Source organism: Agrobacterium sp. T29 (assembly GCF_006970545.1).
Taxonomy (GTDB): domain Bacteria; phylum Pseudomonadota; class Alphaproteobacteria; order Rhizobiales; family Rhizobiaceae; genus Agrobacterium; species Agrobacterium leguminum.
Genome location: NZ_CP040640.1, coordinates 2852844 through 2909954, shown reverse-complemented (window position 1 = coordinate 2909954; position 57111 = coordinate 2852844). Strand labels below are relative to the sequence as shown.

Sequence of the window (57111 nt, the reverse complement as noted above, 5' to 3'; positions counted from 1 at the left end):
TGACGGCTCGCGCCGGATAACGCAGATTACGGAAGTGATCGGCATGGAAGGCGATGTCATCGTCACCCAGGATCTGATGCGATACGAAATCGAAGGCGAAGATGCGAATGGCAAGCTGATCGGCAGGCACGTATCGACCGGCATCAGCAAGCCCAATTTCTGGGATCGTGCACGCTATTACGGCGAAGAGAAACGTCTGGCGGCCGCGCTCGATGAAATGGAAAAGACATCCTAAGGGAAAGCGACTGCCATGGACCCGACAATAGTGTTACTGGCCGTACTTGTCGCCATCTCGGCAGGAGCACTCGCCTACGTCTTTCTTTTCCAGCAGATAGAGGTCGAGAAAAAGACCACAAGCCGTTTCAAGCGGGTGCAGGCCGCAGAGACGGATCACGTAAATATCAAAGCTGCACGCGATCGGGTCCAGGAACTCAGCAAGCGCCGCAAATCCATGCAGGACAGCCTGCGGGATATGGAAAAAAAACAAAATGAAAAGGCGAAAAAAGCAAAAAATGTGAGCCTGCGCGACAAACTCGTACAGGCTGGGCTGGCAATTTCCGTTCGGCAATTCCACCTTCTAAGCGTCGGCGCGGCGGCTTGCGCCGCTTTTATTGCACTTATCTATGGTCTGTCGTTATTGACCGCTCTCCTCATAGCAGCCGTTGCGGCCTTGGGATTGCCACGCTGGGTATTGGCATTTCTCCTCAAGCGCCGGCAAAAAAAATTCCTCGAGGAGTTCCCCAATGCGCTTGATGTCATGTGCCGCTCGATCAAGTCGGGTTTGCCGCTGAACGACGCGGTACGCCTGATCGCCTCGGACGGCCAGGAACCGGTGAAAACGGAGTTTCAGCGGGTTGTCGATGCGCAGCAGGTGGGTATCGGAATCCCACAGGGTATCGAGCGCATGATGCTGACCATGCCGCTTTTCGAAGTCAGCTTCTTCAGCACCGTCATCAATATCCAGGCACAGGCAGGTGGTAATCTTTCGGAGGCATTGTCCAACCTTTCAAGGGTATTACGCGACCGAAGAAAAATGCGCGCCAAAGTGAATGCCCTGTCCATGGAAGCGAAAGCATCTGCCGTCATTATCGGCGCATTGCCTTTTATTGTTATGGTGCTGGTGCACTTCACGTCGCCGGACTATCTCTCGGTGCTTTTCACCGATGTGCGGGGCCACATCATTCTGGGCGCATCCGGACTATGGATGCTCATCGGGATTTTCATCATGCGCCAAATGATCAATTTCGATATCTGAGGGGCGACTATGACAGCAAATCTGCTTTCTCGTCTGACAGACCCGCAGACGATTATCGCCATCCTCGTCACACTGGCGGTTTTCGCGACCCTCTATACGCTGATCATGCCTTTTTTCGAACGGAAAGACTTCGCCAAGCGCATGAAAGCCGTATCGTCAGAGCGGGAACTCATTCGCAGCCGCGAGCGCGAGCGTCTGGCGACCGCGACCAGAGAGGGTAAAACCTCCCTTCGCAGCAATAACAACAAATCCGCACGGCGCATCGTTGAAAAATTCAATCTTCGCGAAGCGCTCGCCGACAAGAACACGATGAACAAGCTGCGCGCCGCCGGTTTCCGTTCACAGAATGCGCTCAATACATTTCTTGCTGCCCGGTTCGTCTTGCCGTTCATTTTCCTGGCCGTGGCATTCACCTGGGTTTTCATTCTCGGAAACCTGGCTGATCAGGCTTTTGTCGTTCGGCTGATGGCGGTGCTTCTCTTCGGCTATGTCGGCTTTTACGCCCCCAATATCTATGTTTCGAACCGCATGACCAAGCGACAGGCCTCGATCAAGCGGGCATGGCCGGATGCACTTGACCTGATGCTGATCTGCATCGAATCCGGCGTATCGATGGAAGCAGCCATGCGCCGCGTGGCGGAAGAGATGGGTGAACAGTCGCCTGAACTGGCGGAAGAAATGATCCTAACGACAGCGGAACTATCCTTCCTGCAGGACAGGCGCATGGCCCTTGAGAATTTCGGTATGCGCACCCAGCTGGAAGGCGTTAAAAGCGTGGTGCAGGCCCTTATCCAGGCGGAGCGGTACGGCACTCCGCTTGCCCAGGCCCTGCGTGTTCTCGCGCAGGAAGGCCGGGACGAGCGAATGAATGAAGCCGAGAAAAAGGCGGCTGCTTTGCCGCCGAAACTGACCGTGCCGATGATCCTGTTTTTTCTGCCGGTACTCATCGCCGTCATTCTTGGGCCGGCCGGCCTTCGAGTCATGGATACGTTCTGACGAAGACACGCGCCGGCAGGTCGAGCGGAACAGAAGCCATAATGTTGCAGGATCGCACCGGTACAACCGAAAGCGGTATCAACCAGCCGGCTTGCCGTCCTTCTTCGCCAGTTGCTGCCAGGAGTTCTGCTGCGAAAGCATGGCACGCAGATAGGTGAGGTTTGCCTGCGCCTGCTGTGGCGAGAGTTCCTGAACCGCGATGCGCTCGGCTTCGGCAAAGCGGCCCTGTAGACCGACCACGAGCGCAAGGTTCTGGCGAACGCGGCTATCGGCGCCCGGCTGGGCGATGGCGGATTGCAGATATGTTTCGGCAGTGCGCGGATCGCTCGACAGGACATAGGACATGCCGAGGTTGGACAATACGCTCGGGTCGTTCGGCTTCAGGTCAAGCGCCTGCCTGTAGCGGGAACGTGCCTCGTTCGAGCGTCCCAGCTGATCGAGCACGGCGCCCTCGGCGGAATAAAGCCGCCAGTCGGGCCGGTCCGGCGTCTGTGCCCGCTGGATGGTCGAAAGCGCCTGCTCCAGCTGGCCGGCGGCGGCCTGCGATTTGCCATAAGCGGCAAGGACATCGCGGTCGGCTGGATTGGCGATGGCGATCTGCTGCATGACGGCGAGAGCCTGTGTGTTCTTGCCGGTCATCATCAGCACGCTGGCATAATTCATGCCGACCGATTTGTCCTTGGGGCTGCGCTCATAGGCTTTGCCCGCGCTCTCCTCCGCCTGCCGAAGCTGCTCCATGTTCATGTGATCATAGGAGCGTGTGGCGGCGGGAATGGAGCCGGTGGACATGCGATCGGGCTTGTTGGTGCTAGCGCATCCTGAAACCGCAAGAACCAATGCGGCAAGACACGCTCCCCGCAGCAACCCTGTCCGGCCTGTCTCGCCCAAAGAAAATGCAGTCATGGCAGCGCCCCCGCCCAAGAATGATCAATCTTGCGCCCGACACACGACAGACTCACATGACGCAACTTTCGCTTAAGCAATAATCTGTTAACCCTAACAGAGCGTTAATCGCACCGATTCTCGACATTTACGGAAGCATACAATGGCGCCCTATCAGTTCATCGAACGCCCAACCCCTTTCAGCTCCAAGGCCGGCAGCACATTGCCGGTTTTCGCCGTCACGCCGGCCCATATCGAACAGGGCGCCATCGATCCTGTCGCTCTGGACTGGGCGAAGAAGGCGGGGTTCAAGGCGGAGGCCGGCGCCATCCTCCTGGTTCCTTCCGCCGATGGTTCGCTGGGCGGCGTGCTTCTCGGCCTTGGCGGCAATCCCTCGGAAATCCCCTTCATCACCGGGAAACTTGCCCGTGAGCTGCCGGAAGGCGAGTGGCACATCGAGACCGCACCACTGACGGCCAATCGCCTCGCTCTCGGTTTCGGTCTCGGCAGCTACCGCTTCGACAAATACAAGACCACCAAGACGAACGGGGCAAAGCTCCTTATTCCGCAGGACGCGGAAGACGGCGAGATCAAGCGCGTTCTGGCCGGCGTTTTCCTTGCGCGCGACCTCATCAATGTTCCGGCCAATGATATGGGACCGGATGAGCTTGAGATTGCCTTCCGCGCGCTTGCCGCCCATTACAAGGCGAAAGTGAAGGTCACCACCGGTGATGATCTGCTCAAGGAAAACTTACCGCTGATCCATGCTGTCGGCCGGGCCAGCGAAAGCGCGCCGCGGCTTCTGGAGATGAACTGGGGCAAGAAGGGCAATCCGCGCCTCACTCTCGTCGGCAAGGGCGTCTGCTTCGATACAGGCGGCCTCGATATCAAACCCGCCGCTTCCATGGCGCTGATGAAGAAGGATATGGGAGGTGCGGCCAATGTGCTCGGCCTTGCGCTGATGATCATGGATGCGAAGCTGCCGGTCGATCTTCGCGTTCTCGTGCCCGCGGTCGAAAACTCCATCTCCTCCAATGCCTTCCGCCCCGGCGATATCTACCGCAGCCGCAAGGGGCTGACGGTGCAGATCGACAATACCGACGCTGAAGGCCGTCTTGTTCTGGCGGATGCGCTGGCCTATGCGGACGAAGATGCGCCGGACCTGATGATCGACATGGCGACGCTGACTGGCGCTGCCCGCGTCGCGCTCGGCCCGGATCTGCCGCCATTCTACACCGATGACGAGGATCTGGCGCATGATATCGCGGAAGCCAGCATCGACACGGACGATCCGCTGTGGCGCATGCCGCTCTATATGGGCTACGACAAGGATATCCGCTCACGCGCAGCCGATATCACCAACGCGCCTTCGGGCGGCATGGGCGGATCGATCACCGCCGCCCTGTTCCTGAAGCGTTTCGTCACCAATACCAGGCGCTGGGCGCATTTCGATATTTACGGCTGGTCTCTGAGCGAGAGGCATCACTCATCGATCGGCGGGGAGGCGCAGGGTATCCGCGCACTCTTCCATTACATCGCACACCAGTTCGCGAAGTAATCTGCTGATAAGTTCAGGCTTCCACGGGCGCTTCCTCAACCGGAGCGCCCGTTCTCAATTTAGAGCATTTCCGGACGGAAAACCGGGATCCAATTTTCCTGGAAAAGCCTTAAACCAGAACCTTCTGTTCCTTGTGGTCTTCTTCGCCGAAGAACTTCAGGTAACGCTCCACTTCGGCCGGGTCGCCGGTGGCCTTTTGCGGATTGTCCGAGAGCTTCACCGCCGGCCGGCCATTGGCGTCGCTCACCTTGCAAACGATGGAAATCGGCTTGAGGCTGGCGATGGTTTTTGGCGCGCAACCGGCAAAATCATTGGTGAGGTTGGTGCCCCAGCCGAAGCTCATGCGAACCCGGCCTTCGAAGTGCCTGTAGGTATCGATGATGGCGTCGACATCGAGACCGTCAGAGAAGATCAACATCTTCTTGCGCGGATCGCGGCCCATCTTCTGCCACCACTCGATGATCTTTTCGCCGCCTTCAATCGGCGGCGCGCTGTCGGGACGGAAACCCGTCCAGTCTGCCACCCATTCCGGCGCGTTGCGCAGGAATGCCGCCGTGCCGAAGGCATCCGGCAGCACGATCAGCAGGTTGCCGCCATAAAGCCGGTTCCAGTCCTTCAGAACCTGATAGGGTGCTGCAGCCAGTTCCTCATCCGTCTGCGCCAGCGCCGCGACGACCATCGGCAGTTCATGCGCGTTCGTGCCCACGGCTTCGAGATCGGAATCCATGGCGAGCAGGACGTTACTCGTACCGGTAAAGGCAGGCCCGATGCCTTCCTTCAGCGCTTCGACGCACCAGCGTTGCCAAAGGAAGCTGTGGCGGCGGCGGGTGCCGAAATCGGAAATGCGCAGGCCCGGCAGTTCCCGCAGCCGCTCGACCTTCTCCCACATCTTGGCCTTTGCGCGGGCATAAAGCACATCGAGCGTGAAATAACCGAGCGAGCGCATGGCGCTGCGCGAGCGCAACTCGTTGATGATGGCGAGCGCCGGGATTTCCCAGAGCGTCGTATCCATCCAGCGGCCATGAAAATTCAGCTCATACTGCCCGTCGCGCTTGAAAAGCTCGTATTCCGGCAATTGATAGCTTGAAAGCCAGGAGAGGAATTCCGGCTCGAAAATCTGCGAGCGGCCGTAAAATGTGTTACCCGCAAGCCAGATGTTTTCCTTCTTGGAAAGACGCAGGGTGCGTGCATGATCGAGCTGTTCGCGCAGCTCCATCTCGTCGATCTCTTCCGCCAGCCGCACCGTTTTCGTGCGGTTGATCAGCGAAAACGTCGCGTCGACTTCCGGATAGAGTTTCCAGATCATCTGCAACATCAACAGCTTGTAGAAATCCGTATCGATCAGGCTGCGGACGATAGGGTCGAGTTTCCAGGTATGATTATGGACACGGGTGGCTATATCGGTCTTCGTCATACTCGCATTCCCCAATATCGGCCAAAGGTCAGAATAGCCGATGTCACTCCGCACCCCGGCAGGTATCAACCTGTCATGCGGAAGATTTATCTGAAAAAGCGACAACAAGTCCAGAGCACCGGCCAGGCAAATGCCCGCCGCCACCGCCCGCGCATCGATTTTCCGAAGACCGCAATGGGGTTTTCGGTCCGCTGCTGGAGCGATGCCTCCTCAGAAGGTCGGGTCTACAGGGTTTATGCCGGGATACCAGTCCTTGGAAACCGGATTTCTGCCGCCGAAGCTGGAAATTCCGTTTTCATCGGTGCAACGGTAACCCTGAACGGGAAGTCCACGGCTGCCGAAAACATTCCGGTAGGGGCCGCGCGAATATCCGGTCGAGCCAAGTGCGCTGTGGCAATTGTAACGGACCTTTGGCTGCAGCGTGCGCGGATCCTTGACGCCGGGCAGATTTGCATAGGCATCCGGCGCGGGGGCAAAACCGTTCTGGAAAACAGTCTGCGCCTGCGCTGACGCGCTCAGCAAAACCGCCGTGAGGATCGCTGCCAATCGTGTCGCCGTTCTTGTCTTCATCGATGCCGGTCCCGAACCATCATCCAACCGATGTAGGCTGTCGGCGGCTCTCGCACAAAGGGCCGCACAGGCACAATTTCGTGAAAGCCGCCTTTTCAGTCTTCAAGGCGGCGGAAAGCCGTCGGCTTTTCGTAAAGCCAGCCGATGCGCTCGATGGCCGCATCGAGGTTTTCGCGTGCGACATTCATCGTATGGCCATTGGCATGCAGCAGCGTTTCCTCGTTTTCCATGAGGCCGACATGGCCCTTCCAGAAGACGAGATCGCCGCGGCGCAATTCATCCCGCTCTATTTCCACCCCGAGCGACTTCACCTGCATGTCGGTATCGCGCAGAACCCGCCGGCCCGTCATGGCCATGGAAAGCTGCACGAGGCCGGAACAATCGATGCCGAAACCGGAACGGCCGCCCCAGAGATAGGGGGTCTCGATAAAGCGCAGCGCCACCGCCACATAGTCCTCCTCAAGCGCCGCATCGACGGCGCGGCAATGGGCGGCGATGATGCCTTCGCCTTTTTCGGTCAGCAGGTAACGGGTGCCGCGTGTCTCCGCCTCACCGACGATGCGAATGAGACTGCCCATGGACAGCGCTGCGACCGGCGGTTTGCGCAATTCAGCGGCTGGATAGAGAAAAGTGCGCGGTGCAATCACCCGATGGGTGGCGACAACGACATCGCCGATCGCCGTTTCCGGCACATAGCCGGCATAACCATCCGCATCCGCCTGCACCCATGCCCAGCCGTTCGCCCTGTCGAAAACACGGATGGTTTCGCCAGACAGCAGCTCGGTATCAATGCCGGCGGCAAGGTCCGGCGTGGGCCTCAGGCCAACAACCGGCACCGCGATCTGCGCGGGCGAGCCGCTGACAAAACGTTCGGCCTGCACCACGCCCTGCAGCTTTTCATCGGCGAGATCGGAGCGGAAGACATTCAGGCGGCGGTCGAGCATCATGGGTTTCACATCCAGAGGTTAGATCTTGCGTGCCTGATCAATAATCAGATCGCCGAATTTTTCCAGATAAAGCGCACCGGCCACGGTGCGTTTTATCACGACATTGCGCTTGTCCCGCTCATCCCGAACCCGATCGACCAATCCAAGAGCACCGAGACTGTCGAGGGCGCGGGTAATAACCGGTTTGGTCACGCCCAGCATGGCGGCGAGGCCCCGCACGGTGTGCGGCGGCGGCACAAGATAAATCTGCAGCAGGATGGCGGTTTGACGCAAGGTCAAATCCGGCTGATCGTCAATGACCTGCGCCGTGGATACACGATGCCAGAGACCCAGGGCCTCCGTGGGCGACAATTGTGCAGGCAAACCGTGACCCTTCCAGTCGTTGTCTTATCGTTTTCATTCAACCGAACGGAAAACTCAAGAACCATCCCGCACAAACAGAACCGCCGCACGGCGCAGATCAGAAAGATCGCGCGGCGCGGCGGTATTTGTTGACCCGTTTTCGAGCCATCATGTCCCCTCTGGACTTGCAGAGTGAGATGCAGGAAGCGTGCCAGTTTTGATGCAACGCGCAAATACTCGTAAAAACAGCTACTTAAGGCAAAAAATCCGCCTTTTGGTGAAATTTTTCGCAAAGGATAAACAGCAACAAAAACAGGCAAAAAATAATTCAATGCTTAAAAACTGCCTTCCGCCGCGACAGCGGAAGGCATGGGTAATTGCGGATCAGATCTCCGCGCCGCGCGCGGCATCGACCGCATCGGCATTCTGTCGCCGGTTATAGCGGATCGACGACCAGAGAGAGATGCCGATCAGGCCCGCGCCGCCAAGGCCCGTGATGACCTCCGGTATATGCACCATGGTCTGCACGTACATGATGACGGACAGGATGAGGATTGCATAAAAGGCGCCGTGCTCCAGATAGCGATATTCGGCCAGGGTTCCCTTCTCGACCAGCATGATGGTCATCGAACGCACATACATGGCGCCGATGCCGAGGCCGATGGCGATGATGAAGAGGTTCTGCGTCAACGCGAAAGCGCCGATAACGCCGTCGAAGGAGAAGCTGGCATCCAGCACTTCGAGATAAAGAAACGCACCGAAGCCGCCTTTCGCCGCGCCTTCCAGCATTTCCTGGCTGCGGTCGAGAATACCACCGACGACTTCCACCAGCAGGAAGGTCAAAAGACCCCAGATCGCCGAATGGAAGAAGGTGTTGGCCGCGACCGGACCAAGTTCCGGATTGTCGCTAGCACCGATGATGCGGGAAAAGATCAGCATGACGACCAGCACGAAGGCAATCTCGATCCCCTTGACGGAGGAATAGGTTGCAGCCTTTTCCTCGATCCAGCGTACCCAGTGCACGTCCTTTTCATGGTCGAAGAAGAAGTTGAGACCGACCATCATCAGGAAGGTGCCGCCGAAAGCCGCAATCGGCAGATGGGCGTCACGCATGATTTCCGCATAACGTTCCGGCTGCGTGGCCGCCATCACGATTGCCGTCCACGGGCCGACATTGGCCGCGACGACCACGATGAGCAGCGGGAAGACGATACGCATGCCGAAAACGGCAATCAGGATACCCCAGGTCAGGAAGCGGTGCTGCCAGACCGGTGTCATATCCTTCAGCTTGTTGGCGTTAACGATGGCGTTGTCGAAGGAAAGCGAGATTTCCAGCACCGCCAGCACGACGCAGATGAAGAAGATCGTCGCCGTGCCGCCGACCGTTCCGGTCATTTCCCAACCGAGATAACCGCCGAGGATCAAACCGACCACGGTGACGATAAAGGCCCACTTGAAGTAGGTAAGGGTGTTTTTCTGGGCAGCGCTCATGTCCGGTCGCCTCCCATAACGAGGGCGTTCACGGACCGACGCAGGGCGTCAGGCCGCACGCAGAAAGCACGCGCGCGAAGCACATTCAGGTTTTTCATAGTTTTTAATCCGCCGGCCAATTTTTGCAGGCGGTACCGACATCGCGAGAGCGCCGTAAAACTCTCGCCAGAGGGGCCCGGCACCTTTGTTTCCTCTGCCGTTGCGAGACAAATCATCGCAGGGCTCTTTCTTACTCCCCGAAGATCACGCCTTCGTCAAGTCCCGTGATCGTGATCAAAGCCCTGAGAAAGATCAAACCTGCTCCGCAGCCAGGTCTTCAGCGGTTTCGCGGCGGCGTTTGAGAGTATTTTCGCGGAAGAAGATATAAAGGCCGGAAAGAACGATCAGACCCGCGCCGACGACGATACTCGTCTGCGGCACATCGCCGAAGAACAGCCAGCCGAAAATCACCGCCCAGAGCAACAGCGTATATTGCAGCGGCGCGACGGTGGCGGCATCGGCGAGTTTAAGCGCCCGGTTGACCAGCACATGCGCCGTCATGGCGACGACGCCGAGCAGACCGAGGAAGGCGAGATCGAAACTGGACTGAACCGGCAGCCATCCCGATGGCGTGAGGAATACCGCGACAATGCCCGCAAGCGCCGCACCGATGATCTGCCAGAAGGCAAGCACCGTATCCGGCGTATTGCGCAGCTGACGGCCGGATAACATCATGAAAGCGAAAGCGGCGCTGCCGAGGATCGAAAACAATGCTGCGGAGGTAAGGCTTGCCGAACTGGGTTTGAGCGCGATGAGAACGCCGACAAAACCGATGGCGATGGCAGTCCAGCGACGCCAGCCCACTTTTTCTCCGAGCAGAAACGGCGAAAGCGCCGCCACATAGATGGGGGCGGCCAGCCAATAGGTCATGACATCGGCGAGCGGCAGGGCCGCAACCGCGAAATAGAAACAGAAAAGCTCTGCGGTGGAGAAGAAGACGCGCGCAAACTGAAGGCCGGGACGCTCAATTCTGACAAGGCCGGAGAGGCCGGCACGCCAGACGATCGGAACGAGGATAATAAGCGCCGCCGCGCTGCGAATGAGGATCACCTGACCCTGGCTATAGGTGGCTACGAGCCATTTCCCCATGGCGTCGTTCAGTGCGAAAAGCAGCATTCCAAGCAGCATGACGGCCACGCCGAGGCCAGTCGGCGAAAGCTTACGTATCATAGACATGTCAGTTCCGATCTCTCCCAATGGCTGCATTGGTCGTCCAGCCAGCCATCCTTTGTCAAGCCCCGAACGGCCGGGTCCGAACAATTAATAGTACTAATAATATCGGCATTTGGGATGTCAGATGAAGATTCGCCGTTCTTCGGCTACGAGTTCCTGGAGAAAATCGACCACCGTTCGGACGCGGACCAGTTGACGGGCGGATTCGTGATAGGCCGTCCAGTAGGACCGGCTGATGGTGAGGTGCGGCATGATCCGCAGAAGTTCGGGATATTGCCCGGCGATGTAATTATGCAGGATGCCGATACCCGCACCGGAACGCACCGCCTCGGTCTGCCCGGTGGCGCTGGAGATTTCGAAGGCGGCGTCCCAGTCGCGCATGATCTCACCGGTAAAGTTCAGTGAAGGCGAAAAGATCAGATCCTCCACGTAGCCGATCCGCCGGTGGCGCTTCAGCGCCTCGACATCATCAGGCGTTCCATAGTCAGCCAGATAATCCGCGGAGGCATAGAGGCCCAGCGAATAATCGGTGAGCTTCGAAAACATCAGCCTGCCCTGCTCCGGCCTTTCGATGGTGATGGCGATATCGGCCTCACGCTGCGACAGGGAGAAAGAGCGCGGCACCGGCACGAGCTGGATTTTCAGATCGGGATAACGCGCCGTCAACCGGCCGAGCCGCGGCGCGAGGAAGGAAACGCCGAGACCATCCGGCGCGCCGATGCGCACCGTTCCCGCCACCGCCGTATCGACGCGGCCGAGATTGGCCTGGGCATTCAGCATTTCAGTTTCCATGCGCTCGGCCCCGGCAAGAAGGCGCTGACCTTCTTCGGTCAGCTCGCAGCCATTGGTGCTCCGCAGGAAGAGCTGCGTGCCGATGGCCGCTTCCAGTGCGGAAATGCGCCGGCTGAGGGTGGCATGGTTGACGCCAAGCTTTCTGGCCGCCGAAAGAAACTGGCCGCTTCGCGCCACGCTTAGAAACAAACGCACATCATCCCAGTTCACGGCACCCTCCTTATGTCTATTTTTGCACAATGGATGCTTATTTCAGGCGATTGATTTGTGCAAATCGAAAGGTAATGCTGCGCCATCACATTCTGGAGGAAAACCCATGAAGGAAATCGGTCATTTCATTAACGGCAAGCATGTGCCCGGCACCAGCGGCCGCACATCGAATGTCTACAACCCGGCCACCGGCGAAGTTCAGGCAACTGTCGCGCTTGCAAGCGACGCCGAACTGCGCGCCGCCGTGGAGAGCGCCAAGGCTGCACAGCCGAAATGGGCCGCCACCAACCCGCAGCGTCGCGCCCGCGTTTTCTTCAAGTTTGTCGAACTTCTGAACCGCGACATGAACGAACTGGCGGTGCTGCTCTCCAGCGAGCATGGCAAGACCGTCGAGGATTCCAAGGGCGATATCGTGCGCGGCCTTGAAGTCTGCGAATTCGTCTGCGGTATTCCGCATCTGCAGAAGGGTGAGTTCACCGAAGGCGCCGGCCCGGCCATCGACATGTACTCGATCCGCCAGCCGGTTGGCATCGGCGCGGGCATCACCCCGTTCAACTTCCCCGGCATGATCCCGATGTGGATGTTTGCGCCGGCAATTGCCTGCGGCAACGCCTTCATTCTCAAGCCTTCCGAGCGCGACCCGTCGCTGCCGATCCGTCTTGCCGAACTGATGATCGAAGCCGGTCTTCCGGCCGGCATCCTGAACGTCGTCAACGGTGACAAGGGCGCCGTCGACGCCATCCTGACCGATCCCGATATCGGCGCGGTCTCCTTCGTCGGCTCGACGCCGATCGCCCGCTATGTCTATGGCACCGCCGCCATGAACGGCAAGCGTGCGCAGTGCTTCGGCGGTGCGAAGAACCACATGATCATCATGCCGGATGCCGATCTCGACCAGGCAGTAAACGCGCTGATGGGCGCGGGTTACGGTTCGGCGGGCGAGCGCTGCATGGCTGTTTCCGTTGCGGTTCCGGTTGGTGAGGAGACGGCAAACCGTCTCGTCGAAAAGCTCATTCCGCAGATCGAAAGCCTGAGAATCGGCCCCTATACCGACGACAAGGCCGATATGGGCCCGCTCGTCACCAAGGAAGCGCAGACGCGCGTCAAGGGCCTGATCGACAGCGGCGTTGCACAGGGTGCGAAGCTTCTGGTCGATGGCCGCGACTTCAAGCTGCAGGGCTATGAAGACGGCTATTTCGTCGGCGGCTGCCTGTTCGACCACGTGACCCCTGATATGGACATCTACAAGACGGAAATCTTCGGACCCGTTCTCTCCGTCGTTCGCGCCAAGAACTACGAAGACGCGCTGGAACTGCCGATGAAGCATGAATATGGCAACGGCGTTGCGATCTATACCCGTGACGGCGATGCCGCCCGCGACTTCGCAAGCCGCGTCAATATCGGCATGATCGGCGTCAACGTTCCGATCCCAGTTCCGCTTGCCTATCACTCCTTCGGCGGCTGGAAGGCTTCGAGCTTCGGCGACCTCAACCAGCACGGGACGGATTCGATCAAGTTCTGGACGAAGACCAAGACGATCACGTCGCGCTGGCCGTCGGGTATCAAGTCGGGCGCTGAATTCGTGATGCCGACAATGAAGTAAGCGGGCAGAGCCCTCTACATTAAAAAGAGCCTCGCTGTTTTCACGGCGGGGCTTTTTTGATTAAAAGATAACTTAAAAAATCAAGTTTTTTCCTTCAAAATATTTCCACTTAAAGCTGTTATGGCGTAAGAGAACCGTGCGGCGTGGGGACGCTGCCAAACCGACGATAACGGGGAAGCCTGCAAACTCAATCTGCCCGGAGAGGGGCATATCATGAGGGACTATTATGAGTGATATCTCAGTGAGTGCGGATCAGCGCGCGCTTGAACGCGGCTCGTTCAGCGGAGATGCCAAGGAATATTTCGGAATCTGGATCGTCAATATTCTGCTGACGATCATCACCATCGGCATCTATTCCGCCTGGGCAAAGGTGCGCCGCAAGCGTTATTTCAATGGCAATACCGTGCTGGCCGGTCGTGCCTTCGGTTATCACGCCACCGGCGGGCAAATCTTCAAGGGCCGGCTGATCGCCTTTGCCTTCATCGTCGTCTCGCAGCTCGTCGGCCTCATCCATCCCTTCCTGGTTTTCGTGCCGGCAATCCTGCTGATGATCTTCTTTCCATGGCTGATCACGCGCAGCATTCGTTTCAATGCGCGGGTGACGAGTTATCGCAATGTGCGTTTTGATTTTGTCGGAACGGCATGGGGCGCTTTTGTCTCCATCCTGCTTGGCAGCCTCGTTGCGTTCTTCTCCTTCGGCATTCTGGCGCCGCTGTCCAGCCGCTGGGCGAACCGCTATATTTTCAGCAACCTGCGTTACGGCGACCGGCCCTTCAGCGCCGACCCCAGGATCGGCAAGCTGTACCGGGTATGGATCATTCCCGCGATCATGGTGGTGATCGGCGGCATCGTGGTCGGCTTTTTCGGCATTGCCGCCTTTGCGGCCAATAGCGCGATGCTCGAAGACGAGACGGCAGCCATGGCCACGGCGCTGGCTTCCCTTTATGTCGGAATTTTCGGCGCGTTTCTGGTCTATGGTCTTGCGGGTGTCGTCTATCGCACCGGCGTTCGCAATGTCGTCATCTCCTCCATGCTGCTGGACGGAAAGCACGACCTGCACAGCGATCTTCATCGCGGCCGCTACCTGTGGATCGTCATCTCCAACCTGATCGTCACCGTCTTCACGCTTGGCCTGATGCGGCCATGGGCGGCGGTGCGCGAAGCGCGTTATACCGTTGAACGCACGGCAATCCGTTTCAATGGCGATGTCGGCGAGGTTCTCTCCTCGATGGAGGCGACAGGCGCCGCCGTCAGCGCCGAATATATGGATATGGAAGGTTTCGAATTTGGTTTCTGATACCGGAGAAACCGTTGCGGGCGAGTGGCATGCCGCTCGCTCCAACCTTTCCAGCGCCGCCAGGCTGAAGCTTGGCGGCACGGTCCTTCTCGTGCTCGACGCGAAGGACAACCACGTCAGAACCCAGGCCGAGATAAAAACGGTGGAGATCAGCCACCGGGTCGGCACCATCCCCCGGGAGTTGCATTTTCCCGACGGGTCGCTGTTCGAAACCCGCGACAATGACGGCGTGGACCGGCTGCTTGGCCAGCACATTACCAAGCGTTCCGGTTTCGTGCACTGGCTTGAACAGTTCCGCCCACGACTGATCGGCATCACCGCCGCAGCCGTTCTTCTGGCTTATGGCACCTACAAGCTGGCGCTTCCGGCGCTGGTGGAACTGGCGGTCGCCGTAACGCCGCCCATCGTTCCGCAGGTCATGTCGGCCAGCACCATGCAGGCCTTCGACCAGGCGGTATTTTCTCCAAGCGAACTTCCGCAGGAAGAGCAGGACGCCATCCGCGCGGAATTTACCCGGATCGTCGCCCATGCGGAAGGTTCGCCCGAGGACTACAAGCTGAATTTCCGCAAGGGCGGTTATATCGGCCCCAATGCCTTTGCGCTTCCCGATGGCACGCTGGTATTGACGGACGAGCTGGTGGAACTCGCAGGCGACGACAGGCAGATGATCACCGGGGTTCTCGCCCATGAAATCGGCCATGTGGAATATGAACACAGCCTGCGGCAACTTTACCGCGCCGCCGGGGTTGCCGGTCTCGTCATGCTGATTGCCGGCGATGTCGGTTCGGCCATGGAAGATATTCTCACCCAGGGCGGCGGTCTTCTGGCGCTATCGCATTCACGCGATGCCGAGCGGCAGGCGGACCAGCGCTCCGTCGAACTGATGCGCAAGGCCGGGCTCGACCCCACCGCCATTGAGCGCTTCTTTGCGCTGCTGGAGGAAAAGCTGGGCGACAAGGACGGCACCAGTATCGTGTCCACCCATCCCGGAACGCCGGAAAGGCGCAAGGCCATTCTCGATTACAACGCTTCCCTGGACAACCAGCCGGCGGGTAACTGACCCGCCGGTATCGCAACTCTCAGAGTTCGATCAAAAGCCAGCTCAATTGGTGGGGCCGTCGTTGAAACCCACTTCATCAACCAGTTCGGACGCCTGCTTGCGATGGGCCGCTATGTCCGTCAGCGGCAGCTTGTCCGGATTGATGGGGCCGAAGCCCTTCACGACATCGGATGGCTCCGCGCCGGGCAGCACCGGATATTCGAAGACCTGCTTGGCGTAGATTTCCTGCGCCTCGCGCGAGGCCAGGAATTCCATCAGCTTCAGCGCATTGTCTTTGTTGGGGGCATATTTCGTCAGCGCCATGCCGGAGATATTTACATGCGTGCCGCGATCGCCCGCATTGGGGAAGATCACCCGCACCGATCCGGCCCATTCCTTTTCTTCCGGCTCGCGATCATTGGTCAGCATCAGGCCGACGTAATAGGTGTTGCCGAGCGCAATATCGCATTCACCGGAAAAGATCGATTTCGCCTGGCTGCGGTCGGTTCCGTCAGGCTTGCGAGCAAGATTGTTCTTCAGGCCGGTCAGCCATGTGCGGGTATAATCGACGCCGTGATGGGCGATCATCGAGGCGATCAGCGCGATATTATAGGAATGCTGGCCGTCGCGAATGCAGATCTTGCCCTTCCATTTCGGATCGGCAAGCTCCTCATAGGTAATGTCCTTCTGGGTCACCCGCTCCTTCGACGCATAGACCACCCGGCCGCGCGTGGTGAGACCAAACCATTCGCCCTCGGGATCGCGCAGATTGGCGGGGATATCCTTTTCGATGACGGGATCGTTGAGGACCGGCTGGGTAACCTTGCCCTCCTTCGCCTCGACGAGACGGGCGATATCAACCGTCAGCAGCACATCGGCGGGCGAATTGACGCCCTCGGCCTGAATGCGTTCCACCAGCCCCTTGTCGAGAAAAAGCACATTCGCCTCTATCCCGGTTTCCTTCGTGAAAGCATCGAGCAGCGGCTGGATCAATTCAGGCTGGCGATAGGAATAGACGTTAACCTCCCCCTCTGCCAAAGCGACGGGCGCGGCGACAAGGATCGTCAGCCCTGAAAAAACGGCAGCGGAAAAGTATGATTTCAAGCTTGCCATTATGAATGCCTCCATTACATTCCGATTCTTGACTTGTTTGTTCATGAATCATCCGGACGGTCAACAAGGCTGTTCGAGAAATATCGGATGGGTGCCAGTTTTTTCAGTTTCTGGAATTGTTCTAAACTGAAAAAGAGACTATATAACTCCACATTGAGAGTTAGGAGACCAGCATGCGCTTGACCAAACAGACCAACTATGCCGTTCGCATGTTGATGTATTGCGCCGCCAATGAAGGCCATCTGAGCCGCATTCCTGAGATCGCCAGAGCCTATGGCGTTTCGGAGCTGTTCCTGTTCAAAATCCTGCAGCCGCTCAACAAGGCGGGTCTGGTGGAAACCGTGCGTGGTCGCAACGGCGGCGTGCGCCTTGGCAAACCCGCCGAAAAGATCAGCCTGTTCGACGTGGTGAAAGTGACGGAAGACAGCTTCGCCATGGCGGAATGCTTCGAGGACGGTGCTGTGGAGTGTCCGCTTGTAGATAGCTGCGGCCTCAATTCGGCGCTCCGCAAGGCGCTCAATGCCTTTTTCGACGTTCTGGCGGAATATTCGATCGACGATCTCGTCAAGGCCCGGCCTCAGATCAACTTCCTGCTGGGCCTCGATACGGAAATGCCGAAGATCGCCGCCCTTCCGGCTGCCTGATCAGCCCATTGCCGCATCGGCAATTGCCATAGCCCGTGTCCTTCAGGCCACGGGCTTTTCTTTTATAGAATACGCATGAAATGTAATATTTTTGATCCTGCGTGTTGACGTCGCGAATGGAAGCGGCGCATTTGGTCGCGAGCTTTTTCAAGCAACAAATCAGCGTCGCAATGATCATCAAGCCTGAATTCCATACATTTGCACTCACCGCGCTCGTCGGCAGCATAGGGGCGCTACTCGCCAACCTCATCGATATTCCGGCACCTTTTCTTTCCGGCCCGGCGCTTGCCGTGACGATCACGGGGCTGGCCGGCATAAGGCTTGGCGTTCCCGCCTTCATCCGCAATGCCTGTTTCGTCGTCGTCGGCATTTCCATGGGAACGAGCGTGACGCCCTCCGTGATCGACGCGGCAAAGACATGGCCCCTGAGCTTCGTCGTTGTGCTCGTCGCTGTCGTTATCATGCTCTATGTCGCCTATTGGATCCTGCATTACGGCTTCGGTTACGACCGGACAACGGCGATGCTGGGCGCCTCTCCCGGTCATCTCAGCTATATCATCAGCCTCGGCGCAGAGACGAAAAGCGACCTTGCGACCGTCAGCATCGTGCAAAGCGTGCGGGTGCTGGCGCTGACGCTTTCCGTGCCGCTGATCGTCGAATATTTCGATCTCGTCAGCACGGAACCGCTTGTGGCCAACCCGCCAATGGGTCTGCTCACACTCGCGCTGACCATCGGCGCATCGCTTCTGACCGGCTGGCTTTTCCTGCGCTGGAAGTTTCCGGCCGCGCTGCTGCTTGGCGGCGTCGCCATTTCCATCGGCACCCACATTACCGGCCTTACCGAAGGCGGCGTTCCCACCTGGCTCAGCCTGCCCGTCTATGTGCTGATCGGTTGCCTTATCGGCACGCGCTTTTCGAATGTCTCGCTGATGGACGTGCGGAAAGGCTTTCTGGCGGGCTTCGTCGTCACCATCGCCGTGATGCTGATTGCCGGCAGCATTGCCTGGATGATTTCCGGCGTGACCGGCGTTCCGCTCAATGCCGTCATGATCGCCTATTCGCCGGGCGGCCTGGAAACCATGGCGGCGATGGCGGTGATGATGCATGCAGATACCGCCTATGTCGGCTCCCACCACGTCATCAGGCTCCTGTTTCTTTCCGTTCTAATGCCGCTGGTCATGGGCAAGGACGCACGCAAGCGCGACGGCGAAACCTGACCATCGGCGTGTAACGGAGCTATCGACGCGAAAACGCAGGTGGCATGCAACCATTTTTCCTCCCGGCCGTTTATATTCCGCCGCAATTGCGGCGGCGATCTTTCGCCTGTTCGGCAGGCTGACCCACCGGAGGAACATTCATGAACCGCTTGATGACGTTGACGGGCGCCGGACTTGCGCTTGCCCTTTCTGTTTCCATCGCTCAGGCGCAGGTGGTCGTGTCGTCGAAGATCGACACAGAAGGCGGTGTTCTCGGCAACATCATCCTCGCCGTCCTTAACCAGAACAAGATCGAAACGACGGATCGCATCCAGCTTGGCGCCACGCCGGTTGTGCGAAAGGCGATAACGGCCGGTGAGATCGACATCTATCCGGAATATACCGGCAACGCCGCTTTCTTTTTCTCCAAAGCGGACGATCCGCTCTGGAAAGATGCAGCCAAGGGCTATGAAGAAGCGAAAACACTCGACTTCGACGCCAACAAGATCGTCTGGCTGACACCATCGCCGGCCAACAACACCTGGGCCATTGCGCTGCGCAAGGATGTCGCCGACAAGAACAATCTGAAGACGCTTTCCGATTTCGGCAAATATGTTGCTGATGGCGGCGAAGTCGTCCTTGCCGCTTCTTCCGAATTCGTCAATTCCGCCGCCGCGCTCCCTGCATTTCAGACCACCTATGGCTTCACCATGAAGCCTGACCAGCTGATCACGCTTTCCGGCGGCGACACCGCGGCCACCATCGCCGCCGCCGCCAACCAGACCAACAACGCCAATGCCGCCATGGTCTATGGCACGGATGGCGGCATCGCGCCCTCCGGTCTTGTGGTGCTGGAGGACGACAAACATGTGCAGCCGGTCTATCAGCCAGCGCCGATCATTCGCGAAGAGGTTCTGAAAAAGCACCCGAATATCGAAGAGCTGCTGAAACCGGTGTTCGAAAAACTCGATCTGGCAACCCTGCAGGATTTGAACGCCCGCGTACAGGTCGGCGGCGAACAGGCCAAGACCGTGGCCATCGACTTCCTGACAAAGAACGGCTTCGTCAAGTAAACGCTCGCGACGCCGGAGCGGGTTGCGGGAACCGGTGCGTTCCCGTGATCCCGTCCCAAATCAGAGTACACGGGCCAGAAGACAGGGGAGCAGGATTTGACGAAATGGCCTGACAAAGTGGGCGTGGTTATTTCGTGCCTGCTTCTTTATGCGCTTTTTGCGTCGCCTTTCATGACATTCCGTGCCAACCGGATCGTTCAGGGCGAGACACGTACGATCTTCGAAGCGCTTCCGGGTTCGGCTGCAACTGTTCTCGCCACCATCGTTCTTCTTTCGGCCTTCATCGCCTTTTTCCGCTTTCCTACGCGATTGAAACTCGCATTCGCGCTGGTCAGTCTTGCGGCACTGGCGGTTTTCGTCGGGCAGGCGGCTTCTTTCCTCACGCCGGAGGGTAACGGTTTTGCCCGCGTTTCACCTGCCAGCGGCTTCTGGCTGATATTTGCCGGGCTGGCTCTGCTGGCTACGGATTGCATTGCGCGTCTTGAGCCGAAGCCCACTGCCCGGATTTTGTTGCTGCTGATGGCCATGGCCGCGCTCGCGGCCGTGCTGACAAGCGGCCTCTGGAACGACCTCTCCATCATCAAGGAATATACCGGCCGGGCCGATATATTCTGGACCGAGGCTTTGCGGCATGTGGAACTTGCCATCGGCTCGCTGATAGCGGCGACCGTAGTGGGCATTCCCCTGGGGATACTCTGTTACAAGGTCGAGCGGATGCGCGCAGGCGTACTGAACAGCCTCAACATCGTCCAGACCATCCCCTCCATCGCGCTTTTCGGCCTCTTGATCGCCCCGCTCGGGTGGATCGCGGCCACTGTGCCGGGTGCCGCAAAAATCGGCATTGCCGGCATCGGCATGGCGCCCGCTTTCGTGGCGCTGTTTCTCTATTCGCTGCTGCCGGTCGTTTCCAACACGGTGGTCGGTCTTTCCGGTGTTTCGCAGGCGGTTCGGGAAGCGGCGCGCGGGCTTGGTATGACGCCGGTGCAACGGCTGCTGCGGGTGGAATTTCCGCTGGCCATGCCGGTCATCCTCACCGGCATCCGCATCGTTCTGGTGCAGAATATCGGCCTGGCGACGATTGCCGCCCTGATCGGCGGCGGCGGCTTTGGCGTTTTCGTATTTCAGGGCATCGGACAGACGGCGATGGACCTCGTGCTGCTTGGCACCGTGCCGACGGTTCTTCTCGGCTTTGCCGCCGCGATAACACTCGACGCCCTCATCGACAGCAATCTCTTCAGCGCAGGCGGAAGGCAAAAGGCATGATCGAAATAGACACCATCACGAAACGATATGGCGATGCAGCCGTCGTGGATCAGGTATCGCTGACTGTCGCGCCGCGCACCGTCACCGTCATCGTCGGCACCTCCGGCTCGGGAAAAACCACCCTGCTGCGCATGATAAACCGGCTGGTGGAGCCGACCTCCGGCACGATCCGTATTGACGGTGAGGATGTCAGCGCCATACCCGGTTTCAAGCTGCGCCGCCAGATCGGCTACGCCATTCAGGGCCATGGTCTGTTTCCGCACCGGACGGTGGCCGAAAATATCGCAACCGTTCCGCAGCTGATCGGCTGGGATCGCAAGCGGATCGAGGCGAAGATCGACGCGCTGATGCATCTCTTCCAGCTCGATCCCGCGCTTTATGCCGACCGTTTCCCGCATGAACTCTCAGGCGGTCAGCAGCAGCGTGTCGGCGTGGCGCGTGCGCTGGCCGCCGAGCCGAACATTCTTCTGATGGACGAACCCTTCGGCGCGCTGGACCCGGTGATCCGCGCCAAGGCCCAGAACGATCTTCTCGATATCCAGAGAAAGCTCGGCGTGACCGTGGTTCTCGTCACGCACGACATGGACGAGGCCTTTTATCTGGCAGATCGTATCGCCGTGATGGACAAGGGCCGCATCGTGCAGGACTGCCCGCCGGCCGAACTGGTGCTGAAACCGGCGACGGATTTCGTGCGTACCATGATCGGCGAAAACGAACGGGCGCTGAAACTGCTGTCCGTTCTCTCCGTCGCCGATGTCGTGGAGCCGGGAAACGCAGAGGGCGAACCGCTCACCGAACATACAAGCCAGCGCGACGCCCTGTCGGCGATGTTATGGGCGGGCTGCGATGCCTTGCCGGTCGTCAAGGACAATGGGCAACCCGCCGGCCGGGTGCGGCGTGACGTTCTCCTCCAGCGTGCCGCCGGAGCCCCATGAAAAACGCATTATCCTTCTTTGCCCTCGGTTTCCTGACGCTGGCGCTGGCCATCTTCCTCGTCGTGCCGCAGGTCTTCGCACCGGTGTTCCGCCCTCTCGTGCAGGCCAATGCGCCGGCAATCTACACGCAGGCCAATCTGTTTTCCCTCACGCTGTCGCATCTAACAATCGTGGCGATTGCTACGGGGCTCGCCACGCTCACGGCGGGAGCGCTTGCGGTTCTCGTCACCCGGCCATTCGGGGCGGATTTCCTGCCGTTGTCGCGTAGCATCGTCAATATCGGGCAAACCTTTCCGCCGGTAGCGGTGCTGGCGCTGGCCGTGCCGATGATCGGTTTTGGCGAAAAACCAACGCTCATTGCCCTGTTTCTCTATGCGCTTTTGCCAGTATTCGAAAATACGTTGACGGGTCTTACGACCCTGCCCGCCACGGTGATGGATGCCGCGAGAGGCAGCGGCATGACCGGCTGGCAACGCCTTGTCAAAGTGGAGTTGCCGCTTGCCCTTCCAGCCATTCTCGCCGGCATCCGGCTTTCGGCGGTCATCAGCCTTTCGACCGCGACCATCGGCTCGACCGTCGCGGCGCGCACCCTCGGCGAAGTGATCATTGCCGGCCTGCAATCCAACAATCTTGCCTTCATTCTTCAGGGCGGGCTGATCGTTGCGGCGCTGGCGATCCTGATTCACGCTGCCTTTTCCGCCCTGGAGAAGAGTGCGGCGTGCAAAACCGGGCACTGACACAGGCAGGCTCCCGCATTTTTATATTCCCGATGCCTGCCGCACATGGTAGGGGCTGACCGTCGAAACAGAAACATTCGAGGTTCGGGTGACACAGGCAATTGTCGTGATGGGAGTGAGCGGCTCCGGCAAGTCCACGGTCGCGGAAGCAGTGGCGGAGAAACTGGGCGTTGCTTTCATAGAGGGCGACAAGCTTCACCCGAAATCCAACGTCGATAAAATGTCCGAGGGTATTCCGCTGACGGACGAAGACCGCTGGCCCTGGCTCGATCTGATCGGCGCGGAACTGCGCAAGGGCAGCGAAAGCAACGGTGTCGTCGTTTCCTGCTCGGCGCTCAAGAAAATCTATCGCGACCGCCTTCGCAAGGCCACCGGCGGCCCGCTGGCTTTCGTCTATCTGGATGGCAGCCTGGAGCTTCTCAGCCGGCGCATGGGCGAACGCAAGGGCCATTTCATGCCGCTTTCGCTGCTTCAAACCCAGCTTGCCACGCTGGAGGTGCCGACCGGCGAACCCGGCGTCGTGACCGTCAGCATCGATGCCACACCGGAGGATATTGCGAAGAACGCACTTTCCGGTTTGAAGACGGTGACGTTCTAAAATCCGAGCCTGTCGCGCAGGCCGTACCACCATGCGCCAAGCACGGTCAGCGGCACCCGGAAGGTCTTGCCGCCGGGGAACGGATAGTTCGGCAGCGAACTCCAGACATCGAAACGTTCGGCGTGGCCGGCAACGGCCTCGCCCAGTATCTTGCCGAGCAGATGGGTTGTCGTAACACCATGGCCGCTGTCTCCATGCGAGAAATAGATATTGTCCGACAGCCTGCCCATATGTGGAATGCGCGTCAGGGTCAGCGCAAAATTGCCGCTCCAGGCAAAGTCGATTTTCGTTTTTTCCAGTTGCGGGAAGGTTTTGAGCATGTTCGGGCGGATCACGCCCGTCAGATCGGCCGGATCGCTGCCGCCATAACCGATGCCGCCGCCATAGAGCAGGCGATTGTCCGAGGTGCGGCGATAATAGTCGAGAATGTAGTTGGCATCTTCAACGCAATAATCGGCAGGCAGAAGAGCCTCGATCAGATCGGCATCGAGCGGCTCCGTAGCCATGACCTGGCTTGAGACCGGCATCATCCGGTCGCCGATTTCCGGCAAGAGTTTGCCGAGATAGGCGTTGCCGCAGACGAGGACATATTTCGTCTTGACGCTGCCTGTTGCCGTGCGCACCACGGGGTTTGCGCCCTGCTCCACCGCAATGACCCGCGAATTTTCGAATATGCGCGCACCGAGACTTTCGGCCGCCGCCGCTTCGCCCTGCACCAGATTGAGCGGGTGGATGTGCCCGCCGAAGCGGTCGATCATGCCGCCGGCATATCGATCGGTCTTCACATAGTTGCCGACATCCGCCTTCGAGACCATTTCGAGACCGCCATGGCCGTGTTTCTCCCAATGGGTTTTGTGAGCCTCCATCTCGCGAATCTGTTTCGGCGTGAAGGCGGCAAAGAAACCGCCATCGACCAGATCGCAATCGATGGCGTATTTGGCGATGCGGTTGCGGATGATGGCGCCGCCTTCAAGCGACATTTCGCCGAGTTTCACCGCCTTGTCATGCCCGTAGCGGCCGGCAATGGTTTCGAGATCGCGGCTATAGCCGTTGACGATCTGGCCGCCATTGCGGCCCGAAGCGCCGAAGCCGACGCGGACGCCTTCCAGAACGATGACGGAATAGCCGCGTTCACTGAGTTCCAGCGCGGCGGAAATGCCGGTGAAGCCACCGCCGATGATGCAGACATCGGCGTCCAGAGCGCCTTCGAGCGTCGGCCGCACGGTTTTGACATTGGCGGAGGCCGCATACCATGACGATGTGTGGCCGGGATTGGGAATATTCGTTACCTCAGCCATTTCACACCGTCCTGATGTAGGCGTCATATTCGACGTCGGTTACACGCAGGGAAAATTCGGAAAGCTCCTGCTGTTTGCAGGCGGAAAACAGCGTGCGGTACTTCTGGCCGAGCGTCGCATAGGCAAAGCTCGACCGCGTGAAGCGCTGCAACGCATAGTCCCAGTTGGTGGGCAGCGGCTCGTGATTGATCGCGTGGCTGTCGCCGGCAATCGCGCCGCCCGGTTGGCGCTTCTCCTTCATGCCGGCCAATGCGGCGCTCAGGATCATCGCGACAACGAGATAGGGATTGGTATCGGCGCCCGCGACCCGGTGTTCGATACGGGTCGCTGCCTTGCTGGCAACGATGACGCGAACCGCCGCCGAGCGGTTGTCGATGCCCCAGGAGGCGTAGGTCGGTGCGTGTTCGCTGGGGGTCAGGCGGCGATAGGAATTGGCATGGGGGGCGAAGATCGCCATGCTTTCACCCATGTTTTCCAAGAGGCCGCCGACGGAATGCATCAAGGCATCCGACGGGCCGTCCTCCCCGGCGTAGATATTCCTGCCGTCCCTGTCGAGAACGGAAAAATGCACGTGCATGCCATTGCCGGCCTGTAACCCGTAAGGCTTGGCCATGAAGGTGGCGTCGAGATCATGCCGTCGCGCCACGCCCTTGACGATACGTTTCAGGAAGACCGCGAAATCGGCCGCCTGCAATGCATCCGGCACATGGTTGAGATTGATCTCATATTGGCCGGGACCGTTTTCCCGCAACGTCGTATCGGCAAGCACACCCTGTGCGCGGCAGGCCGTGGCAATATCATGGAAGACATCCTCGAAATCCTGCAGTTCGGAAATCGACAGAACCTGTGTCTGGCCCGTATGCCACCGGCCCTCGCGGCTGTGCGGCGGACGAACGGGATCGAGCGCGGAGCGGACGGGATCGATCAGGTAAAACTCGAGTTCGGTCGCCACGACCGGCGTGAGGCCGGCCTTTTTATAGGCGCCCAGAACCTGCGCCAGAACATGGCGCGGATCGCCATAAAAGCCGGTTCCATCCGGGTTTTTCATTGCCAGCAGAACCTGTGCCGTCGGGCGGCCAAGCCATGTAACCCGCGACAGCGTGCCTGGAACGGGGAAACAAAACCCGTCCGGATCGCCCGTACCTTCCGCAAGACCTGCGGCATGCACATCCCGGCCCCAGATATCCAGCGCATAGACCGACCGGGGAATGGCCATTCCCTTTTCAAGAACGTCGATTGCCCGTTCGCGCGGAATCCACTTGCCGCGCGGCACGCCGTTCGCGTCTATGACGAAAGCTTCGAGAATTTCGATATCGGGGTTATCGGCGAAAAATTTCTTTGCGTTTTCAATATCATCCATCATGCACCAGCAAGCCGTTTCCATCTCGTTTCATGCGCAGCGAGTTGCGCTAACGAAAGTCGTCCTGCTGCTGATAGATGAGAAACCTCGCCACCATGATGACGTTTCGCCCCTTTTCCCCTTTAGATCATTACATGATCTAAATTATATAGTTAGAACGGGATTTCAGGCGAAAACCGCTTACACTTTTCGCCATCCCGCTCCAGCATACGACCATGTTACGTGGCCTGTCCTCGGAAGGCCAGCGGATTTAGCTATCAGGGATTGAACCTTTCCGGGCGATAGGCGTCGATGGCGATAACCGGCGTTTCGCCCAGCATGGTTTCCGCCAGTACACGGCCGGTGATCGGCCCAAGTGTGAGGCCATGGTGGGCGTGGCCGAAAGCAAACCACAATGTTTTATGGCGCGGCGCTTTGCCGATGATCGGCATCATATCCGGCGTGCAGGGCCGCGCACCCATCCACGGTTCCGCATCCAGCCGGCCGCCGAGAGGAAAGACGGTGCGCGCCACCTGCTCTGCCCGCTCGATCTGCACGGGAGATTTCGGTGCATCGCGTTCGGCAAATTCCGCGCCCGTCGTCAGGCGGATACCCTTTCGCATCGGCGCGAGGAAATAACCGCGCTCGGCGTCGATCAGCCAGTTATTGAGCTTCGTGCCCTCCTGCGGCGCGTAATGCATGTGGTAACCGCGTTTCACACCGAGTGGAAAGCGGTAACCCAGCCGTTCCGTGACGGTGTCCGCCCAGGGGCCAAGCGCCACGACGGCATGTTCGGCCTCGACCGTGCCGGTTTCGGTGCGCACCGTCCACCCGCTCACCGTCTGGCTGAGGGTGGACGCATCGCCCCTGACGAAGCTTCCGCCGAGGCTCTCGAACAGCCGGACATAAGCGAGCGTCAGCGCATGCGGATCGCGCACCGACCAGGGATCATTCCATTTCAGGCCGCCGACGAAATCATGGCTCAGATGCGGTTCGGCTGCGGCAAGCTCCTCGGCGTCGAGTTTCGTATGGGAAATGCCATGGTCGCGCGCCAGACGCTCGGCGAAAGCAAAATCGGCATCCCGCCTCGCGGCGGTTCTGTACGCCTCCATCCAGCCGTTCTTGACGATCAGATCACCGGCTTTCGCCTCTTCGATCAGGATATTGTGCTCCGAAACCGAATGCTCGATCAGCGGCGCATAGGCGCGCGCAATTGCCGCGTGGCGCGAGGCTGCGGAATTGTACCAGTAGCGGCCGAGAAAAGGCGCGATCTTCGGCAGGGCGGAGAGATGATAGCGGGCATCGATGCTGTTGTTCAGGGAATAGCGCAGCAACAGGGCGAGATCCTGCGGGAAGGCATAAGGCACGACGCCTTCTCTCTGGATCAGCCCGGCATTGCCGAACGAGGTCTCCTCACCCGGTCCGCGCCGGTCGACCAGCACCACCGACTTACCCCTGCGGGCCAGTTGCAGGGCGATGGAGACCCCGATGATCCCTGCCCCCAAAACGATCACATCCGCTGCCATGGCAATCAATCCGTTTCCGCATCACATGCCCCTCAACATGGGTCGGCATTTTCCGCGAAGCAACAGAAAAATCATCACCTTAACAGAAACAGCAATGCGACCTACTGGCTTATCGCCTTCGTTTTCATCGCCTCGATGTTGAAGGCGGCCGCCAGCAACGCCTTGGTATAGTCCTGCTGCGGGTCGGCGAAGATTTCCGCCGCCGGGCCGCTCTCCACCACCTTGCCGTGGCGCATGACGATCAGATCGTTGGCGAGCGCCTTCACCACCTTCAGATCGTGGCTGATGAAGAGATAGGCGAGTTCGTGCTTCGCCTGCAGATCGCGCAGAAGATCGACCACCTGCGCCTGCACACTCATGTCGAGCGCGGATGTCGGCTCATCCAGCATGACGAAACGGGGTTTAAGCACCATGGCGCGGGCAATGGCGATGCGCTGGCGCTGGCCGCCGGAAAATTCGTGCGGATACCGCCAGCGCGTCGCGGGGTCCAGACCGACCTCTTCCAGCGCGGTAGCGACACGCGTATCGCGCTCATCGGCGGAAAGTGACCGCTCATGCACCTTCAGGCCTTCGGCGACGATCTCGCCGACCGACATGCGCGGGCTGAGCGACCCATAAGGATCCTGAAACACCACCTGCAGCCGATTTCTGAGCGGCTTCATCATTTCATAGGAATAGTGGTCGATCGACTGGCCGATGAAGCTGATACGCCCTTCAGACGCAATCAACCGCGAGAGGGCCAGACCGAGCGTCGTCTTGCCGGAGCCGGATTCGCCCACCACGCCCACAGTCTGGCCGGCGCGCAGGGTGATATCGATACCGTCCACCGCCTTCACATGGTCGACCACCCGGCGCATCAGCCCCGCCTTGATGGGGAACCAGACCTTGATATCGTCACCCTGCATGACCACGGGTTTGCTGGCGTCGGAATGGGGCGGCTCGCCTTTCGGCTCCGCCGCCAGAAGATGACGCGTATAGGCGTGCTGCGGATCGGTAAACACCTGCTCCACCGTGCCGGTCTCGACGATCTTGCCCTTGGTCATGACGCAGACGCGGTCGGCAAATTTGCGGACAATGCCGAGGTCGTGGGTAATGAACAGCATGGACATGCCGTGCTTGGTCTTCAGATCACTCAGAAGCTCGAGGATCTGCGCCTGCACCGTCACGTCGAGCGCCGTGGTCGGCTCATCGGCGATCAGCAGTTTCGGCCGGTTGGCAAGCGCCATGGCGATCATCACACGCTGCCGCTGGCCGCCGGACAATTCGTGCGGATAGGCCTTCAGGCGCTTTTCCGGTTCGCGGATACCCACCTGCAGCAGCAGTTCCAGCGTGCGCGCCCGCGCCTGCGCTCCGGTGATTGCCTGATGCAGTTCCAGAATCTCGCCGATCTGCCGCTCGATGGTGTGGAGCGGGTTGAGCGAGGTCATCGGCTCCTGAAAAATCATGGTGACGTCGTTGCCGCGGACCGCGCGCAGGGAGCGTTCCGGCAAAGTCAGCATATCCTTGCCGTCGAACAGGATTTTTCCCGAGGGATGGCTTGCCGCCGGATAGGGCAGCAATTTGAGAATGGAATTCGCCGTCACGGACTTGCCGGAACCGGACTCGCCGACGAGGGCGACGACCTCGCCCGGCATCAGATCGAAGGAGACGTGGTCGACAGCGATGCTGGTCGCGCCGCCCTGATGGAAGGCGACGGAGAGATCACGGACGGAGAGAAGCGGTTGGGTCTTTGTTTCCGTCATGGCGATCACCGGAACGTCTTGCGTGGATCGAAGGCGTCGCGCACCGCTTCACCGACGAAAATCAACAGCGACAACATGATGGACATGGTGAAGAAGGCGGTGAGGCCAAGCCAGGGGGCCTGAAGGTTGTTCTTGCCCTGCGCGATCATCTCGCCCAGCGACGGCGATCCCGGCGGCATGCCGAAGCCGAGAAAATCGAGCGAGGTGAGCGTCGTGATCGAGCCGGATAGGATGAAGGGCAGGAAGGTCAGTGTCGCCACCATGGCGTTGGGCAGAAGGTGGCGGAACATGATCGTCCAGTTGCCGACGCCAAGGGCGCGGGCGGCGCGGACATATTCGAAGTTTCTGGCCCGCAGGAATTCGGCGCGCACGATGCCGACGAAGCCGACCCATGAAAAGAGCAGCATGATGCCGAGCAGCACGAAGAAGCCCGGCGGCAGGATGGCCGCGATGATGAGCAGGATATAAAGGACCGGCATGGACGACCAGATTTCGATGAAACGCTGCAACAGCAGGTCAGTCCAACCGCCGAAATAACCCTGGATCGCACCGGCAGTGACGCCGACAAGGGCCGACGCAATGGTCAGCGTCAGGCCAAACAGCACGGAAATGCGGAAACCGTAGATCATCCGCGCCGTGACATCGCGGGCCTGATTGTCGGTTCCGAGCCAGTTGAGATTGCCAAGCGTACAACCCGGATCTGCATCGCCCTGCGGGTAAGCCGAGCAGCGATCCTTTTTATCCATCAGCCAGAAGGGCGCGGTGGGCGCCGAATGGGGAATATTGGAATTGACCGTCTGATAGGAATAGCGGATCGGCGGCCAGATCATCCAGCCATTGGCGTTGATCTCATCCTGAATGAAGGAGGATTTGTAGTCGGTCTGGGCCAGGAAGCCGCCGAATTTTTCCTCCGGATAATCCACCATGACCGGCACCAGCAGCTCGCCCTTGTAGGAGGCAAGGACGGGTTTGTCATTGGCGATGAATTCCGCGATCAGGCTCAGGAAAAACAGGAGCAGGAACAGCCAGAAGGACCAGTAACCGCGCCGGTTGGCCTTGAAATTCTGCCAGCGGCGTTTGGTGGTCGGCGAAAACCACGGGCGCTTCGGCTTTACCAGCGTTTCGGCTGCGGCGGTATGGGCAAGCGTCATCACACGTCCCTCCGCTCGAAATCGATGCGCGGATCGATCCACGTATAGATAAGGTCGGAAATGAGGCCGACCACGAGGCCCATCAGCGAGAAGATGAAGAGCGTGCCGAAGACGATCGGATAGTCACGGTTGACGACCGAGAGATAACCGAGGCGGCCAAGGCCATCGAGCGAGAAGATATTCTCGATCAGCAGCGATCCGGTGAAGAAGGCCGAGATGAAGGCGCCCGGAAAACCGGCGATCACGATCAGCATCGCGTTGCGGAAGACATGACCATAAAGAACTCTACGTTCGGTAAGGCCCTTGGCGCGGGCAGTGATGACATATTGCTTCTTGATCTCATCGATGAAGGAGTTCTTGGTCAGCAGCGTCGTCGTCGCGAAGGCCGAGAGTGACAGTGCGATGAGCGGCAGGGTCAGGTGCCAGAAATAGTCGATGATCTTCTGCCACCAGTTCAGCTGATCAAAATTATCCGACACCAGACCGCGCAGCGGAAACCAGTCGAAGAAGGATCCGCCGGCGAAGAGGACGATAAGCAGGATACCGAACAGGAAGCTCGGCACGGCATAACCGATGATGATGATGCCGGAGGTCCAGACGTCGAAGGTCGAGCCGTCGGACACGGCCTTCTTGATGCCGAGCGGAATGGAGATGATGTAGGAAATGATCAGGATCCAGAAGCCAAGCGACGCGGACACCGGCAGCTTGTCGATGATGAGATCAATGACAGAGGAATTGCGGAAGAAGCTGTCGCCGAAATCGAAGCGGATATAATTCCACATCATTTCGAGAAAACGGGTGAGCGGCGGCTTGTCGAAGCCGAACTGTTTTTCGAGCTTGGCGATCAGTTCCGGATCGAGACCCTGCGCGCCGCGATATTTCGAACCGCTGTCATCGAAACCGCCGGACTGGCCCATGAGATCGCCGCCGCCCGAGAGCCGGTCGGAGGCGCTGTCGCCCTGCCCCGTCAATTGCGCGACGACCTGTTCCACCGGCCCGCCCGGCGCGAACTGGATGACGAGAAACGAAATGCCCATAATGCCGACGATGGTCGGGATCATCAGCGCCAGACGTCTGAGGATATAGGCGCCCATCAGCCTCTGCTCCCGGCCGATACGTCAGCGGTTTTCGTTTCTGTCAAACCCGGTCCTTTCCTGAAAGCGCTGCCTGCGCTTTAAGCGATTCGTCTCGCCCTATGTGAATCAAGCCTTCGGCGCGAAAGCAAGGCCAGCGTCAGTTCGCGGCCTGGCTGGACCACCATGCTTCCGGAAAACCGACACCATATTGGGGCAGGTTTTCCGGACGGATGAGCGTATTCCAATAAGCGATGAACATCTCACCACGGTAGAATTGCGGTATGACGTAGCTGTTTGCCAGAAGTACCCGGTCGAGCGCGCGTGCGGCGGCCACCTGTTCATCCCGGTTGGGCGCAAATATGACCTTCCTGACCAACGCATCGACGGCCGGGTTCTTGATGCCGGCAATATTGTTGGACCCTTGCCGGTCGGCGGCGGCCGAACCCCAGAAATCCGCCTGTTCGTTTCCGGGGTTCGCCGAAGTCGCCCAGAGCTTGACGATCACGTCATAATCGAAGCTGCGGGTGCGGTTGGTATATTGCGAGGCGTCGACCGTGCGAATGGTGGCGTTGATGCCGATCTTCTTCAGATTCTGGACATAGGGAAGGATGGTTCTTTCCATGCCGGCGGAATCGATCAGAAACTCCATATCGAGCGGCTGTCCGGTTTTCGCATTGACCATGCGGTTGCCGCGCAGCTCGTAACCGGCTTCCTTCATCAGCCTGACCGCTTCGCGCAGATTGTCGCGTTGCTTGGCGGGGTCGCCTGCCACGGGGTTGCGATATTCTGTCGTGAAGACCTCCGGCGGAACCTGATCCTTCAGTTCCTGAAGAATCTCCAGCTCTCGCCCGGTCGGCAGGCCGGAAGAGGCCAGCTCGCTGCCCATGAAAAAGCTGTTGATGCGCTGGAACTGGCCGTAAGCCAGCGTTCGGTTCAGCTCCTCGAAATCGAAGGCGTAGTTGAGCGCCTTGCGCAGGTTCGGGTTCTGGAACTTTTCGCGGCGCATGTTCGGCACGAAGGCCTGCATGATACCGACGGAACGATAGATATTCGGCAGTTCTTCCTTCTTGACGCGGCCTTCCTTGACGGCCGGGAAATCATAACCCGTGACCCAGCGGCTGGAGGAGGCTTCCTGGCGGAAATCGACGGTGCCGGACTTGAAGGCCTGGAATTCCACATCCTGATCGGCAAAGAAGGTGTAGGCGATGGTTTTGAAATTGTTCAGCCCGACATTCACGTTGACGTCCTTGCCCCAGTAGTCGTCGCGGCGTTCGTAAGCGATTGTCGAGCCGGGAGAGACTGAGGCAATCTTGTAGGGGCCGGAACCCATCACCGGCTCCAGCGTGCCGCGCGATATGTCGCGCGGCTTGCCATCCGGGCCGGCGGCTTCCCACCAGTGCTTGGGAACGATCAGCAATTGCCCGACAATCTGCGGCAATTCGCGATTGTTCTTTTCATCGAAAGTGAAGGTAATGTCCCTTTCGCCGCTCACCTCCGCCTTGGTAACGTGGGTGTAATAGGTCGCAAGCTGCGGGCTCAAATCCTTGGCCTTTTCGAAGCTGAAGACGACATCCTCCGGTGTCACCGGTTTGCCATCCGCCCATTTGGCCTCCGCGCGCAGCCGGAAGGTGGCTTTCGAAATATCGTCCGGATAGCTCACGCCCTCGGCCAGCAGACCGTAGGAGGCCGACAGCTCCTCTTCCGTCGATTTCATCAACGTATCGAAAACCAGCGAAAGGCCGGTCGCCGCCTCCCCCTTGGCAAGCAGCGGATTGAGGGTATCGAAGGTGCCCGCCGTCGACAGGCGAAGGGTGCCGCCTTTCGGCGCCTTGGTGTTCACATAGTCGAAATGATCGAAGCCATCGGGATGTTTCAGTTCCCCAACCGTCGAAATCCCCTTCCGCCATACATCGGCCGATTGTGCGGAGGTCGCCGCCGGTATCAGCAGGGCGGATGCCGCAAGAGCAATGAGGAGACGGGATTTCAGTGGTGCCAATATCATCGGGGGAATGTCCCTGTTTTCGCGTTTGTTGAAGAGAGCATAAAACAAAGATTGGCAAAAAACAGATGCGCTGGCTCACAAGCTCTTTATCCGCACCTTTATCCTCCCGCTTTGCAACAGGCGGGGTGAAACATGGTTTCAACAAAATCCCGTTCCAGTTTATCTTAAGGGGAAGAGAATCATCTGATCGGACGGGCACGACGATATGACGGCGGGATCATCGAGAGTTTTCAAGGCGGCCATGCTGGCGATTTCGGTCGTCTCCTCGCTGCAGTTGCAGATGGAAACCGCATCGGCCGAGGACAGGCCCGCGAAAGAAGTGTTCGGCCACATGGCGCTACCTTCCGCCACGGGCTCGCAGCCGATCGGCTCCTATGCCAAGGGCTGCCAGTCCGGCGCCATCGCCATGCCGACGGACGGTCCCGGCTGGCAGGCCATGCGCCTTTCCCGCAACCGGCGCTGGGGCCAGCCGCAGATGATTTCCTTCCTCGAGCAATTTTCGCAGGATGCCCAGAAGATCGGCTGGCCGGGCCTGCTGCTGGGCGATATTTCCCAGCCGCGCGGCGGGCCGATGCTGACCGGCCATGCGTCGCACCAGATCGGCCTCGATGTGGACATATGGTGGCGACCGATGCCGAGCCCACGGCTGAGCGTGGAGCAGCGCGAAACGGTGCCTTTCATCTCCATGCTGGACAAGAGCAAGTTCCTGACGGTCGATGACCGCAAGTGGTCACCGCTCAATGCCCGGCTGGTGATGATGGCGGCAAGCTACCCGCAGGTGGAGCGTGTCTTCGTCAACCCGGCCATCAAGCAGAAACTCTGCCAGACATGGACCGGCGACCGCACCTTCATGGGCAAGATCAGGCCGATCTACGGCCATGACGAGCACTTCCACATCCGTCTCGAATGCCCGCCCGGCGCGCCCAACTGCAAACCGCAGGCGGCCGTGGGCAAAGGCGACGGCTGCGACAAGTCGCTGGCCTGGTGGTTCAGCAAGGAACCATGGGCGCCGCCGAAAAAGGACCCCAATGCCAAGCCGGTGAAACCGCGCCCGGTCATGGTTTCCGATCTGCCCTCGGCCTGCACCGCCGTGGCTGCCGCCCCTTCCGCCAATCCCGAGGGACTTGCGGCCCAGGCCTATTCGCCTGCTCCGGCAACGCGCCAGCAAAGCGTGGAGCAGGTCATTCAGGCAGCCCCCGCCCTGCAGCCGCCTTCGGATATTCCGCTTCCCACCCAGCGCCCGACATTGAACTGAAACAGAAATGGGCATTCAACAGCTTCCCTTTTCAAATGGCGGCAAGCTGTTATAGAAGGCTTCAAATCGATTTAATTCTTGATGGAACGGGCTGGGACCATGGAAGGACAACGCTGTATCGCGCTCATCGCTCATGACGAGAAAAAGGACGATATGGCGGATTTCGCCCGTCATCACCAGAAAGCGCTTGCCGGTTTCAGGATCGTCGCCACCGGCACCACCGGCGGGCGCGTGCAGGAAGCCTGTCCGGGTCTTGAAGTCATTCGTCTCAAAAGCGGACCTCTCGGCGGAGACCAGCAGATCGGCGCGATGATCGCCACCGGCGAGGTGGATATGCTGATCTTCTTCACAGACCCGCTGACGGCCATGCCGCATGATGTTGATGTGAAGGCGCTGACGCGACTTGCTACGGTTTACGATATTCCCATGGCGCTCAACCGCGCTACCGCAGAAAATCTCATCGACTTCCACGTCGCCAACTGAACCTCCCAACATGGAACAGGCAATGCCGAAGACGTCCGATACCGAATATCTGTCCTTTCCGATCCTTCTTGGCGACATCGGCGGCACCAATGCCCGCTTTTCCATTCTGATCGATTCCTTTGCCGAACCGGTGCACCTCACCACCGTGAAGACGGCGGAATATCCGACCATCGACGACGCCATCCAGCAGGCAGTTCTGGACAAGACCTCGCTCCAGCCGGTCTCGACCATTCTTGCGATTGCCGGCCCCATCGAAGGTGACGAGATTCCGCTCACCAACTGCCATTGGGTCGTCAGGCCAAAGGACATGCTGGCCAATCTCGGCCTGAAGGATGTCATCGTCATCAACGACTTCGAGGCGCAGGCTCTGGCCATTGCAGCGCTTGACGACGACAACCGCGAATCCATCGGCTCCGGCCGCAAGGATGTGCTGGCATCGCGCGTCGTTCTCGGACCGGGCACGGGGCTTGGCGTCGCCGGGCTGGTTTATGCCCGCCATATGTGGTTCCCGGTGCCCGGTGAGGGCGGCCATATCGACATCGGCCCGAGAAGCACGCGTGACTATGCGGTTTTCCCGCATATCGAAACCATCGAGGGCCGTGTCGCAGGTGAGCAGATCCTGTGCGGGCGCGGGCTGGTCAATCTTTACCGGGCCGTCTGCACCGCCGATGGCATCGAGCCTGTCTTTTCCGATCCGGCCGACATTACCTCGCAGGGGCTTTCGGGCGATAACCGGCAGGCGAAAGAGACTCTGTCCCTTTTCAGCACCTATCTCGGCCGCGTGGCCGGTGACCTCGCGCTGATCTTCATGGCGAAGGGCGGTGTCTATCTGGCCGGCGGCATTTCGCAGAAGATCATCCCGGCGCTGAAGAGCCCTGAATTCCGGGCTGCCTTCGAAGACAAGGCGCCGCACAGCGCGCTGATGCGAACCATTCCCACCTTCGTCGTCACCCATCCGCAGGCGGCGCTTTCCGGCCTCGCCACCTATTCGAGAACGCCGTCCGATTTCGGCCTGTCGCTGGACGGGCGACGCTGGAGGGCTTGATGGCCCGGCCTGTTCTTATGTGATGCTTGCGAAGCGGGTGGGCGGTCTTTAACGTCACTGCTGCAAACATCAATCGACTGATACCGGCGGATCTCGATCCGCCCGAGATGAAAAGTGAGTGACAGCATGGGCAGCAGCGGCATGAAACTGGTGGTGGTCGGCGCGGCGGGCCGCATGGGACAGGCGCTGATCCGCCTCATTCACCAGACCCCCGGCGTCCAGTTGCACGCCGCCGTCGCGCGCGAGGGCTCTGCCTTTGTCGGCCGCGATGCGGGCGAAATCGCCGGTCTCGGCCCAATCGGCGTCGAAATCACCAGCGATCCGCTGCAGGCATTTCTGCATGCGGAAGGGGTGATCGATTTCACCTCGCCGGCAACCAGCGTCACCTTTGCCGGCCTCGCCGCGCAGGCCCGCATCGTGCATATCATCGGCACCACGGGCTGCTCGGCGGAAGACGAGGAAAAATTCAAGGCGGCGTCGCGCCATGCCCGCATCGTCAAGTCGGGCAATATGAGCCTCGGCGTTAACCTGCTCAGTGTTCTCACACAGCAGGCAGCGCAGGCGCTGGATGCGCAGAACTGGGATATCGAAATCCTTGAAATGCACCACAAGCACAAGGTGGATGCGCCCTCAGGCACCGCCCTTCTGCTCGGCGAGGCGGCTGCGGCGGGCCGCAAGGTCGATCTCACCACATCGTCCGTTCGCGTGCGCGACGGGCATACGGGTGCGCGTGAAGTGGGGACCATCGGTTTTGCCACGCTGCGTGGCGGCTCGGTGATCGGCGAACATTCGGTGATCTTCGCCGGAGAGGGCGAGCGCGTCGAGCTTTCGCATTATGCCGGCGACCGCTCTATTTTCGCACGCGGCGCGATTGCTGCAGCCGTCTGGGCCTTCGACAAGAAACCGGGCTTCTATTCGATGCTGAATGTGCTGGGGCTTTCGCAGGCGGAGTAAGCTTTCGGCTTAATTCTCCACCGTGAATTCGACCGTATCGGCCGAAAAGCGGCTGATGGCATATTGCACCGGCACGCCATCCATATCGGCATTCAGCGCCTGGGTGACGAGCAGGATCGCGCCCGGCGACAATTCGAGATCAGCCAGATCCTGCGTGTCCGCATGGCTGGCGGAGATGACGGTGGAAATACGCACGTAGTCCGCCACGCCCAGCATATTGAAGGCAGCCGTAATCGAGCCGCTTTTAAGATAGGCCTCACCTATTCCGGCAAAACGATCCGCCGGAAACCATGTGGTCGAGCGGGACACCGGCCGGTTATCCGCCTTGCGCAGCGTTTCGAGACGTATGAGCGGCGCACCCGCCGGCAATTGCAGCCGCGCCGCCAGATCGGCATTGGCCGGTTCGGTCGTGTGGGAAAGAAGCAGCGCTTCCATTTCCTTGACCTGATCGCCGATGCCCTCCGTAAATCGCGTGCGCCGTGAAATCGGAAAACTCAGGCGCTCCTTGCGGGCGATCATCGTACCGCGCCCCTGCATCGGCTCGAGAATGCCTTCACTGGCGAGTGCGGCAATGGCGCTTCGGACGGTATGACGGTTGACGCCGAATTTTTCAGCCAGCGTCATTTCCGGCGGCAACATGCCGGTTTCATCGTGATCGCCCGCCGCGATCTCGCCTCTGATCCTGTCGGCGATCTGCCGCCAGAGCGCCACGCCGTTCTTTCTTTTCATCGCTGCCGAAGGGCTCATGTCACACGCTTGTCATTCACTAACGTTAAATGTACCTTATATTGTATAGTTGTCTATATCAATAGATATTAGAGGTCAAGCGATGATTCACGAAACTGCAGAGTTGCATGCAGACAGAAAGCGGGTGGCGGCGCTTCTTGCCCGCGCCACCGTGCAGGAACTTGAAACCGTCTGGAACCGGCAGGATGAAAGCCCCCGTACCGAAAATGTGCGTGGGCCGGAAACCGGCCTCGTCATGGTCAAAGGCCGCATCGGCGGCGGCGGCGCGCCCTTCAATCTGGGTGAGACGACCGTTACCCGGGCAACCGTCAAGCTTGCCTCGGGCACAGTGGGTCACGCCCATGTTCTCGGCACCGGCCGCAAGAAGGCCTGGTATGCCGCCGTTTTCGATGCGCTGTGGCAGGAAAGCCCGACCCGCGGCTTTGTCGAGACCGAGCTTCTTTCACCGGTCGAGAAACGACTGGCCGAGGAGAAGGACAGGAAAACAAAAGAGACCGCCGCCACCCGGGTCGATTTCTTCACCATGGTTCGAGGAGAAGATTGATGAGCGTCAAGGCCGAAGCATTGACGGGCGGTTTTTCCGATGCCGTCTTCGATTCCCAACGGATTTTCAAGAAACTCATGGATGGCATGGCCCGGCCGGGCACGCCGCAGACAATCGAAACCGCAGTCGCCCCGCCATTGCCTCTCGCCCCCGCTACCGGCGCGGTCCTGCTGGCGCTCTGCGATCACGATACGCCGGTCTGGCTGAGCGGCGCGCTACGAAAAACCACTGTCCCCGGTTGGATCGGATTTCATACCGGTGCGGTCCCGACCGAAGAAAAAAGCGCAGCGCATTTCGCCGTCATCGAAGCGGGCAGCGCCATAGCTTCCTTCGGTCTCTTCGCGCAGGGAAGTCAGGAATATCCGGACCGCTCCACCACGCTCATCATCGAGTTGCCTGATCTGGATGGCGGGCGGGAATTGCTGCTCTCCGGCCCCGGTATCCGCCACGTCAATATCATTAGCCCCACCGGCCTGCCGGACATATTCCCGCGGCTGTGGGCGGAGAACAATGCCATTTTCCCGCGCGGCGTCGACGTCATCCTGACATCCGCCGACAGATTTGTCTGCCTGCCGCGCACGACGCGCATTCAACCCGTGGAGGCGTAAGATGTATGTTGCTGTCAAAGGCGGGGAAACCGCCATTGCCAACGCCCACCGGCTTCTGGCCGACAAACGGCGCGGAGACCGTGACCTGCCCGCGATGACGGTGTCGCAGATCGTTTCGCAGCTTTCGCTCGCCGTCGACCGGGTGATGGCGGAAGCGTCTCTTTACGATCAGTCGCTTGCAGCCCTTGCCGTCAAGCAGGCCCGTGGCGACATGATCGAGGCCATCTTTCTGCTGCGTGCCTACCGCACGACGCTGCCGCGCTTCGGTTATTCGGTTCCGGTGGATACCGCTGACATGGCGGTGCAGCGGCGCGTTTCCGCGACCTATAAGGATTTGCCGGGCGGACAATTGCTGGGGCCGACCTTCGATTACACCCATCGCCTGCTCGATCCTTCGCTTCTCGAAGACGGAACCGTTGAGACAGCCACCCAGCGCGAAGGCGAGCCGGAACATGTCATGCGGGTTTCCGATATTCTGGCCCAGGAAGGGCTGATCGAAACCGACGGCGATATGCCGGCTGACCATATTGCCGGCGACCTGACGCGGGAGCCGATGGAATTTCCGATGCCGCGTGACCTGCGCCTGCAATCGCTGGCGCGCGGTGATGAGGGTTTCCTTCTGGCGCTCGCTTATTCGACGCAGCGCGGCTACGGCCGCACCCATCCGTTCGTCGGCGAAATCCGCATCGGTGAGGTGGAGGTCGAACTGGAGGTGCCGGAACTCGGGTTTTCCGTCTCGCTGGGCGACATACAGGTCACCGAATGCCAGATGGTCAACCAGTTCAAGGGTTCGGCCAAGGCGCCGCCGCAATTCACGCGCGGCTACGGTCTGGTGTTCGGCCAGAGCGAGCGCAAGGCGATGGCAATGTCGCTGGTCGACCGGGCGCTGCGGGCAGGCGAATTCGGCGAGGACGTCGTGGCGCCCGCGCAGGACGAGGAATTCGTCATTTCACACGCCGACAACGTTCAGGCGACGGGTTTCGTCGAACATCTGAAACTGCCGCATTACGTGGATTTTCAGGCCGAACTCGGTCTGGTCAGGAAAATGCGTGCCGATTTCGAGGCGGTCAACGCCAATGGCGCGGAGTGGATGGGCGATGCGGCCGAATAGCTCAGCGGCTGTGCTGCTCGCCAAACCAGTAAGCGCAAAAGACGGTCGATGCTGCAAACACAGCAAAGAACACGGCTGCAAGAATTCCAATCTCCATGAGCTTGTACTCCTTTTTTCACAAGGCTAACGCGCAATGCTTGAAGAAGTTTCATTTGACGACGGGCTGGCTGCCTACAACTTCGCCTATCTGGACGAACAGACCAAGCGAATGATCCGCCGGGCGATCCTGAAAGCCATCGCCATTCCCGGTTATCAGGTTCCCTTCGCTTCCCGCGAAATGCCCATGCCCTATGGCTGGGGCACTGGCGGCGTGCAGGTAACCGCCTCCATTCTCGGCCCGGACGATGTGCTGAAGGTTATCGACCAGGGCGCAGACGACACGACCAATGCGGTTTCCATCCGCGCTTTCTTCCAGAAGGTGGCGAATGTCGCGGTTACCACCCGCACCAAGGATGCGACCATCATCCAGACGCGGCACCGCATTCCCGAAGAAGAACTGCATTCGGGTCAGGTCCTCGTCTATCAGGTTCCCATTCCCGAGCCCCTGCGCTTCCTCGAACCGCGCGAGACCGAAACGCGTGTCATGCACGCGCTGGAGGAATATGGCCTGATGCACGTCAAGCTTTACGAGGATATCGCCCGCAACGGCCGTATCTCCACCACCTACGCCTATCCGGTGAAGGTGGCCGGGCGTTACGTGATGGATCCGTCGCCTACCCCGAAATTCGACAATCCGAAAATGCATCTCTCGGACGCCCTGCAGCTCTTCGGCGCAGGACGCGAAAAGCGCATCTATGCCGTGCCGCCCTATACCGACGTCGTCAGCCTCGATTTCGAGGACCATCCCTTCGAAATCCAGCGCTTCGACAAGCCCTGCGCGCTGTGCGGTGCGGAGAATGTCTATCTGGACGAGGTGGTGCTTGATGATAAGGGCGGGCGGATGTTCGTCTGCTCCGATACCGACCATTGCGAGGACCGCCGCGCCCATGGCCATAAAGGCCACCTGCTGGCGGATGTGAAGGAGGCCGCAGAATGAGCGACGCACCGCTTCTGAAAGTCAGGGACGTTTCCAAATATTATGGCGACCGCGCCGGTTGCCGCAATGTCTCCTTCGAGCTTTATCCCGGCGAGGTTCTGGCCATCGTCGGCGAATCCGGTTCCGGCAAGACCACGCTTCTCAACTGCATCTCCACCCGGCTGATGCCGACGGCGGGCAGCGTGGAATATCGCATGCGCGACGGTTCGATGCGTGACCTCTATCATATGGGCGAGGCCGAACGGCGTTTCCTGATGCGCACCGACTGGGGTTTCGTGCACCAGAACCCGGCGGACGGGCTGCGCATGGCGGTTTCGGCCGGCGCCAATGTCGGCGAGCGGCTGATGGCCGTCGGCAACCGGCATTACGGTAACATAAGGCAATCGGCGAGCGAATGGCTGGAGCGGGTGGAAATCGGCACCGACCGCATCGACGACCAACCACGCGCCTTTTCCGGCGGCATGCGCCAGCGCCTGCAGATCGCCCGCAACCTCGTCACCTCACCGCGCCTCGTCTTCATGGACGAACCGACCGGCGGCCTCGATGTCTCCGTGCAGGCGCGCCTGCTCGATCTGGTACGCGGTCTCGTCAACGATCTCGGTCTTGCTGTCGTGGTCGTCACCCATGATCTTGCGGTGGCGCGGCTGCTTTCCCATCGCATGATGGTGATGAAGGGCGGCGATGTCATCGAACATGGTCTGACCGACCGGGTGCTGGACGACCCGCGCGAGCCCTATACGCAATTGCTTGTTTCCTCTATTCTGCAGGTTTGACGCCATGCCGACGCCTCTTATCGTTTCGGAAGTCTTCAAAAGCTTCACCATGCATCTTCGCGACGGCATCGAATTGCCCGTTGTGCGCGATGTCAATTTCTCCGTTTGCGGCGGCGAATGTGTCGTGCTCGGCGGTCCCTCCGGCATCGGCAAAAGCTCGATCCTGAAAATGCTCTATGGCAACTACACCATCGACAGCGGGCAGATTCTCGTTCGTCATGAGGGCCAGGTCGTCGATATCGGCAACGCCTCGCCGCGCACGATCCTCGATATCCGTCACCGCACCATCGGTTATGTCAGCCAGTTCCTGCGCACCGTGCCGCGTGTCGCTGCCATAGATGTCGTCGCCGAACCGCTTCTGGCGCACAAGGTTGCCGTCGATGAAGCCCGCGAACACGCAGCCATGCTGCTTTCGAAGCTCAACCTGCCACGGGAACTATGGTCACTGCCGCCGGCGACCTTTTCGGGCGGCGAACAGCAGCGCGTGAATATCGCGCGCGGTTTCATCACCGACCATACGATCCTGCTTCTCGATGAACCGACAGCCTCGCTGGACGCCCTTAACCGGCGTGTCGTCGTCGATATGATTGTCGAGAAAAAACAGAAGGGCACGGCACTGCTCGGCATTTTCCATGACGAGGAGGTACGGGAGGCCGTGGCCGACCGCATTCTGGACGTCTCACAGTTTTCTCCCAGAAAGGCAGTGGCATGAGCGTCAAGGTCGGTCTGGAACCGGTCATCCATGAGACCGCCCGTGTCAGCAACTCCGCGATCGGCCGCTATACCGAAATTTCGGAACGCTGCCGCATCGAGGAGGTCGAGATGGGCGATTACTCCTATGTCATGCAGGATGGTGCGATCTGGTGCGCCACCATCGGCAAATTCGTCAACATCGCCGCCTCCGTCCGCATCAACGCCACCAATCACCCGATGCAGCGAGCGACGCTGCATCACTTCACCTATCGTGCCCACAACTACTGGGACGATGCGGAGGATGAGACGGACTTCTTTGCCGCCCGCCGCGCCAAACGCGTCGTCATCGGCCACGATGTATGGATCGGCCATGGTGCGACGATCCTGCCCAGCGTCACGGTCGGAAACGGCGCGGTGATCGGGGCGGGCGCAGTCGTCTCAAAAGACGTCGCGCCCTATACCATCGTCGGCGGCGTGCCCGCCCGGCTGATCCGGGAGCGCTTCCCGGCGGAACTGGGCCGGCAAATGGATAATCTGAAGTGGTGGGACTGGGACCACGCGGCATTGCGCATCGCTCTCGAGGATTTCCGTAATCTGGACGCCGAGGATTTCGTCGCGAAATATGGCGGATGAAATCTTCCTCTTCCGAACACCTGCAAATCCCGGGGCAAAACCCCGGGATTTTTGTTTATGCGATCAAAAAAGACACGCGGATTTGAACGGTCCAAGATTCCTCCCGAAAGCTTTGTCGGCGAACAGGCGGATGCGAGATCCGTGAAATCTGTAATATTTTATTCATCAAACTGACATCCACACTTCACGCACCGCTGTTACGCCGAACCCCGTCAAAAAAGAAGATTGGACGGGGAAATGAGCTTTCACCTGAAGCAAGTCACGCGCCGCTTTGGCAACCACACTGCGGTCGATTCCGTGAATGTCGAAATTCCGCAGGGCCAGATGGTTGGCGTTATCGGACGCTCGGGTGCGGGAAAATCGACGCTGCTGCGCATGATCAACCGCCTCGTCGATCCGTCCTCGGGTTCCATCCATTTCAATGACACGGAAGTTTCGGTGCTGAAGGGCGCGGCGCTTCGCAGCTGGCAGCGCGACTGCGCCATGATCTTCCAGCAGTTCAATCTGGTGCCGCGCCTCGATGTGCTCACCAATGTCATGCTCGGTCGCCTCAATCACCGCTCGACGGCGCTCAGCCTGTTCAACATCTTCACCAATGACGAGCGCCTGATGGCCATCGCCGCCCTGGAAAGGCTCGGCATCGAGCATGTGGCCATGCAGGCTGCCGGCACGCTTTCCGGCGGTCAGCAGCAGCGCGTCGCCATCGCCCGCGCCCTGATGCAGTCTCCGAAGATGGTTCTGGCCGATGAGCCGATCGCTTCCCTCGACCCGCTGAACGCCAAGATCGTGATGGACGCGCTGCGCGACATCAACGAACGCGAAGGCATCACGGTCATCACCAACCTGCATACGCTGGATACGGCACGCAATTATTGCGAACGCATCATCGGCATGTCTCAGGGCCGCGTCGTTTTCGACGGAACCCCTACTGAGCTGACGGCTGCGGCCGTCACGGAGATTTACGGAACCGATTCTCAAGGGTCGGGCATCGACGAGACCATGACCTCGACCAGCATCAATATTCCCGGCGCGCAGCTTCCCGCGCGTCCGGTGCAGCAATCTGCCGGCCCCGAACCGCTCGCTCTCGCCGGGCTCTGAGGAACCGCTCAGCATCGTTTGCGCCCGCGTCAAGGGCCGATATTTCACAACAAACTCCGGCTCGCCGGGAAACAGGAGAAAGTCCATGTTGAAGAAAGTCCTTCTTTCGGCAGTCGCGCTTGGCGTTCTGGCCGGTTCCGCCATGGCTCAGGACGTCAAGGTTCTGCGCATCGGTCTCGACGGCTCCGAAAACGAAGCCGACCAGATCCGCAACACCAAGTGCGTTGCCGATGGCCTGAAGGCCGCGACCGGCGTTGCCGAAGTTCAGGTTTTCCCGTCGCCGGACTATAACGGCGTCATCCAGGGTCTTCTCGGCGGCACCATCGACATCGCTTCCATGGGCGCGTCCTCCTACGCCAAGATCGCCCTGGCCGATCCGAAAGCCGTCGATCCGATCCTGACCACCGCCGGCGCTGACGGTTCGACCGGTTATTACACGATCATGGTTGCCCGCAAGGATAGCGGTATCAAGACGCTGAAGGATGCCAAGGGCAAGAAGATCGGCTTCGCCGATCCTGACTCCACCTCCGGCTTCCTCGTTCCGAACGTGGCGATCCCGAAGGAAACTGGCGTTCCGGTCAAGGAATACTTCTCCGAAACCGGCTTCGGCGGCGGCCATGAGAACCTCGTTCTCGCCGTTCTCGACAAGAAGTTCGACGTTGGCACCACCTTCGGTTCGGGCGTCGGCAAGTGGGAAGAAGGCTACACCGCCGGCAACCTCTACCAGATGGTCAAGAAGGGCAACCTCGACATGGACGATATCGTCGAAGTCTGGAAGTCGCCGCTGATCCCGAACGGTCCGCTGATGGTTACGAACAAGCTCGGCGACGCGATGAAGCAGAAGGTTGAAGACTTCTTCATGGAACTGCCGAAGAAGGACCTCGCCTGCTTCCAGGGTTTCACCCAGGGCAAGAACACCGCCTACATCAAGGTCGATCCGTCCTTCTACCAGACGATCATCGACGCCCGTAAGTCCGTTATCGGCGGCTGATCCTCAGATCATATCCGGAAGCGGCGGTGCCTTGCGGCACCGCCGCTTTTGTCAATAAAGGAAAAGCGGCATGGCGACCACACTGCACCATGGTACCCTCTCGCCCGAGGGATTGAGCGCATCGTCCAAGACGGTCATGCGTCACTATCAACAGCAGCTTGCGACACGGCGAATCTATACCGTCATTTCGCTCGTGATCTTTCTCGCCATCCTCGCTGCCTCGCTGAATTTCGCCAATGCGGCCAATTCGGGTAAGTTCTTCGAGCGTCTGCCCTACTTTTTCGACTTCATGAAAACCTTCGTGCCCGATAGTCCGCTGGAAATCTTCCGCGCGATGTTCGACCTGCCGTCGCCCTATGCAGATGGCTCGCTGAAATACAATTATGTCGCGGACCGCGTTTATATCACCGACGGTTTCTACATACCGCACTTCATCTATCAGCTGATCATCACGCTCAATATTGCGCTGGTTTCGACAATCATCGGCACGGGTTTTGCCTTCGTGCTCTGCTTCTTCGCCTCTACCAACCTTGTCGGCGCCGGCCTCGTGCGCTGGGTGGTGCGCCGGGTGATGGAAGTGCTGCGCGCTTTTCCGGAAATCGTCGTCGCCGGGCTACTCACCGCCATCCTGTCGATCGGTCCGATAGCGGCGATCATCGCGATTTCGGTCCACACGATCGGCGCTCTGGGCAAGCTGTTCTTCGAAGTGGTGGAAAATGCCGACATGAAGCCCGATGAAGGCCTGCGCGCCGCGGGCGCCAACTGGCTGGAGCGGGTGCGATTCGCCATCGTGCCGCAGGTTCTGCCCAATTTCGTGTCCTATGCGCTGCTGCGCGCCGAAATCAACGTGCGCGCCTCCACCATCATCGGTGCTGTGGGCGGCGGCGGCATCGGCGAGGTCTTCCGGCTTTCGATCGGTAACGATCATGCGTCGAAGACCTATGCCATCATCATCCTTCTGCTGATCACCATCATCGCCGTCGACCAGTTTTCCAGCTGGCTGCGCCGCAGGCTGATCGGCCATCAATCCTTCGAATTCGGACGGGGAGCGGCCTGATGTCGACCAGCTTCATTCTCAACACCGCCGACCGCGAGAGATTGACGGCCGCGCATCCGCAAGTGTTCAACCGCAGTTTCATGCAGCGATATGGTCTGCTCGTCGGCCTTCTCACTGTCACCGTTTATCTCATCGGCTGCTTTTTCTTCTTCAATGTCGGTCCGGCCTTCATGCAGGGCCGATGGGATCGTGCCTCGAGCTATATTCAGGACTGGTATTCCTGGCGCGCCCAGCCGCGCCTGCGTTTCGAAGACGGCAAGGTGGAGCCGCAATGGTCCAGCCGCGGGCAATATCCGGTCGATGCAAAGATCGACTGGCTGCAGCCCCTGCCGGGCGGTGGCTACAGCGTCGTTTATGCGGGCACAGACAACCGCCTCGACGTGACCCCGACCCGGGTAGATGTCTATGTCGACGGCAAGAATTATCCCGTCATCATCAATGGAGAACAGGCCCGGGCATCCGACGATGGGCCGCAGGAAATCCAGCAGGACGGCAACAAGGTTCTCGTGCATTTTGGTTTTGCCGGGCAGGCGGAAATCCGCACCAGCCAGGTCTATGTCCAGCGCCGGTTCCTCGGATGGGCGAATTTCCTGTTCGACACCAAATCGGAATTCTGGGGCAAGGGCTATGGTGAACTCGCCGCTCTCGCGCTGTGGGGAGAAAGGCTCGATCCCGAGCGCTCCAATATCGGCCATATGGTGGACGATTTCCTCGACAACAGCGTCTGGCAACATGCCGATATTCTTTCCAAGCTGATGCAGACGCTGGTCATGGCCTTTGTGGGCACGCTGTTCGGCACGCTCGTCGCCCTGCCGCTCGCCTTCATCGCCGCGCGCAACATCACCGCCAACAGGGCCGCAAATTGGGGCATGAAGCGGCTGTTCGACTTCCTGCGTTCCATCGACATGCTGATCTGGGCGCTATTCTTCACCCGCAGCTTCGGCCCCGGACCGATCCCCGGCATTGCCGCGATCTTCTTCACCGATACCGGTGCGCTCGGCAAGGTCTATGCCGAGGCGCTGGAAAATGTCGACGACAAGCAGCGCGAAGGCGTCAAATCGGTCGGCGCTTCCCCGATTGCGGTCAACCGCTTCGGTGTGCTGCCGCAGGTCCTGCCGGTCTTCATTTCGCAGTCACTCTATTTCTGGGAAAGCAACACCCGCTCCGCCACGATCATCGGCGCGGTGGGCGCGGGAGGCATCGGTCTGAAACTGCTGGAGGCGATGGGCACCAATGCCGACTGGGACAAGGTCGCCTATATGGTCCTGCTCATCCTCTTCGTCGTTTTCCTGTTCGACCACATCTCCAATTCGCTGCGTTCACGCCTGATCGGCAAAACACAACACTAAGTCTGAAGGGATGGAATGGCGAACGTCGTAATGATGTTCGTCATCTCCGCCGGACACTTGCGCGGTCCCGATTTATGCCGGCCCTATCCCGTCATCATCTCTGCCTGTGTCTTCAGCACATTCGGAAGCTTGCCGCATTTCCAAGGCGCTTTTTTCCTTCGGCATCATCATTCTGTCACGGAAACCAATTACCTCGCACTCCTGACCTTGCGGGAAGCCGGCGAGTCACGCCAAATAGCTTCTCATCCCTGGTCTCCCATGACACTGAAGAGTGCTTGCCGTGCGCTATGCCATCTATTTTTCTCCGGCTAAAGATCACCCGCTAACTGAGGCAGCGTCACGCTGGCTCGGCCGCGACGCATTTTCCGGCACGCTGCATGACGACCACGACGACTATGCCGACATGACGGAGGAGCCACGCCGCTATGGTTTCCACGCGACCCTGAAGGCTCCTTTCGAACTTGCCGAAAAATATAGCGAGGCGGAGCTGCTCACGGCCTTCGAAGATTTCGCGGCCAGCCAGTCCACCTTCGAAATTCCGCGTGTCGTCGTCGGTGCGCTCGGGCCTTTTTTCGCACTGGTCCCGGACCGCACCTATCAGCCGCTGCAGGATTTTGCCGCCGAGATCGTCGATCATTTCGACCGGTTTCGCGCGCCCCTGTCAGAGACCGATATTGCCCGTCGGCGGCCACAGATGCTGACGGAGAGCCAGCGGCAAAATCTGTCGCTCTGGGGTTACCCGCATGTCATGGATGATTTCCGTTTTCACATGACGCTGACCGGCCGCATCGACGAGAGCGAGCAGCCCGCCATGCACGAGGTGCTTTCGGTGCGGTTTTCCGAATTCACCGATCGGCCTCTCAGCATTTCCGGCCTCGCCTTGTTCATTGAAGAAACGCGCGGCGCGCCCTTTACCGTTCATAGCTGGCACCCCCTTGGCCAGCCACCAAAGAAAGATGCGAACCCATGACCGAGCACGCCCTTTCCAATGCCCGTATCGTTCTGGAAGACGATATTATTCTGGGCTCCGTCCTTATCCGTGACGGCAAGATCGCCGATATCAGCGAAGGTGCTTCCAAAACCGGCGAAGACCTCGAAGGTGATTATTTGATCCCGGGTCTGGTGGAACTGCATACTGACCATCTTGAGCAGCATTATTCGCCGCGCCCCGGCGTGATCTGGGACAAGATCGCCGCCATTCAGGCCCATGACGCCCAGGTGGCCGCCTCCGGCATCACCACCGTATTCGACTGCCTCCGGCTCGGTTCGGATGAAGACGGCGGCTTCAAGAAGGGTGAAATGCGCGAAATGGCTGACGCCATCGAGGCCGCGGCGGATCAGAACCGCCTTCGTTCGGATCACCTGCTGCATCTGCGCTGTGAAGTCGCCTCCTCGGATGTGCTTGAACATTTCGAAGACTTCGAAACCGATCCGCGCGTGCGGCTGATTTCCCTGATGGACCACTCCCCGGGGCAGCGCCAGTTCCAGTCGATGGATCAGTATATATTTTACTACCAGAAGAAGCGTGGGCTGAGCGACGAGGCTTTCGCCGAGTTCGTGCGGCGTCGGCAGGCGGCGTCGGCGGAATATTCCGCCAAGCACCGCGATTATCTGGCCGCCCGCTGCGCCGAGCGCGGCATTACGGTCGCAAGCCATGACGACGCCACCGAAGCGCATGTCGGCGAGGCTATCGGCCACGGCGTGAAACTGGCGGAATTCCCCACCAGCGTCGAAGCCGCAAAAGCCTCGCACAGCGCCGGCATGAGCGTGCTGATGGGCGCGCCGAACATCGTTCGCGGCAAGTCCCATTCCGGCAACATCGCCGCCCGCGACCTCGCGGAGATCGGCGTGCTGGATGTTCTTTCTTCCGATTACGTGCCCTTCAGCCTGCTTTTCGCGCCATTCCTGCTCGCCGATCAGGTGGAAGCCATCAGCCTGCCGGAGGCGCTGCGCATGGTCACCGCCACGCCGGCACGCACCGTCGGCCTTCTCGATCGCGGTCGTATCGCGACGGGATTGCGGGCCGATCTGGTCCGGGTTCATCGCGAGGATGGCGTGCCGGTCGCCCGTTCCGTCTGGCGTCAGGGCAAGCGCGTGGCATGACCGATGATGGGCAGGATAGCCGGCGCGCGGCATCGCCCGGCACGATGATCGTGATTGTCGGCCCGAGCGGGGCCGGCAAGGACACGCTGATGGACTATGCCGCAGCGCGACTGTGTGGGCGGCCGGGCTTTCATTTCACCCGCCGCGTCATTACCCGCAGCGGCGATGCGGGGGGTGAAAACCACGATGCCGTTTCGATGCACGAGTTCAACCGGCTGGAAGATGCGGGCGCCTTCGCGGTGTCCTGGCAGGCGCATGGGCTGAAATATGGCATCCCGGCCGCTGTCTATCGTCATCTCAATGCGGGAGACGTGGTCATCGCCAACGGTTCGCGTTCCGCCCTGCCGCATTTCGGCACCGCCTTTTCCCGTCTTAAGGTCGTGAACATCGTTGCGCGGCCGGATGTGCTGGCAAGGCGACTGGAGCAGCGCGGGCGGGAAAGCCGGGACGATATTCTCCGGCGGCTGGAACGCAGCTCGTTGACGGTCGTTGGAGATTTCGACGTGACGACCGTCGATAATAGCGGCGCTATCGAAGATGCCGGCCAAGCCATCATGCAGGTGCTGGAGCAAAGCGCAGACACCGACCGCACTTAAAAACCCGGAGCCGGGCTGCTCGACAAACGCTCTCTCAAGGCTTACCATCAGGCGACAATTTCCAAACATGGTACGCCAAGGCGAGGGATGCCCGAGAAGAGGGTCAGTGACGAGATAAGTGTGGTGGCCGGTCTGGCTGCCGGCGTCAGCAATTATGCCCGGTCACGGGGCATCGATATCGCGCCGATCTGCAAGGCTCTGGACATTGATCCAGCCACATTCAGCAGCCTGACGGAACGCATCAGCCTCGATAGATTTTCACGCCTGCTCGAAACCTGCGCACTGATTTCCGGCGACGACGCCTTCGGTCTGCAATGCGCTTCCACCTTTCCAGCAGGTGCATCCGGCGCGTTCGGATATGGGTTGATCAGCGCACCGACGGTACGGGCGTTCCTGCGTTTTCTTCAGGACCATGTCTATTACGCGACCAACAACAGCAATTTCACCATGGTAACAGATGCCACGCAGGTGACCCTGTCATGGTCCTTCGCGCCGGTTATCGCCAAACGCGATCAATATGTGGATTTGTCGCTCGCCGTTCTGGTACAACGTCTCCGTGATATTCTCGGAGATCGTATCAACCAGATCGAGATCGGTCTGGAGCGGCCGAAACCGAATAATATTCAGCTATTTAAAGAAAGAATGACCAGGCGCGTCAGTTTTTCCCAGCCGATCCATACCATGCGTCTTCCGGTATCGCTTCTCGATGTGGTCAATCCGAATGCGGATGAGCGGCTGTTCGAGCTGATGAACCTGCAGTGCCGCATGTTGCGACCGGAAACATCGGCGGACGCGACCCATTTCATTGACCAGGTGAAGCGGTATATGCAGATGCGGCTCTCGGATGCCGAGCTTTCGCTCGGCGAGATCGCTCCCTATTTCAACCTGTCGGAGCGGAGTTTTCAACGGCGGCTCGCAGAGCTCGGCACCAATCTCAACGAGATAAAGGACGCCATTCGCAAAAATGCCGGTTTCAAACTCCTCGTGGAAAGCGATCTTCCGGTATCCGACATCAGTTACAGGCTTGGCTATTCGACACCCGGTGCGTTTTCGCGTTCCGTCTCCCGCTGGTTCGGGGCAACACCGACCGACATTCGCAAGAAACACGCGCATCATTCCGCCGGATGATACATGTTGAAGGCATCAATATTTCGGAATGACGCATTAAATTTGAGAAATATGTCGGCGCTCATCGCAATATGTGCCGAAACATAACAATAAAACGAAAAACTTGGCGCGCGATGTTATTCTATCGGCGTGGCACATCGCCTATTAGAGCGCCGCATATCCTTCGGGTGTGACGAAAACATTCCAGAGCTTTGAAGCTGCATTTCGCGCCAGGCCGATTGTGGTCTCTGGCAATATCGGTGTTGCAGTTCCTCTCAATGCACAGAATAGAGCGTCCGCGCCGGGATCGGCTGGCTGCGAAAGCGGCCCTTTATTGCATAATTACCGATGCCCCATGAAACCTATTGGCGAAATTAGCGTTTCTGTTCGCGTATAGACAGAGCGGTAAACGAGCTGGTTTCGGGGAATGAATCATTGACTGATCGTGCCCCGGGAAGGCCAATCTCTTTTAAGGCTGAAAGAAAATGTCTTCAAATACGCCGCATGAACATCGCCAGACGCGTGAAATCATCCTTTCGGAGCGTGAGCGGCATTATCTGGGGCTGGTCGCGCGGGGCAAGCATCCGTCCCACATCGCCCTGATAACCGGCGCGGACGAAGCGGACGTGAAGGACACTCTTGAAAGGGTGCGCCACAGACTGGGTGCGGCCAATCTGCTGAATGCCGTCAGCATCGCCCTGCTGCGCGGCCTGATCGAGCAGGACGCATAGTCGCCAACCTGATCATCCAAGCTTACGCGAAACGTCCCCTCCCGTAAGCTGAAAACCGAATGAGCGGCTTTCTGCGTCAAAATCCTTCCATATCAATGGCGGGATGGCGGACCAAAAGCGGGCTGGACATGATGTCCGGCCCTATCGACGCAAATGCAAAGCAGCCATTTACGGTTTGCCCGGCGGGTCATAGTCGACCCGCCGGGTTTTATTGTCACGTCAGAGCGATTGAATTTCGGCCAGAATATCGCTTTCGATCACGATGCCGCTTTCCAGCGCCTGCTTGCGAATCCCCTGGCTTCGGCGGCCGGGCAGGCGCACATTTTCCTGCTTTTCTATTTCGCCGGCGATGAGCGCCAGCCGCTCGGTAAAGGCCGCACCGCCTGACGATACCGGTTCTATGGCGATGATCGTATGGCCGAGAGAGGGCGGCGCTCCCTTGTCGTCGAGAAGGGAAGAAGCCTCGAATGCGAAGTTTCCGCCGGTAATCGCCGCGGCCATGATCTCCACCATCAATGCCAGCGCAGCGCCCTTGGCCTCGCCTGCGGGCACCATGGTTCCCTCTATGGCCTCTTCGGGATCGGTCGTCGGCCGACCATTTCGGTCGAGCGCCCAGTCGCCGGGGATGGTTTCACCCTTCTGGCGGGCCGCCATGATCTTTCCGCGCGCGACCTTGGAGAGCGCGAGATCGATGACCAGCGGATCGGCGCCGCTGACGGGGGTGGCGAAGGCGATTGGATTGGTTCCATAAAGCGGTTTGCTGCCGCCCCAGGGTGCCATGGATGCCGGTGCGTTGGCGAACATGAGCGCGACAAAACCCATTTCGGCGAGGCGCTCGACGGTCAGCGCCATGACACCCGCATGATGGGAGCGGTGGATCGCGGCAAGCGCAATGCCCTGCTGCCGGACCATGTCCGGCAATTCCTCAAGGACGCAATCGATCGCCGGATAGGCATAGCCGTGATTGGCGTCGACCGAGAGCACGCCCGGCTTCACGCGGGTCGCCACCGGACGCGCCTTGCCATCGACCTTTCCAACCCGCGCCTGCCGGACATAAACGGGGATGCGGCGAAAACCGTGACCGCCTTGACCGGCCGCCTCGGAGGCGACGAGCGCCTTTGCCACCGAATGGGCGTTTTGCGGCAGAACGCCGTTGCGCTCAAAGATAGAGGATACGAGATCCTCCGCCTCTTCGATTGAGAATTTCATGATTTTCGTGATTCCTGTTGGCTTGCATGCGATGGGACGGACTGGTCCTACTTTGCGGTATACGGTCGCTGCAAATCAACATGGAAAATAAATCGGGCATCCCATCCTCTCCAGAGTGGGGATGCCCTTATGCGGTCGGGCTGCTTCACCCTACTTGAAAAGAATCGGCAGGGTAAAACTCGTATTTGCGCCTGGCGGCGGCGGCGAGACGGACGCTCTTTGTATGACGGCCAGAAGCTTCTGATCCATCGCCGAGTCACCGGTGGATGAAATAATCCTCGCACCGCCGACGGAACCACCGCTGTCTATCTTGAATGAAACCGTAATGGTCATTCCCGATTTTCCAGCCGAACGCACCAGTCGCCGCTGCATCGCCGAGCGCACTTTCGCACCCCAATCGGCATTTGACATGGACGAGGACGAGAAGGAGCCGGCATTGCTGCGCGATGCCGCCGTCCGGTCGGACTGCTGGGCTTCAGCCTTCGCCGTTTCGCGCAGTTCCGATGCCTGCTGCGGTTTGGGACGCTGGCGCTCGACCTTCTTTTTCTCTTCCGGCTCTTTCTTTTCCACCTTCTTTTCGACGGGCGGCGGCGGAGGACGCATGACGGGCAGAGGAACCTCGACATTTTCGAGTTCCGCCATCATCTGCTCCTGAACGGGGTCGACCGGCTCCACGGGTTCGGGAATTTCCTGCGGTTCGACGATCTCCTCGACCGGCGGTTCAGGCGGCTGCACCGGCTCTGGCGGCGGCGGCGTTTCCGCAACCGGCTCCGGTGGCGGCGGCTCTTCCGGGGCAGCTTCCTCCACCGGTTCGCTGCTGTCGCTCTTCACCTCTTCGGCGTCTTCGACATCCTGCGCCTGCGTCGTTTCTTCGGTCTTGACGGCCTCCGGTATCGCCGCCATTTCGATCATGATCGCAGCAGGCGGCGGCCCGCCGGCATCCAGTTCCTCGGGTTCCTGCATCAGATAATAGGCAAAACCGGCGTGAACGCCCAGCATGAGCAGCGCCGCGGCCGACCACAGCGTCACTTCCCCGATACGGGAATGCCGGGCCTGCGGGTAGCCGTTTTCAGTCATGGCGCGGTTCCCGGCGCTGCAGGTTGGCCAGCGGCAGCGGGCTGCGATGCGGCAGCCGCGTTTTCCAATCCTACGAGGGCGATCTTCAGATAACCGGCATCTCTCAGCAGGTTCATGATTTCCATGAAGTGACCGTAGTCGACCGCCTTGTCGGCCCGCAGGAAGATGCGCGTATCCTTCTTGCCGCCCGTCTGCCGGTCGATGGCGGCCGCCAGCGCTTCGCGGGCAACCGCATCATTGCCGAGATTGAGCGAGAGATCGTCCTTGACCGTCAGATAAAGCGGCTCCTCCGGGCGTTCCGCCGGCTTTGCGGTGGATGCGGGCAGATCGACATTCACATCGACGGTGGCGAGCGGTGCGGCCACCATGAAGATGATGAGCAGAACCAGCATCACGTCGATGAAGGGCGTGACATTGATCTCGTGGTTTTCGGAGAGGTCGTCTCCGCTATTTTCGCGAATACCGCCAGCCATGCTCGATCACCGTCCAACCAGCGATACTGCGGGCTTGCTGGTGCTGCCCGGGGGAATACGGCGGAAATCGAGATCGCGGCTGACGAGGCGTTCCACGCCGGCTGCGGCATCCGCCAGCAGATGGCGGTACCCGGTGATGGAGCGGGCGAAGACGTTGTAGATCACCACGGCCGGAATAGCGGCGACAAGGCCGATGGCGGTGGCGAGCAGCGCTTCGGCAATGCCCGGCGCGACGACGGCAAGATTGGTCGTCTGCGATTCCGAAATGCTGATGAAGGAGTTCATGATGCCCCAGACGGTGCCGAACAGACCGACGAAGGGAGCAGTGGAACCGATGGTCGCCAGAACACCCGTTCCACGCGACATGCGGCGGCCGGCATGGGTTTCGATACGCGACAGCGCCGAAGAGACACGCTCCTTGATACCGCCGCCATCCGTGTGTTCGACCACCGCATCGGAAAGCTGCATTTCGTGGGTTGCCATGCGCAGCATCAGTGCTGCCGGCCCGCCCTTCTTTTCGACGGCCTCGGTGGCCTCCGTCAGGGTTTTTGCCCTGCGAATGACCTTGAGCGTCGAGCCGGCGCGCACCCGCGCACCTGCAAGCTCGATAGACTTCGCGACCCAGACCGTCCACGTGACCAGAGATGCGAAGGCAAGACCGATCATGACACCCTTCACAACCCAGTCGGCCGCCATGAACATGCCCCAGGGAGAAAGGTTGTGCGGGATATCCGCACGATGTTCGGCGCTCGCGGGCTCGGTGCTGACAGGCTCTATCGGGGTCGCGGCTTCATTCGGCGCGGTCGTCTGGCCCGTCTGTGCGGGCTGCTCGGTCTGCGTCGGCTGCGGCGCAGCGCCTTCGGCGCCCGGTGCGGTATTCGTCGCGGGCAGAGCGGGTGCAGGCTGGACTGGTGCCGGCTGAGTAGACTGAGGCTGCGAAGGCGCGGTGGCAGCCGGCTGTTCCGGTGCAGTCGCGGAAGGCTGGACGGGCGCGGCGGCCGGAGCGCCCGGCGTTGCAGGAGCCGCCGGCTGTGCCGGCTGAACCGCTTCCGTTTGCGGTGCGGGCTGTATCTGGGTTTCCGGTGCCGTCTGAGCGAAAACCGCGCCGGCACTCAAGCCGGCCAGCAAGGTGACAGCCATGGCAAGGGAGAGATGCCTTGTCGTGTTTGCCTTGTTGAAGGATGCGGAAGAAGTTGAGGTCTCAGCTGACATAATTTTTATCCCGGATTTCCGTCGATGAACTCATCCGCAGATTGACCGGTTCCTGAAAACCGGGGTCATGAACGGATACCGTCGTGAAAGCTTGACGTTCCGATAATAAACCTGAGTTCTTTTGACAACTATTATATTGTCAAAAGACCACCCGTAAACTCTTCTTTACAAAAAATTGACCGATCAACGGCCTTCAGCTGTTCTGCGAGGGCGAAAACTGCGCAACGAGGGCGTGCCGGTCACCGGGATAGGTGACACGGACGCGGGTGATATAATCCGCCCCATGCCAGGTCCGCCGATCAATGACCAGACAGGCAGCGCCGGAAGCAATACCGAGCGCGGCTGCATTTTTACGGTCGGCGGAAACGGCGCTGATACGATGTTCGGCCGCACTCCAGGGCACCATTTTCAGCAGCCATGTCCCCGGCCCGATCTGTGAAAAATCCGCGGCTTCCGCCTCCGGAACGGCGGTTACATTGATGATGCGCTCCTCAAGGCAAAAGGGAACGCCGCCGGCGAAGTGCGTGCAGGTAAGTTCCAGGACCGGGGCCTCGGCGGCAAGCGCCATAGCCGCGCCGTCTTCTTCCCCCGCAGGGCGCAGCCGTCGTTTGTCGAGACGGTAACCGTAGACCAGACCCAGCGCCTGCACCTCCCGCTCGATATCGTGGATTTCCAGAACGGCGGATTGCGCATGGGGCTGGCGAACGAAGGTGCCGAGACGGCGGCGTCTTTCGATGAGTCCGCGCTGCACCAGCTCGCCGAGAGCCTTGTTCACCGTCATGCGCGAACAGGCATATTGACGGGTCATCTCGTGTTCGAAGGGAATACGATAACCCGGCGGCCATTCGCCCGACATGATGTGGCGCTCGACATCATTGCGGATGCGCTCGTGCAGCGATTTTTCCTGAAGATCGGCGCCTGTGCT

Annotated in this window: 56 protein-coding genes (2 of these 56 running past the window's edge); 34 read left to right on the top strand and 22 right to left on the bottom strand. The window is 59.7% G+C overall.

Annotated features, from left to right (window positions below):
* The 3 genes in view from FGF54_RS14460 to FGF54_RS14450 are tightly spaced (at most 15 nt apart) and all read left to right on the top strand, a layout consistent with a single transcriptional unit that may run on beyond the window.
* Positions 1-235, top strand: partial view of a CpaF family protein gene (locus FGF54_RS14460; RefSeq protein ID WP_080852822.1) — the 3' portion only. The gene continues 1238 nt to the left of window position 1, outside the view; 235 of the gene's 1473 nt are visible here — the last part of the coding sequence; its start codon lies off the left edge, out of view; it ends in the stop codon at positions 233-235.
* A 15-nt stretch (positions 236-250) separates the two neighbouring features.
* Positions 251-1255, top strand: coding sequence for a type II secretion system F family protein (locus tag FGF54_RS14455; RefSeq protein WP_142780020.1), 1005 nt, complete (start codon positions 251-253; stop codon positions 1253-1255).
* Between the two features lie 9 nt (positions 1256-1264).
* Positions 1265-2251: a type II secretion system F family protein gene (locus tag FGF54_RS14450; protein ID WP_080852824.1), complete on the top strand. Its 987-nt coding sequence runs from the start codon at positions 1265-1267 to the stop codon at positions 2249-2251.
* 78 nt (positions 2252-2329) lie between these two features.
* Here the strand turns inward: FGF54_RS14450 and FGF54_RS14445 are convergent, their stop codons facing one another.
* On the bottom strand, positions 2330-3154 hold the full coding sequence (locus FGF54_RS14445) for a tetratricopeptide repeat protein (RefSeq protein ID WP_035240392.1): 825 nt from the start codon (positions 3152-3154) through the stop codon (positions 2330-2332).
* A 142-nt stretch (positions 3155-3296) separates the two neighbouring features.
* On the opposite strand from FGF54_RS14445, the gene FGF54_RS14440 reads away from it, so the two are divergent.
* A complete protein-coding gene (locus tag FGF54_RS14440) occupies positions 3297-4691 on the top strand; it encodes a M17 family metallopeptidase (protein WP_035264577.1) in 1395 nt (464 codons plus the stop codon).
* Positions 4692-4800: 109 nt separating this feature from the next.
* On the opposite strand, the gene pncB is transcribed toward FGF54_RS14440, so the two are convergent.
* The 7 genes from pncB to FGF54_RS14405 form a co-directional block, all read right to left on the bottom strand.
* The gene (gene pncB / locus FGF54_RS14435) at positions 4801-6105 is read right to left on the bottom strand and encodes a nicotinate phosphoribosyltransferase (RefSeq protein WP_065654709.1); all 1305 of its coding nucleotides are present in this window, start codon (positions 6103-6105) and stop codon (positions 4801-4803) included.
* Positions 6106-6315: 210 nt separating this feature from the next.
* Positions 6316-6675: a hypothetical protein gene (locus FGF54_RS14430; RefSeq protein WP_031233696.1), complete on the bottom strand. Its 360-nt coding sequence runs from the start codon at positions 6673-6675 to the stop codon at positions 6316-6318.
* A 95-nt stretch (positions 6676-6770) separates the two neighbouring features.
* Positions 6771-7622, bottom strand: coding sequence for a C40 family peptidase (locus FGF54_RS14425; protein WP_142780019.1), 852 nt, complete (start codon positions 7620-7622; stop codon positions 6771-6773).
* 18 nt (positions 7623-7640) lie between these two features.
* The gene (locus FGF54_RS14420) at positions 7641-7985 is read right to left on the bottom strand and encodes a MarR family winged helix-turn-helix transcriptional regulator (RefSeq protein WP_003524457.1); all 345 of its coding nucleotides are present in this window, start codon (positions 7983-7985) and stop codon (positions 7641-7643) included.
* Positions 7986-8348: 363 nt separating this feature from the next.
* Positions 8349-9455, bottom strand: coding sequence for a DUF475 domain-containing protein (locus FGF54_RS14415; RefSeq protein ID WP_080818286.1), 1107 nt, complete (start codon positions 9453-9455; stop codon positions 8349-8351).
* 291 nt (positions 9456-9746) lie between these two features.
* Positions 9747-10664 carry a DMT family transporter gene (locus tag FGF54_RS14410; protein WP_121490394.1) on the bottom strand — a complete coding sequence of 306 codons (918 nt, stop codon included), beginning with the start codon at positions 10662-10664 and terminating at the stop codon, positions 9747-9749.
* Between the two features lie 123 nt (positions 10665-10787).
* Entirely contained in the window at positions 10788-11669 is an 882-nt protein-coding gene (locus FGF54_RS14405) for a LysR family transcriptional regulator (RefSeq protein WP_142780018.1), read from the bottom strand.
* A gap of 106 nt (positions 11670-11775) precedes the next feature.
* Between FGF54_RS14405 and FGF54_RS14400 the strand changes: the two genes are divergently transcribed.
* From FGF54_RS14400 to FGF54_RS14390, 3 genes are all read left to right on the top strand, one after another.
* Positions 11776-13272, top strand: a complete 1497-nt coding sequence (locus tag FGF54_RS14400; RefSeq protein ID WP_003524451.1) for a CoA-acylating methylmalonate-semialdehyde dehydrogenase — start codon at positions 11776-11778, stop codon at positions 13270-13272.
* A 226-nt stretch (positions 13273-13498) separates the two neighbouring features.
* Positions 13499-14569 carry a YjgN family protein gene (locus FGF54_RS14395; RefSeq protein WP_142780017.1) on the top strand — a complete coding sequence of 357 codons (1071 nt, stop codon included), beginning with the start codon at positions 13499-13501 and terminating at the stop codon, positions 14567-14569.
* A complete protein-coding gene (locus FGF54_RS14390) occupies positions 14559-15629 on the top strand; it encodes a M48 family metallopeptidase (RefSeq protein WP_142780016.1) in 1071 nt (356 codons plus the stop codon). The genes FGF54_RS14395 and FGF54_RS14390 overlap by 11 nt, the downstream gene beginning before the upstream one ends.
* A 42-nt stretch (positions 15630-15671) precedes the next feature.
* Here FGF54_RS14390 and FGF54_RS14385 read toward each other — a convergent pair whose 3' ends face one another.
* Positions 15672-16721 carry a Fe(3+) ABC transporter substrate-binding protein gene (locus FGF54_RS14385; protein ID WP_035264601.1) on the bottom strand — a complete coding sequence of 350 codons (1050 nt, stop codon included), beginning with the start codon at positions 16719-16721 and terminating at the stop codon, positions 15672-15674.
* A gap of 173 nt (positions 16722-16894) precedes the next feature.
* Between FGF54_RS14385 and rirA the strand changes: the two genes are divergently transcribed.
* The 7 genes from rirA to FGF54_RS14350 all read left to right on the top strand — a co-directional run bounded on the left by rirA (position 16895) and on the right by FGF54_RS14350 (position 23167).
* Positions 16895-17365, top strand: a complete 471-nt coding sequence (rirA, locus tag FGF54_RS14380) for an iron-responsive transcriptional regulator RirA (RefSeq protein WP_035264574.1) — start codon at positions 16895-16897, stop codon at positions 17363-17365.
* 170 nt (positions 17366-17535) lie between these two features.
* Complete coding sequence (locus tag FGF54_RS14375; RefSeq protein WP_142780015.1) at positions 17536-18582, top strand: AbrB family transcriptional regulator; 1047 nt, start codon at positions 17536-17538, stop codon at positions 18580-18582.
* A gap of 140 nt (positions 18583-18722) precedes the next feature.
* Positions 18723-19634, top strand: coding sequence for an ABC transporter substrate-binding protein (locus tag FGF54_RS14370; protein ID WP_142780014.1), 912 nt, complete (start codon positions 18723-18725; stop codon positions 19632-19634).
* A 96-nt stretch (positions 19635-19730) separates the two neighbouring features.
* Positions 19731-20897, top strand: a complete 1167-nt coding sequence (locus FGF54_RS14365) for an ABC transporter permease (RefSeq protein ID WP_168208108.1) — start codon at positions 19731-19733, stop codon at positions 20895-20897.
* The gene (locus FGF54_RS14360) at positions 20894-21832 is read left to right on the top strand and encodes an ABC transporter ATP-binding protein (RefSeq protein WP_142780013.1); all 939 of its coding nucleotides are present in this window, start codon (positions 20894-20896) and stop codon (positions 21830-21832) included. Before FGF54_RS14365 ends, FGF54_RS14360 begins: the two co-directional genes overlap by 4 nt.
* Positions 21829-22569 (top strand): ABC transporter permease, encoded by a 741-nt coding sequence (locus FGF54_RS14355; RefSeq protein ID WP_142780012.1) that lies wholly within the window; start codon positions 21829-21831, stop codon positions 22567-22569. Before FGF54_RS14360 ends, FGF54_RS14355 begins: the two co-directional genes overlap by 4 nt.
* A 109-nt stretch (positions 22570-22678) precedes the next feature.
* Entirely contained in the window at positions 22679-23167 is a 489-nt protein-coding gene (locus FGF54_RS14350) for a gluconokinase (protein WP_031234467.1), read from the top strand.
* Here FGF54_RS14350 and FGF54_RS14345 read toward each other — a convergent pair.
* The 7 genes from FGF54_RS14345 to FGF54_RS14315 form a co-directional block, all read right to left on the bottom strand.
* Positions 23164-24465 (bottom strand): FAD-binding oxidoreductase, encoded by a 1302-nt coding sequence (locus FGF54_RS14345; RefSeq protein WP_003524442.1) that lies wholly within the window; start codon positions 24463-24465, stop codon positions 23164-23166. The genes FGF54_RS14350 and FGF54_RS14345 overlap by 4 nt on opposite strands.
* A gap of 1 nt (position 24466) precedes the next feature.
* A complete protein-coding gene (locus FGF54_RS14340; RefSeq protein ID WP_003524441.1) occupies positions 24467-25828 on the bottom strand; it encodes a glutamine synthetase family protein in 1362 nt (453 codons plus the stop codon).
* 254 nt (positions 25829-26082) lie between these two features.
* Entirely contained in the window at positions 26083-27330 is a 1248-nt protein-coding gene (locus tag FGF54_RS14335; RefSeq protein ID WP_142780010.1) for an FAD-binding oxidoreductase, read from the bottom strand.
* A 101-nt stretch (positions 27331-27431) separates the two neighbouring features.
* A complete protein-coding gene (locus tag FGF54_RS14330; RefSeq protein WP_142780009.1) occupies positions 27432-29072 on the bottom strand; it encodes an ABC transporter ATP-binding protein in 1641 nt (546 codons plus the stop codon).
* A 5-nt stretch (positions 29073-29077) separates the two neighbouring features.
* Positions 29078-30223 (bottom strand): ABC transporter permease, encoded by a 1146-nt coding sequence (locus tag FGF54_RS14325; protein WP_142780008.1) that lies wholly within the window; start codon positions 30221-30223, stop codon positions 29078-29080.
* The gene (locus FGF54_RS14320) at positions 30223-31317 is read right to left on the bottom strand and encodes a microcin C ABC transporter permease YejB (RefSeq protein WP_003524435.1); all 1095 of its coding nucleotides are present in this window, start codon (positions 31315-31317) and stop codon (positions 30223-30225) included. The genes FGF54_RS14325 and FGF54_RS14320 overlap by 1 nt, the downstream gene beginning before the upstream one ends.
* Before the next feature lie 139 nt (positions 31318-31456).
* A complete protein-coding gene (locus tag FGF54_RS14315) occupies positions 31457-33301 on the bottom strand; it encodes an extracellular solute-binding protein (RefSeq protein WP_142780007.1) in 1845 nt (614 codons plus the stop codon).
* A 205-nt stretch (positions 33302-33506) separates the two neighbouring features.
* Here FGF54_RS14315 and mepA point away from each other — a divergent pair, with 205 nt between their 5' ends.
* From mepA to dapB, 4 genes are all read left to right on the top strand, one after another.
* Positions 33507-34556 carry a penicillin-insensitive murein endopeptidase gene (gene mepA / locus FGF54_RS14310; RefSeq protein WP_142780006.1) on the top strand — a complete coding sequence of 350 codons (1050 nt, stop codon included), beginning with the start codon at positions 33507-33509 and terminating at the stop codon, positions 34554-34556.
* A gap of 99 nt (positions 34557-34655) precedes the next feature.
* Positions 34656-35039: a methylglyoxal synthase gene (locus FGF54_RS14305; RefSeq protein WP_003524431.1), complete on the top strand. Its 384-nt coding sequence runs from the start codon at positions 34656-34658 to the stop codon at positions 35037-35039.
* Positions 35040-35061: 22 nt separating this feature from the next.
* Positions 35062-36084 carry a glucokinase gene (locus FGF54_RS14300; RefSeq protein ID WP_142780005.1) on the top strand — a complete coding sequence of 341 codons (1023 nt, stop codon included), beginning with the start codon at positions 35062-35064 and terminating at the stop codon, positions 36082-36084.
* Between the two features lie 126 nt (positions 36085-36210).
* Positions 36211-37038 carry a 4-hydroxy-tetrahydrodipicolinate reductase gene (gene dapB / locus FGF54_RS14295; RefSeq protein WP_142780255.1) on the top strand — a complete coding sequence of 276 codons (828 nt, stop codon included), beginning with the start codon at positions 36211-36213 and terminating at the stop codon, positions 37036-37038.
* A 9-nt stretch (positions 37039-37047) separates the two neighbouring features.
* Here the strand turns inward: dapB and phnF are convergent, their stop codons facing one another.
* Positions 37048-37785, bottom strand: coding sequence for a phosphonate metabolism transcriptional regulator PhnF (gene phnF / locus FGF54_RS14290; RefSeq protein WP_142780004.1), 738 nt, complete (start codon positions 37783-37785; stop codon positions 37048-37050).
* Positions 37786-37867: 82 nt separating this feature from the next.
* On the opposite strand from phnF, the gene phnG reads away from it, so the two are divergent.
* The 16 genes from phnG to FGF54_RS14210 all read left to right on the top strand — a co-directional run bounded on the left by phnG (position 37868) and on the right by FGF54_RS14210 (position 52215).
* The gene (phnG, locus tag FGF54_RS14285) at positions 37868-38329 is read left to right on the top strand and encodes a phosphonate C-P lyase system protein PhnG (protein ID WP_142780003.1); all 462 of its coding nucleotides are present in this window, start codon (positions 37868-37870) and stop codon (positions 38327-38329) included.
* Positions 38329-38937, top strand: coding sequence for a phosphonate C-P lyase system protein PhnH (gene phnH / locus FGF54_RS14280; protein WP_168208106.1), 609 nt, complete (start codon positions 38329-38331; stop codon positions 38935-38937). The genes phnG and phnH overlap by 1 nt, the downstream gene beginning before the upstream one ends.
* A 1-nt stretch (position 38938) precedes the next feature.
* Positions 38939-40048 carry a carbon-phosphorus lyase complex subunit PhnI gene (locus FGF54_RS14275; RefSeq protein ID WP_142780001.1) on the top strand — a complete coding sequence of 370 codons (1110 nt, stop codon included), beginning with the start codon at positions 38939-38941 and terminating at the stop codon, positions 40046-40048.
* Positions 40049-40181: 133 nt separating this feature from the next.
* On the top strand, positions 40182-41084 hold the full coding sequence (locus FGF54_RS14270; RefSeq protein ID WP_065654731.1) for an alpha-D-ribose 1-methylphosphonate 5-phosphate C-P-lyase PhnJ: 903 nt from the start codon (positions 40182-40184) through the stop codon (positions 41082-41084).
* Positions 41081-41857 carry a phosphonate C-P lyase system protein PhnK gene (gene phnK, locus FGF54_RS14265; protein ID WP_004439249.1) on the top strand — a complete coding sequence of 259 codons (777 nt, stop codon included), beginning with the start codon at positions 41081-41083 and terminating at the stop codon, positions 41855-41857. The genes FGF54_RS14270 and phnK overlap by 4 nt, the downstream gene beginning before the upstream one ends.
* 4 nt (positions 41858-41861) lie before the next feature.
* Positions 41862-42569 (top strand): phosphonate C-P lyase system protein PhnL, encoded by a 708-nt coding sequence (gene phnL, locus FGF54_RS14260; protein ID WP_142780000.1) that lies wholly within the window; start codon positions 41862-41864, stop codon positions 42567-42569.
* Positions 42566-43183: a DapH/DapD/GlmU-related protein gene (locus tag FGF54_RS14255; RefSeq protein WP_142779999.1), complete on the top strand. Its 618-nt coding sequence runs from the start codon at positions 42566-42568 to the stop codon at positions 43181-43183. The genes phnL and FGF54_RS14255 overlap by 4 nt, the downstream gene beginning before the upstream one ends.
* 237 nt (positions 43184-43420) lie before the next feature.
* Positions 43421-44281 carry a phosphonate ABC transporter ATP-binding protein gene (gene phnC, locus FGF54_RS14250; protein WP_142779998.1) on the top strand — a complete coding sequence of 287 codons (861 nt, stop codon included), beginning with the start codon at positions 43421-43423 and terminating at the stop codon, positions 44279-44281.
* A gap of 85 nt (positions 44282-44366) precedes the next feature.
* Complete coding sequence (gene phnD, locus FGF54_RS14245; RefSeq protein WP_080852847.1) at positions 44367-45272, top strand: phosphonate ABC transporter substrate-binding protein; 906 nt, start codon at positions 44367-44369, stop codon at positions 45270-45272.
* Positions 45273-45342: 70 nt separating this feature from the next.
* Positions 45343-46329 carry a phosphonate ABC transporter, permease protein PhnE gene (gene phnE / locus FGF54_RS14240; RefSeq protein WP_080852848.1) on the top strand — a complete coding sequence of 329 codons (987 nt, stop codon included), beginning with the start codon at positions 45343-45345 and terminating at the stop codon, positions 46327-46329.
* Entirely contained in the window at positions 46329-47678 is a 1350-nt protein-coding gene (gene phnE / locus FGF54_RS14235; protein WP_142779997.1) for a phosphonate ABC transporter, permease protein PhnE, read from the top strand. Before phnE (FGF54_RS14240) ends, phnE (FGF54_RS14235) begins: the two co-directional genes overlap by 1 nt.
* A 271-nt stretch (positions 47679-47949) precedes the next feature.
* Positions 47950-48648: a DUF1045 domain-containing protein gene (locus FGF54_RS14230; protein WP_170988555.1), complete on the top strand. Its 699-nt coding sequence runs from the start codon at positions 47950-47952 to the stop codon at positions 48646-48648.
* Complete coding sequence (locus FGF54_RS14225) at positions 48645-49781, top strand: alpha-D-ribose 1-methylphosphonate 5-triphosphate diphosphatase (RefSeq protein WP_020809169.1); 1137 nt, start codon at positions 48645-48647, stop codon at positions 49779-49781. Before FGF54_RS14230 ends, FGF54_RS14225 begins: the two co-directional genes overlap by 4 nt.
* Positions 49778-50377: a phosphonate metabolism protein/1,5-bisphosphokinase (PRPP-forming) PhnN gene (phnN, locus tag FGF54_RS14220; protein ID WP_168208105.1), complete on the top strand. Its 600-nt coding sequence runs from the start codon at positions 49778-49780 to the stop codon at positions 50375-50377. The genes FGF54_RS14225 and phnN overlap by 4 nt, the downstream gene beginning before the upstream one ends.
* Before the next feature lie 87 nt (positions 50378-50464).
* Positions 50465-51505, top strand: a complete 1041-nt coding sequence (locus FGF54_RS14215; RefSeq protein WP_003524402.1) for an AraC family transcriptional regulator — start codon at positions 50465-50467, stop codon at positions 51503-51505.
* Between the two features lie 464 nt (positions 51506-51969).
* Positions 51970-52215, top strand: coding sequence for a LuxR C-terminal-related transcriptional regulator (locus FGF54_RS14210; RefSeq protein ID WP_059759034.1), 246 nt, complete (start codon positions 51970-51972; stop codon positions 52213-52215).
* Between the two features lie 219 nt (positions 52216-52434).
* On the opposite strand, the gene FGF54_RS14205 is transcribed toward FGF54_RS14210, so the two are convergent.
* From FGF54_RS14205 to hutC, 5 genes are all read right to left on the bottom strand, one after another.
* Complete coding sequence (locus tag FGF54_RS14205; RefSeq protein WP_142779996.1) at positions 52435-53424, bottom strand: Ldh family oxidoreductase; 990 nt, start codon at positions 53422-53424, stop codon at positions 52435-52437.
* Between the two features lie 150 nt (positions 53425-53574).
* The gene (locus FGF54_RS14200) at positions 53575-54501 is read right to left on the bottom strand and encodes an energy transducer TonB (RefSeq protein ID WP_142779995.1); all 927 of its coding nucleotides are present in this window, start codon (positions 54499-54501) and stop codon (positions 53575-53577) included.
* The gene (gene exbD, locus FGF54_RS14195) at positions 54498-54974 is read right to left on the bottom strand and encodes a TonB system transport protein ExbD (RefSeq protein ID WP_080818355.1); all 477 of its coding nucleotides are present in this window, start codon (positions 54972-54974) and stop codon (positions 54498-54500) included. Before exbD ends, FGF54_RS14200 begins: the two co-directional genes overlap by 4 nt.
* A gap of 6 nt (positions 54975-54980) precedes the next feature.
* Positions 54981-56186, bottom strand: a complete 1206-nt coding sequence (gene exbB, locus FGF54_RS14190; protein ID WP_142779994.1) for a tonB-system energizer ExbB — start codon at positions 56184-56186, stop codon at positions 54981-54983.
* Between the two features lie 193 nt (positions 56187-56379).
* Positions 56380-57111: the 3' portion of a histidine utilization repressor gene (gene hutC, locus FGF54_RS14185; RefSeq protein ID WP_078051436.1), read on the bottom strand. 6 nt of this gene lie beyond the right edge of the window; the window shows 732 of its 738 coding nt (coding positions 7-738); the start codon falls outside the window, past its right edge — the gene reads right to left on this strand; it ends in the stop codon at positions 56380-56382.

Bases quoted from the DNA above. Each gene is read 5' to 3' on its own strand.
- FGF54_RS14400 (WP_003524451.1), top strand. From the start codon at position 11,776: ATGAAGGAAATCGGTCATTTCATTAACGGCAAGCATGTGCCCGGCACC.
- FGF54_RS14210 (WP_059759034.1), top strand. From the start codon at position 51,970: ATGTCTTCAAATACGCCGCATGAACATCGCCAGACGCGTGAAATCATC.
- FGF54_RS14335 (WP_142780010.1), bottom strand. From the start codon at position 27,330: ATGGCAGCGGATGTGATCGTTTTGGGGGCAGGGATCATCGGGGTCTCC.
- phnK (WP_004439249.1), top strand. From the start codon at position 41,081: ATGAGCGACGCACCGCTTCTGAAAGTCAGGGACGTTTCCAAATATTAT.
- FGF54_RS14330 (WP_142780009.1), bottom strand. From the start codon at position 29,072: ATGACGGAAACAAAGACCCAACCGCTTCTCTCCGTCCGTGATCTCTCC.
- exbD (WP_080818355.1), bottom strand. From the start codon at position 54,974: ATGGCTGGCGGTATTCGCGAAAATAGCGGAGACGACCTCTCCGAAAAC.
- FGF54_RS14200 (WP_142779995.1), bottom strand. From the start codon at position 54,501: ATGACTGAAAACGGCTACCCGCAGGCCCGGCATTCCCGTATCGGGGAA.
- exbB (WP_142779994.1), bottom strand. From the start codon at position 56,186: ATGTCAGCTGAGACCTCAACTTCTTCCGCATCCTTCAACAAGGCAAAC.
- phnF (WP_142780004.1), bottom strand. From the start codon at position 37,785: ATGAGCCCTTCGGCAGCGATGAAAAGAAAGAACGGCGTGGCGCTCTGG.
- phnE (WP_142779997.1), top strand. From the start codon at position 46,329: ATGTCGACCAGCTTCATTCTCAACACCGCCGACCGCGAGAGATTGACG.
- FGF54_RS14385 (WP_035264601.1), bottom strand. From the start codon at position 16,721: ATGGCAAGCTTGAAATCATACTTTTCCGCTGCCGTTTTTTCAGGGCTG.
- phnC (WP_142779998.1), top strand. From the start codon at position 43,421: ATGAGCTTTCACCTGAAGCAAGTCACGCGCCGCTTTGGCAACCACACT.
- phnN (WP_168208105.1), top strand. From the start codon at position 49,778: ATGACCGATGATGGGCAGGATAGCCGGCGCGCGGCATCGCCCGGCACG.
- FGF54_RS14225 (WP_020809169.1), top strand. From the start codon at position 48,645: ATGACCGAGCACGCCCTTTCCAATGCCCGTATCGTTCTGGAAGACGAT.
- FGF54_RS14360 (WP_142780013.1), top strand. From the start codon at position 20,894: ATGATCGAAATAGACACCATCACGAAACGATATGGCGATGCAGCCGTC.
- FGF54_RS14270 (WP_065654731.1), top strand. From the start codon at position 40,182: ATGCTTGAAGAAGTTTCATTTGACGACGGGCTGGCTGCCTACAACTTC.
- FGF54_RS14350 (WP_031234467.1), top strand. From the start codon at position 22,679: ATGGGAGTGAGCGGCTCCGGCAAGTCCACGGTCGCGGAAGCAGTGGCG.
- FGF54_RS14325 (WP_142780008.1), bottom strand. From the start codon at position 30,223: ATGACGCTTGCCCATACCGCCGCAGCCGAAACGCTGGTAAAGCCGAAG.
- FGF54_RS14440 (WP_035264577.1), top strand. From the start codon at position 3,297: ATGGCGCCCTATCAGTTCATCGAACGCCCAACCCCTTTCAGCTCCAAG.
- FGF54_RS14300 (WP_142780005.1), top strand. From the start codon at position 35,062: ATGCCGAAGACGTCCGATACCGAATATCTGTCCTTTCCGATCCTTCTT.
- FGF54_RS14370 (WP_142780014.1), top strand. From the start codon at position 18,723: ATGAACCGCTTGATGACGTTGACGGGCGCCGGACTTGCGCTTGCCCTT.
- FGF54_RS14445 (WP_035240392.1), bottom strand. From the start codon at position 3,154: ATGACTGCATTTTCTTTGGGCGAGACAGGCCGGACAGGGTTGCTGCGG.
- FGF54_RS14355 (WP_142780012.1), top strand. From the start codon at position 21,829: ATGAAAAACGCATTATCCTTCTTTGCCCTCGGTTTCCTGACGCTGGCG.
- FGF54_RS14320 (WP_003524435.1), bottom strand. From the start codon at position 31,317: ATGGGCGCCTATATCCTCAGACGTCTGGCGCTGATGATCCCGACCATC.
- FGF54_RS14255 (WP_142779999.1), top strand. From the start codon at position 42,566: ATGAGCGTCAAGGTCGGTCTGGAACCGGTCATCCATGAGACCGCCCGT.
- rirA (WP_035264574.1), top strand. From the start codon at position 16,895: ATGCGCTTGACCAAACAGACCAACTATGCCGTTCGCATGTTGATGTAT.
- dapB (WP_142780255.1), top strand. From the start codon at position 36,211: ATGGGCAGCAGCGGCATGAAACTGGTGGTGGTCGGCGCGGCGGGCCGC.
- FGF54_RS14450 (WP_080852824.1), top strand. From the start codon at position 1,265: ATGACAGCAAATCTGCTTTCTCGTCTGACAGACCCGCAGACGATTATC.
- FGF54_RS14375 (WP_142780015.1), top strand. From the start codon at position 17,536: ATGATCATCAAGCCTGAATTCCATACATTTGCACTCACCGCGCTCGTC.
- FGF54_RS14340 (WP_003524441.1), bottom strand. From the start codon at position 25,828: ATGATGGATGATATTGAAAACGCAAAGAAATTTTTCGCCGATAACCCC.
- phnD (WP_080852847.1), top strand. From the start codon at position 44,367: ATGTTGAAGAAAGTCCTTCTTTCGGCAGTCGCGCTTGGCGTTCTGGCC.
- phnL (WP_142780000.1), top strand. From the start codon at position 41,862: ATGCCGACGCCTCTTATCGTTTCGGAAGTCTTCAAAAGCTTCACCATG.
- FGF54_RS14345 (WP_003524442.1), bottom strand. From the start codon at position 24,465: ATGGCTGAGGTAACGAATATTCCCAATCCCGGCCACACATCGTCATGG.
- FGF54_RS14430 (WP_031233696.1), bottom strand. From the start codon at position 6,675: ATGAAGACAAGAACGGCGACACGATTGGCAGCGATCCTCACGGCGGTT.
- FGF54_RS14205 (WP_142779996.1), bottom strand. From the start codon at position 53,424: ATGAAATTCTCAATCGAAGAGGCGGAGGATCTCGTATCCTCTATCTTT.
- pncB (WP_065654709.1), bottom strand. From the start codon at position 6,105: ATGACGAAGACCGATATAGCCACCCGTGTCCATAATCATACCTGGAAA.
- FGF54_RS14215 (WP_003524402.1), top strand. From the start codon at position 50,465: ATGCCCGAGAAGAGGGTCAGTGACGAGATAAGTGTGGTGGCCGGTCTG.
- FGF54_RS14305 (WP_003524431.1), top strand. From the start codon at position 34,656: ATGGAAGGACAACGCTGTATCGCGCTCATCGCTCATGACGAGAAAAAG.
- FGF54_RS14410 (WP_121490394.1), bottom strand. From the start codon at position 10,664: ATGATACGTAAGCTTTCGCCGACTGGCCTCGGCGTGGCCGTCATGCTG.
- FGF54_RS14275 (WP_142780001.1), top strand. From the start codon at position 38,939: ATGTATGTTGCTGTCAAAGGCGGGGAAACCGCCATTGCCAACGCCCAC.
- FGF54_RS14315 (WP_142780007.1), bottom strand. From the start codon at position 33,301: ATGATATTGGCACCACTGAAATCCCGTCTCCTCATTGCTCTTGCGGCA.
- phnE (WP_080852848.1), top strand. From the start codon at position 45,343: ATGGCGACCACACTGCACCATGGTACCCTCTCGCCCGAGGGATTGAGC.
- FGF54_RS14425 (WP_142780019.1), bottom strand. From the start codon at position 7,622: ATGATGCTCGACCGCCGCCTGAATGTCTTCCGCTCCGATCTCGCCGAT.
- FGF54_RS14395 (WP_142780017.1), top strand. From the start codon at position 13,499: ATGAGTGATATCTCAGTGAGTGCGGATCAGCGCGCGCTTGAACGCGGC.
- phnH (WP_168208106.1), top strand. From the start codon at position 38,329: ATGAGCGTCAAGGCCGAAGCATTGACGGGCGGTTTTTCCGATGCCGTC.
- mepA (WP_142780006.1), top strand. From the start codon at position 33,507: ATGACGGCGGGATCATCGAGAGTTTTCAAGGCGGCCATGCTGGCGATT.
- phnG (WP_142780003.1), top strand. From the start codon at position 37,868: ATGATTCACGAAACTGCAGAGTTGCATGCAGACAGAAAGCGGGTGGCG.
- FGF54_RS14455 (WP_142780020.1), top strand. From the start codon at position 251: ATGGACCCGACAATAGTGTTACTGGCCGTACTTGTCGCCATCTCGGCA.
- FGF54_RS14415 (WP_080818286.1), bottom strand. From the start codon at position 9,455: ATGAGCGCTGCCCAGAAAAACACCCTTACCTACTTCAAGTGGGCCTTT.